We start from the raw sequence: 55,571 nt of genomic DNA on the forward strand, positions 1-55,571 counted from the left end.
CGCCGCGTTCACCAATGACGGCCACACACCCGGCGTTTCCGCCGCCTGCGCCGCATGGCTGGCCGAAGAGTCTGCACTGACCGGACTCGGCGTGGAAACCGTCGGCACCGACGCCGGCGCGGCCGCCGGGTTCGAACCGCCCTTCCCGTGCCACAGCCAGCTACTGGGCGCCAACAAATGGGGCCTGACCAGTCTGCGCAACCTCGCCCGGTTGCCCGCCACCGGCGCCCTGCTGATCGTGTCCCCGCTGCCGATCGTCGGCGGGTCCGGCAGCCCGGCACGGGTGCTCGCACTCGTCGAGCGCGACGCCGGATAAGGGAGGAAAAACCATGGCGGAACGGTCTTTTACGAACGAGGTCGGCACACTGCGCCAAGGCTCCGGCACGACCCTGCACGTGGAGGGGATCCTGGCCGTCACGAAGGCGCTGCTGCAGTCCGGCGTCGCCTATGTCGGCGGCTACCAGGGCGCACCGATCTCCCATCTCATGGACGTGCTCGGCGATGCCAAGGACGTACTCGACGAGCTCGGCGTCTATTTCGAAAACAGCGCCTCGGAAGCTACCGCGGCGGCGATGCTGGCCGCATCGGTGCACTATCCGCTACGTGGCGCGGTGACATGGAAGTCAACCGTGGGCACCAACGTTGCTGCCGACGCCCTGGCGAATCTGGCCAGCGGCGGCGTCACCGGCGGAGCACTCATCATTCTGGGCGAGGACTACGGCGAGGGCTCCAGCATCATGCAGGAGCGTTCGCACGCCTTCGCGATGAAATCGCAGATGTGGCTGTTGGATCCGCGGCCGAACATCACCGCGATCGTGGACGCGGTCGAATCCGGCTTCGAATTGTCGGAGGCGAGCAACACCCCTGTGTTCTTGCTGCTGCGGCTGCGCTCCTGTCACCTGCACGGAGCGTTCCAGGCCGAAGACAACAAGCGGCCTCCGATGACGGTCACCGAAGCGACCCGGCGGCCCACTCGCGACGTGAGTCGAATCGTATTGCCGCCCGCCAGCTTTCAACATGAGAAGGAGAAGATCGAAAACCGGTGGCCTGCCGCGGTGAAACACATCCGCGACCACGGGCTCAATGAGGTGTTCGGCGATGACCTCGCCGACGTGGGAATCATCGTTCAAGGAGGGCTGTACAACACCCTCAATCGCTCGATGGAACTGCTCGGATGCTCGGATGCGTTCGGCAACACGCGGGTACCGCTGTACGTGATGAACGTCGCCTACCCGGTGATCGACGAAGAAGTCATCGAATTCTGCACCGGCAAGCGCTCGGTGCTACTGATCGAAGAAGGCCAGCCCGACTTCATCGAACAGAACATCAATGCCATCCTCCGCCGTGCCGGCATACCCACCGAACTGCACGGCAAGGACATGCTGACCATGGCGGGCGAATACACCTCGCTGGTCGTCACGCGTGGAGTGCACAGCTTTCTCAGCAGCTATCTGCCCGAGGTGATCACTGCCGAACCCGCGCTGCTGCGCTCGGCCGACGATCCGGCCAGCCCGTTCGCCGTCCGGGTCGAGCCGCACACTGTGCGGCCCCGACCGCCCGGGCTGTGCACCGGATGCCCGGAGCGACCCATCTTCAGCGGATTGAAACTCGCCGAACGCGAAACGGGCGAACATCACATCAGTGCCGACATCGGCTGTCACTTGTTCTCGATCAACGCGCCGTTCGATCTCGGGGCGACAACCATGGGCTATGGCCTCGGTTCGGCGGCTGCGGCGGCGCTGAACTCGAAGGGCTCCGACCGCCGAACCATCGCGATGATGGGCGACGGGGGCTTCTGGCACAACGGGCTGAGCAGCGGCGTCGGCAACGCGGTCTTCAACAAGAACGACCAGCTACTGGTAGTCGTCGACAACGATTACGCGGCCGCCACCGGAGGTCAGGACGTGCTCTCCTCGCACGCCGACCTGCCGACCCGTTCCACCAAACATCCCATCGAGCGGGCCGTCCGCGGCATCGGTGTCGAGTGGGCCAAGACAATAGACGACACCTACGACGTCACCACCGTGCGCGACACCTTCGTCGATGCGCTCACCACCGATGAGGCAGGGCCGAAAGTCCTTGTCATGCACAGCGAATGCCAGCTCAACCGGCAACGACGTGAGAAGCCGCAGCGGGCACAGGCATTGCAGGCCGGCGAACGGGTGGTCCGCGAACGTTTCGGCGTCGACCCCGAGACCTGCACCGGTGATCACGCCTGCATCCGGATCTCCGGCTGCCCGTCGCTGACCATCACCGACAACCCCGACCCCATGCGCACCGATCCGATCGCGACCGTGCTCGACAGCTGCGTCGGATGCGGAGTGTGCGGCGCCAACGCGCATGCGGCCGTGTTGTGTCCGTCCTTCTACCGAACCGACGTTGTCTACAACCCCACCCGGCGCGATCGCATGCTGGCCCGGCTGCGCACCTGGTGGATCACCATGCTCGCGCGCGGAATAGAGCGCCGCGCCGCCGGATTCGAGGTAACACCATGACAGGTTGGTACACCGGACAGCGCCCCATAACAATCGCGATCCTGGCCATGGGCGGCGAAGGCGGGGGCGTACTCTCCGACTGGATCGTGGAAGTCGCCGAGTCAGCTGACTACTTCGCCCAGACCACGTCTGTGCCCGGTGTCGCCCAGCGCACCGGATCCACCGTGTACTACGTCGAACTGTTCCCAACCTCCGGAACCGGCCACACCACCGGAACCGGACGCAGCGAACCTGTGCTGAGCGTGTTCCCCACCCCCGGTGAAGTGGACATCGTGATTGCCTCCGAGCTGATGGAAGCGGCCCGCGCCGTCCAACGTGGTTTCACGACACCGGATCGAACCACCCTGTTCACCTCCACACACCGGGTGTATTCGATCGACGAGAAGATGGCTCTCGGCGACGGTCGGGTCGACAGCGCGACGCTGCTGGACGCGGCCCGGCGCGGATCGAAGCGACTGATAGCGTCCGACTTCATGGCAGTAGCCGACCACCACCGCAGCGTCATCAGTGCGGCGCTGTTGGGCGCAGTGGCCGGATCCGGCGTATTACCGTTCACCCGAGAACAATTCGAAGAGCCGATTCGCGGCTTCGGCAAAGGGGTTGAACAGTCCCTGCGTGCGTTCGCCGACGGCTTCAGCGCTGCCGCCACCCCGACAGTCACCGAACCCCCGATCCCACCGCGAACTTCACAGCCAGTGGAATTGCCCCTTATCCCCCGGCCGCTCACCGCCGCCGAGCGGAAGACACGAGAAGATCAGCGCCGCAACGAAATAGCCGCGTCCGACCCGGGAGCTCTCGTCGGCCCCAAGCTGCGGAAGCTCGCGGAGACCGTCGGAGATCTCCCGCCTGCGGCGCGGTCCATGATCCTGCACGGCCTGGTCCGCACCGCGGTGTATCAGGGCACTTCGTACTCTCGGCTATATCTGAGTCGCGTAAGGGAATTCGCGGCAGTAGATCCAGATGCCGAGGGCAGCGCGCTGCTCACCACCGAAGCGGCCCGGCAGATCGCACTGTGGATGTGTTATCAGGACACCATTCAGGTTGCGCTGCAGAAAATCCGGCGACACCGCATGGATCGCATCCGCTCCGAGGCGCGTGCCGAACCGGACCAACTGATTCAGGTCCGCGAGTACCTCCACCCACAGATCGACGAGATCACCGACACCATGCCGGCTCGAGTCGGCTCGATTCTGCGCCGCTCCAGCACATTCCAACGGCTGGTTCGAAAAGTGACCCGCCGAGGCATGACCGTCAACACCAGCTCGATCACCGGCTACACCGCCCTGTCGATAACGGCCCGGCTTCGCCCTGTGCGCCCTCGATCGTTGCGCTATCAGCGCGAACAGCAAGCCATCAACGAATGGCTGAAGGCAGCATCAACCGCTGCCCTACTCGATGCCGACCTCGCTCGCGAGATCCTCGAATGCCAATGTGTGCTCAAGGGCTACGGCGCCACCTTCGAACACGGCGCCGACAGTTTCGGACAACTCATGCACGCTGCCCACAAACTGATCGGGCACCCTGATGCAGCCGAACGACTCTCGAAGCTTCGGGCGGCCGCGCTCGCCGATGACACCCATACAGCTCTGACCATCGAGCTTGCTGCGGCGATGCCCAGCTGACAATCCTCTGAAGGCAACGCGTCGGGCATCTGCGCACGACCGGCGCGTGCCTGGGTCATCGTAATCATGGGCTCGGCATCGCGTGTCGACGAGTTCCGCGGCCCCGGCAATCTGGCGGCCGACCCGGCAGATCGCCGCAATCGATTGCGTCATCGTGTCCTGAGTGGCGACCGCTTCGAGTACTACCGAATCCAACGCGCCGCAGCGCCGCGCTCCGTGCGTGACGACCAGATGTGTCTCCACCATCGCGGATTCGGCGAGCGCGCGCAGCAGGGCGATACCGGGTGGCGGTGCGCTCCAACCGGATCCGCCGACGACAATGCGGGGCTTGTGGGGGGTGAAGACCACGTTCTTTCGGCCGCGGTGGTGATAGGTGAACAGCGAGGCTACGTCCGCCACCTGGCCACGACGGCGTCCATGTCGCCGTCGCCTGGCACGGGGATATGGCGCGCACCGGGAAACCGGTGTGCGGGTTCGGTATACGCGCGTTGTTGTACCAGACGAGCGATATTGGCCCGGTAGATGTCGTCGACCGCGGCGTTCCGCCCGGGCTCACGGTCGAGCCAGAGATTGGCCGGATGGATCGGCCGGTCGTACATGCGCTGGAACAACTCAGTGCGAATGTCCTTGAGCCAGTTGGAGTTCAGATTCATCATCCGATACTGGCGGAGCGCTTCGACATCCACCGGCGCGGCAATGATCGCGTTGGCGCCCGACGACACCCGCCCGATCACCTGACCGTGATAGTCGACGATGTGCCCATTGCCGCCGGCGATGTCGACGGGATGCTCGGCGGCGGGGCTCGAGTAGACCGGCCCGGTATTCGGGCACACCATGTACACCCCGTTGAAGTGCGCGTGCGCCCGATTCTGCAGCAGCCAGGTGCCTCCAGCGTCCGGACCGGCCGCGGTCATCGGCACGGCTTCGCTGGGTCGGTACACCACCTCCGCGCCGTTGAACGCCAGGGCCCGAACGGCTTCCGGGTACTCGCCGTCGCTGCAGCACAGGGTGCCGATATTGCCGATGTCCGGGGTCCGCAGCACCGGATAGAAGGCGTCGATGCCGTCGCCGAACAGCTCGACCCACCGATCGTAGACATCGTGCGGGGTGCACGAATGCTCCCGGCACCACACGTGATTCTTGGCGGCCCGATGGACGATCTCACCCTGCGGCGAGATCACCACCATGACATTGAAGTACCGGTCCGCGATGACCTCGGGCCAGCGGGCCTTGCACTGGACGATGAGGTAGGTCTCGTACAGCCGGGCCAACGCAGCGAGACGATCGGTCTCCGGGCCGGGTATATCGATGAAAAGCTCTCTGGCGCATCGGCTGTGCGGCAGATCGAAGATCTCGTCGGTGAAGCCGGTGAGAGCCCCTTCGGCCAGAGCGACGAGTTTCACCGGCAGGTTGATGCCGACGACCGACACCGCCGCATGAATGGTCTCCTCGATCGTGTCGAGGTTGCGCGCGATGTGGTCGCGCGCCCCGATGCCGTGAACGATGGTCGACAACCCGACCGCCAGATACGGTGCGACCGGTGCTGCCCCGGCGGCTCGACCGGTCATTCCGTGCCACTCCATTCGATAGCGGCGACCGCTTCCGGCATGTCCGGCGCGAGCGTTCGCACCCGCCCGCCGGTGATGATCGTGTTGGTCATCGGTGTCCTCCACTGCCGACCGTTGTGTCCTGTTCGCACAGCGTATCTCATGTTTTCTCCAAATGGAGAAGTTTTAGTTTCTGGACACAGGCACGATGAGCTCTATGACGACACCCTCGGCATCGGTGACGGGGGCGGCGGGCCAGCGGTAACAAACGGGGCCAACGTCTTGTTCGACACCCACCGCGACGACCTGGAATTCGGCTGCCCCGCGGCCGTGGCGCGCGGAGCCGGGCCGGTGATGACTTCTTTGAATTGGAAACAGTCCGCTGGTCGCACCCGCCACCCGGTGCGGGAGCGCGCCGCTACCCCGGACAGCCGCCGGGTGATCTCGGTGAGCTCAGACTCATTGCGCACCTGGGACACTCACACCCAGCAACCGATCTCCGCGGCAGTCAGTCCGGACGGACACTACATCGTCACAGGCGGAGCAACCGGCCTGTTGCGGCGAGACGCCGACACCGGCAAGCCGATAGGCGAGCTGATAAAGGTTCCCGAGATCGGCTCCCACCAAGTGACCTTCACGCGCGACAGCCGCTACATCATCTCGAGCAGTTATCAGACGATCCGGCTCTGGGACACCGAGTCCGGCCAAGCAGTCGGCGGATCGCTTCACGGCCCGCTGCTCCAGATCTACTCGGTCGAAGTCAGCCCCGACAATCGTGCGATCATCACCGACGGAATCGACGGCTACTGGCTCTGGCCGGCCCATCGACCTGGCCCGACGAACTGTGCGCCAAACTCTCCACGAACATGAGCCACCGGGATTGGAACCGGTGGGTATCCCCGGACATCGACTACATCACGCTCTGCCCGGCCCTCCCCGTCCCAACCGACCAAGTGCCGACGCCGTCGATGAGCGCGGCTGAACGAATTCCAGGCCGCTCCTCAAAGCTCTTGCGCTGCTTCACCATTACCCACGCGCGGTAGCTATGACGCGACCGGGTGAGCCGGCGCTTACTCCACCACACACCCCGCGGCTTGTGGGGTGCCTGCGAAGCGGTCGGCGAGGAAGTTCATGCCGCCGAGCGCTTCGCCCGCGGCGGCTCCGATGTGCGTCGGGAACAGCGAGTGGATCGCGGTGAGGGTGGCGCCCAGAGCGCAGTACGTATCGACGAGGGCGGTGTAGCCGGCAACGGGGATCTTCTCGTCGGCGACGCTGTGGTACAGGTACAGCGGGGTGTCGGGGGCGGTGCGGCCGAGCTCATTGGGCAGGGCGGCATTGCGGAAAGCGGGCTGCGCCAACAGGTTCGGGACTGTGGCGAAATCGTCGACGTGGACATCGGAGTATTCCTGGGACAGATCCGCACCACAGCCGGAGGTGCCCGCGGCAAGCAGCGCGCGGCGGCCCCGGTCGTTCAACAAGTCGGCCAATCGGGAGGCAGGTTCATTGCGGGCCAGCCCGAGCAGGATCAGTATCGCCCCGGCGGCGCTGTCGGCGCGTTGTGCGACGGCCGGGAGATCGGTGGGGATTCCGCCGGCGCTGGTGCCGACCAATTGCACGTCTGGTGCGTATTCCCGGCGCAACTGTGTGGCCCACAGGGTGGCGAAGGCTCCGGCCGAGTATCCCCAGGCGCCGACCGGGCTCGAGGCATCGATGCCGGCCGGCGAGAACGACCGCGCGGCCCGGATTCCGTCCAGAACTCCACGCCCGGATGTCACGCCGTCGAAGAGCCGGGACTGCGGCCCTTCGTAGTCGCTGGCCACGACGGCCCATCCCCGCAGCAGTGCATCCGCGATGAACGGCGCATCCTGCATGGCGCTCGCCATGTCGTTGTCGCTCCCGCCGCGCAGCGTGACCGACGGCGCGCACCGGGTGTCGAGACTGTTCTCGGGTACCTGGTACGACAACACCGGCCGCGGCCCGTTCCAGGGCACCGATGGCACCAGCACCGTGGTCACGTTCAGCTGCGGATTCTCTTCGGAATCGGTTGTGCGATAACGCAATTGCCATGCCGCCACCGGCACCGGCAGACCGAGCAGTGAGATCGTCCGCGCTCCGAGTACCGCGCCGTTCGGATATGACGCGAGATCGGTGGGTGCGGCATAGAAGGGATCCTCACCCGGGGACAGTGAAGCGGCTCGCGCGGCCGGCATCGACAATGCTGCCGGCAGCACGATCATGGCGAGCGTGAGGGCCGCAACCCATCGCAGGCCGATCCGCCACCACCTCACTGTTTGCCCGGACGTTCCGCCAACCAGCGGGCCGGGCGTATCGGTTGCCGAATACGCTGTGCGGCAAGCCTTTTTCCGATATGTCGACAACATATGCTGGGATTCCATCACGCCTCCCGCGTCCAACCATCCGACGCGCAGGCACTCGGGGGCCCGCACAACCGTCGTACCAATTCGAGATCTAGGTCACGGTAACATAACAATCCCGCACCTGCAGCTGTGATTTTCCAGCCACGGTCGAGACCCGCCCAGCACGGCGGAGAAGCTCGCCGGACCGAGCGGATGCGAGCGTGGCTGCCCGGTCTCGACGCGGCGGGCTATTGCCCGGCATCCGCCGCTTTCGCGCCGGTCCGTGAGCCTTTCATGTCGAGCGCCCGGTAAAACCACATGTAGGAGGCGCAATCATGATGCGACCGGGCAAGCATGTGTGACATTCCTGAGAATCTCTGCCTCGCCGAGCCGGTTTCAGCAAACGGCAGTAGGGTGCTGGTCCGAGACCCCGAAAATGGCTGTGCGGCGGAATCAGGGATGCGTACACGGAGGTCACGGGCAGGAGATTCGATGCCGACAACATGGTTACGATGGCTGGTTCTGGGAGTCATCTCGGCAGCTGCATTCGCCACGTTGCCCATGGGACCGGCAAGCGCCGATCCGGTCGACGACATCCCGGGTGGGCTGGAGTCGTTCTATCACCAGCCGCTGGAATGGACGCCGTGTAACGATGCGGTGCTCGACGGTGCGGGGGCTCAGTGCGCGGGCGTTGTCGTGCCGCTCGACTACAACCGACCGGACTCGCGCACGCTGACCATAGCGATCTCGCGTATCCCGGCGACCGACCCGGCCCGCAGGCGCGGGATCATGCTGTCCAACCCCGGCGGTCCCGGCGGTCCGGGCCTGAGCATGATCGCCGACCTGCGGGATCGGCTCACACCGGATGTCCGCGCCCGGTACGACCTGATCGGTATGGACCCGCGTGGTATCGGCCGATCGGACCGAATGAGTTGTGCGCTGCCGCTGCCCAGCATGTTGTTCTCGGCCGGCTTCGACGCGTTCGGCTACGCGCGCGACGCCACCCTGGCCGCCGCGTTCGCGGCTTCCTGCGTAATGCCCGATCCCGAGAAGGCTCGGTCCATCACCACCCGCAATACCGCCCGCGACATGGATGTCATCCGTAGCGCATTCGGCGAACGCGAGCTCAACTATTACGGCGACTCCTACGGCACCTACCTGGGCGCGGTGTACACGCAGATGTTCCCTCAGCACAGTGACCGGATCGTGCTGGACAGCGCCATCGACCCGGACCGCTACTGGATCGGCACCTATCAGGACATGGGCGCCGTCAACGAGGCCGGGCTCGACGACTGGGCGATCTGGGCGGCCCGCCACGACGCCGACTACCACTTCGGCGACAGCGGATCGCAGGTCCGGGCCTTTGTCGAGGACCTGATCCGACGTGCCGCCGCGCATCCGGTCATCGGCAACGGCTATCTCATCGATGAACACACCGTTCCGATGATGCTGCTGTCGCTGTTGTCGAATCCGAAGAAGAACACCAGCCTCGCCGAGCTCGTGCGGACCCTGTCCGACGCAGTGTCCGGGCTGCCCGTCGACATGGAGCAGCTGAAAGCGAAGGTCAGCGGCCCCGTTCCGCTGGATGCCTCGGGCATGGCCGCGGTCATGTGCGGCGACAAGGCCGCACCCCGGGATCTGGCCTGGTATCGCCGCAATATCGAAAGCGTCCGGGCAACCCAACCGGTGTTCGGCGCGTTCGCCAACAACATCACCGCATGCGCGTTCTGGCCGGACCCGGTCGAGCCACCCACCGCCGTGCACAACCCGACACCAGCCCTGATCCTGCAGGCAACCCGCGACACCCGCACCCCCTACCAAGAGGGCCTTGCATTGCACCAGGACCTGACAGCGTCACGAATGGTCACACTGGCAGACACCCGCGTTCACGGCCTCCTCGGCTCCAATCTGAGCCATTGCGTGAACGAGGTCGTCAATACCTACTTCAGTGACGGCACCCTCCCCGATGCCGACCTCACCTGCCAACGCGACACCAACAATCTCCCCTGACCTGAGCGGCGTCGGCCCTCCTCCCGTTCTTCTCCACCAAAGAGGGATTCGGACTGGCCGCCATGGAAGCCCTTGCCACCGGAATCCCCGTCGTAGCACGCGATCTTCCGGTGCTGCGCGAGGTATTCGGCGACACCGTCAGCTACGCGGCCACTCCCGCCGAGCTGGCCGCGGAACTCGCGCGAGCGTTGGTTCCCGACCCGCGCCGCGCCGAGCAGGGCAAAGCCCTCGCCGCGCTGTTCAGCTGGGACCGAACGGCCCGAGCCCACCTCGAGTTCTACCGCACCCATTCCACAGCAGTACCGCGACGAATGCTCACCACACACCGCTGAACCGCAGAATGGAAACCCCACCAACCTCGCGCACATCCGGTCGGTCGACTCGGCCCGAATCCCGTGGGACACACCGCTCGTCGAACAGACCGGCGCGAAAATACCTGTCAAACCCCTCTTCTCCGATCCCGGCACCGGCATGTCCGTGCAGCTCGCACCATCACTTGATGCGGCTGCACGCGGGCGGCACTCGACAACACGCTGGGTGAGGTCACCCGGCATCTGGACATCGATCTACCGGGGTTACTCGCACACGTCACGGTCGGGCCCGCGGTGCACGAGCCCCAGGAACCGGTAGCCCGGATACGCCGCCGGTTTCGTCGTCCGCGGCAGAACCTCGAATCCGCCCAACATTCGGCGAGTTCTACAGGAACCCCGAGTCCTCAGATGCTCAGTAGCCGAGTTGATTTCAACCCCGTGTGGATCTGGAACCGATCGGACGGGCCAGGGCGCGCGGGGTCGAGGTGGTCGAAGTGCTCGACGCGCCAGGAAGGACACTGCCGACGCGGCGACCCGCGAGGGCCTGCGGGACATCGTCTGCCTCGCGAAGTGGGTTGCTCCGTCGGGTTCAACGTCGATGGTGAGCGGTGGTCCGGTCGGCGGCGAGGACGATGACGGCGGGTTCGGGCCCGGGCGCTACTACTTGCACGCCACGGGAACCGACTGACGCGCCAGCGGTTCATTGGAACACGGGGATCGCCGGAATCTGCTGGCCGCCGAGAAGTTTCCACACGTGGGCGCGTTCGGCCGCGAGGTCGATCGGCGCGTCGGCGAGGGTGTCGAGCAGCTGCTGCAGCGGCCAGGTGTGCAATGCGCCGTAGCGGGCGGAATAGAGGGCCGCGGTATGGACGGAGAAGGTGTCGGTGGTGTCGAACAGCGCGTAGCCGATGATCTGGTAGATGTCGGTCAGCGACAGCGAGTCCGATCGTTGCCCTGTCTCACGGTTGGCCGAGCCGAGACGAGTCTTCACCTCGATCAGGACGCCGTCCATGATGAGATCGGCATCAGCCGAGCAGAACTGCGAGGCGGCGAACGTCGGCCCCAGGGCCACCGCCGACGATGGGTCGGGCAGGAATTCGGCCAGTTCGGTGAGAGCGAGTAGATACAGCGCCCGCATCTCGGTGAGAGCGTCGCCCGGAGCCAGCGCGAGCAAGGCCTCGGTGGTGAATCGGTCGCTGCGAATTGGTTCGGCCAGTGGGGAATTGGGGAAGACGAACCGGTTGCGGTACAGCTCCGTGCACAGCGCCAACGCCCAGCTCGCCCGGGCGACGATCTCGAAGGTGTTCTCCGGCAGCGGCCGCATGTACGCGTGACCTGCCAGTGTGGCCAGCTCCCAGACGACGGCGATGTGGTCGGGGCGATAGAAGATCGGTTCGGCGAACACCGCGGTTTCGGGTACGTACTCGGCGCCGCAGGTGAATCGGAGTAGGTAGTCGAAGGCCGCGCCCACGGTTCCCGGGCTGGCGCCGGTGCCGCCGACGAGCAGTGTGCCGGCGCGGGCTCGGTAGTCGGCCTGCACGGGTTCGAGATTCGGGTACCGGTGGTCGAGGTACTGACGCAACGGGCTGGCCTTGTCGTCGATCGCCCCCGCCAGACTGGAGTATTGATAGCTCACACGCATTACTGTGGCATGAGTTGTCGGTGGCGGCGGCCCGGCACGGTCTGTGTCGTGGAACTTGCCGACATACTTCTCCTGGTCGGCGATCTTGCGCTTGTACCAGTCGAGCGCGTCCTGCTTGCTCGTGTCGAGCGCGCCGCCGAAGGCGGTCCAGCTCTCGCCGGCCTCCCGCGCGTCGCGCATGACCATCCAGCCGCGGCCGGTCAGCAAGGCGACCAGGCGGCGGTTGGCCTCCAGCGCCTGCCGGTGACGGGTTCCACCGAGGGGCGGTATGCCTTATACAGATGGCATGCCTCGGGCGTGCTCGGTGAGCGCGCCCGAGGCGATGGATTCCGGTCCGATCCCGGCGCGTCGATAGCGCCGTCGGGGCAGATGGTCGTCCAGGACAGTGTGATTCGAGTTGGCCGGAGCATTTGCCCGGATTCGGGTGTGAGGCGCTGTCGGTGAGGGGTGTCGGAACCTGCTGGCAGAGTGTGCGGCGACGCAGCAGTGGCTGATTCGAGGGAGGTCTGCGCGGCGTGGGAAGACGAGTTCTGGTGACCGGCTCGCGGTCGTGGGAGGACCGGCGCGTCATTCGGGATGCGTTGGCCGAGGTGTGGGATCGGGATGCCGTTCTCGTGTCGGGGGCTTGCCCGACCGGTGCCGACGCGCTGTGCGAGGCGTGCTGGGCCCATTGGGGCGGGCAGGTTGAACGGCATCCGGCGGATTGGAAGCAGTTCGGTCGGCGCGCGGGCTTTCAGCGGAACGCAGAGCTGGTGCGGTTGGGCGCCGATGTGTGCCTGGCCTTCATTCGCGACGGTTCGGCCGGTGCCAGTCATACTGCCGATTTGGCGCGACGAGCTGGTATCCCGACGCGCATCTTCCGGTCCGGGATCGTGCCCGAGGGCGTTGGCGCTGAAAGCGGTCCCGGCGATTGTGGTTGCCGGGACCGCTTTCGTGCGCGGTCGAGTGGGCCTGGTTCAGGTCGTGTCGTGGGCGGGGGTCAGGATCGAATCGGTTTCGGCCAATAGTCCGCAGTCAAGCGTCAACCCGGTGTTCCGAGGGCACTCAGGATCGCCAGTACGTCCTCCCGCGTGGATGAGTACACATCCGAGGCGAGTTCGCGAAGCTGTGCCACGAGTCGACTCCGGTCCGCCGCATTGCCCCACCGAGGATCGCTCGTGATCGCATCCCGAATGCCCTCGGCAGTCAGCAGATCCGCCGAGCACTCGACCAATGCCGCTAGGACCAGGCATAGTTCGTACGGCGCGTCATAATGCTGGTCCAAGAAGCCTTCAGCCGTGGCATGTATGGCCGCGAGGTCCTGCCCGTCATCCTGCAGCCGACGCAGCAGACCCGATACCCCGCGGACGCTCGCATTCATAGTTGCCACTCTGACACTGTGTGATTCGTGAATAGTGATGCGTTCTAGCACATCATCGACGCCGCCGGCACAGACCGTGCACCGTTCGCCGAAGCGTTGGTCGATCACCTGGCGGACCTCGCCCCGAAAGTTCGTGCGGAGGGGTAGGTCTTCTCCGGGTATGCACCCAGTGCCGTGTAGGTCTCTCGGACGATCCGCCACCCGGGCCGCGTTCCTACCCTTGATCCATGGTGGACGAGCAGGCGCCGGTGCCACGGCTGGTGGAGTTGGATGTATTGCGTGGATTCGCGCTCGGCGGAATCCTGCTGGTGAACATCATTGTCATGTCGGGCCCATGGGCGTTTCCGGACGGCGTGCTGTTGCCGGCGCTAGTAGCGTTGTTCCACAACAAGTTCTACGTCCTGTTCTCGTTCCTGTTCGGCTATTCGCTGACCATGCAGTTCCGCGCGGCGGAACGGGCGGGGGTGAGTGGGCGGGCCCGTACCGTGCGACGTTGTCTAACACTCATGGCGCTCGGTGCGGTGCACGCGGTGTTCTTCTTCATCGGTGACGTCCTGTTCGGATACGGTGCGATCGGCCTGATCCTGTTGCTGCTGAGTGGATTACGCCCGCGCGCCGCGGTGTGGACGGCTGGCGGATTGCTCGGGTTCGCCGCTGTCGCCATGACCGTGATGAGCCTGCTGACCGACGTCGAAGGCGGTTCGACCGATCCCTCCGAACACACGCGGGACTTGGATGCCATGCGGGCGGGCTGGGGTGAGGCCGCGGCGTGGCGCTGGGAGCAGTTCAGCGGGAACATGCCCCAATACCTGGTGTTCGGTGTGGTCGCGGTGCTGCCGTTGTTTCTGCTCGGCCTGGCCGCGGGCAAGATCCGCCTGTTGGAAGATCCGGCGCGGTATCTTGGGTGGTTGCCGCGGGTGCAGTTGATCGGATTCGGTGTGGGAGCGCCGGTTTCGATCCTGGGTGCGCTGTTCCACTGGCCCCTGCTGGCCGGTCCGAGTCTGCTCACCGCGCCCCTGCTGTCCGCCGCGTACGCCGCCACGCTCTTGCGCGTGCTGCACGCCCGTCCTCGCGTGGCGGAGATCTTCGCGCCGGCCGGGAAGATCGCCGCCACCACCTATATCAGCCAGTCCGTGATCACGTCATTGATCTTCACCGGCTACGGGTTCGCGCTCGCCGGACGCCTGAACGATTGGGCGATCGGGGCCATCGCGCTCGCCATCTACGCCACCCAGCTCTACCTGGCCCGGATCTATGTGCGACGGCATCGCTACGGTCCCATCGAATGGCTGCTGCGTGCGGTCACCTATGGCCCCAGGCAGTTCCGCCGCGCGCCCACTGCTGTCGCTCCATGACCCTCGCCGAGCGCTTTCCCTGCGGCATACGCCCGGCCATTGGGAAGGCGATCTGGTCTTCGGCCGTGGAATGTCGCCGATCGCCACCCTGGTCGAACGCTCCCCCTGGTTCCCATGCTGGTCGCGTTGCCCGAAGGGCACCGCGCCGACCTGGTCGCGGCCGCACTCGCCGCCAGGATCGGCACCTTGCCGATCGCATTGCGGCGCACCCTGACCTGGGACCAAGGCATCGAGATGACCGAACACACCGTGTTCACCATCGCTACCGGCGTCCCGGTCTATCTCTGCGACCCGAAAAGCCCTTGGCAGCGCGGCAGCAACGAAAACACCAATGGCCTGCTCCGTCAATACCTTCCCCGACACGTCGATCTGCGCACCTACAATCAGTCCGAGCTCGATGCCATCGCCGACCAACTCAACGGACGCCCTCGACAAACCCTCGGATGCCGCACACCATCAGAAGCACTCGACGAGGTGTGGCGATGACCGCCTGAGACCGCACCGCATACCGCACTGACCGAACCGGCCAGCGCGCGGCGACGTCGGCCGGAACCTGTTGCGCCAGAGAACGTCCCCTACTGCCGAGTGGGTGTGAAGTCGCGAGATAGCTGCATGCGCAGCATCATGCCGGTCAGTTCTGCATATCCCGAAGCTTGCCGGGCCGAGCATCCTGTATTGCCGTGTCCCCGCGCATCCGCTCGGGCGGTTCGCCGGGACCACGGCATCGTGAAGGATGGCTCCCTCACCCGACCTCGATGTCACCTTCGCCGGTGACGACCTCGTGCTCCGGCTGGCCGCCCTCGCCTACCTCGCCCGCTTCTCCGCCGTATCGCGCATCCACACCAAATCCGATCTGCGCCTGTACTTCTACTGGTGCACCGACCAGCAGATCACCCCGCTCGCGGCCGCGTCGACCGAGGACGAACGGTACATGCGGTGGATGCAGGAGGTCCGCCGCTTCAAACCCGCCACCGTCGCCCGCCGCCTGGCCGTGGTCGCGGGCTTTTACCGCACCTGCGTCATCGACGGCGTCCTGGACCGCTCACCCGCCGAGTACGTCCGCCGGCCGCGGGTATCGAACGAGTCACCGACACTGGGACTTTCACACCTGCAGTTCGAGGCACTGCTGTGCGCCGCCCGCGACTCGGACAACCCGCCGGACTTCGCCCTGGTCGCCATGCTCGGGCTGCTCGGCCTGCGGATCAGCGAAGCCTGCCGCTACGACGTCGACGACCTCGGCGAGGAACACGGCCACCGCGTCCTGCGCACCAAGTGCAAAGGCACGAAGATCGCGCTCGTGCCGCTACCTCCCGCGGTCTGCCGATCCATCGACCGTGCCGTTGAGAACCGGGTTCGCGGCCCGATCCTGCTGAACTTACGCGGCCGGCGCATGGACCGTCATTGCGCGACCCGGCGTCTGCGGCGCCTGGCCGAACGCTCGGTGGTGCGGTTACCAAAATTGCATCCGCACATGTTGCGCCACACCTTCGTCACCACGATGCTCGACGCCGGAGTGGATCTGCGCGATGTCCAGATCGTCGCCCGCCACGCCGATCCGCGCACCACGATGCGCTACGACCGGGCCCGCACCAACCTCGATCGGCATCCGAACTACATCCTGGCGGCCTACATGGCCTCAGCCACATGACATCTCAACCATCCGCACATGCCGATGACCGAACGCCTGCAGCAGATCATCTGGACCAGCCAGCGACCCTGCGCAGCATGCCGACTAAACAGTCAGTATGCTTTCTCGGTCGGGGGAACAGGTCTTCGCTTCCAGCGGCACTGAATCCGGTCTCGTTCGGCACCTCCACCACGCCAGGCCGGCACCCTCCCGCGCCGGCCGAACCACACACTGAGAGAGGAACGACCATGCTCAACCCCGCTGTGCCGGGTTTCTATCCCGACCCCAGCATCTGCCGCGCGGGGCAGACCTACTACCTCGCCTGTTCATCGTTCGAGTACTTCCCGGGCGTGCCCCTGTTCTCCAGCACCGACGCCGAGCACTGGACCCCGATCGGGCACGTGGCCACCCGCCCCGGCCAACTCGCCCTCGAAGACGTGCCCACCGCCGGCGGCGTCTGGGCACCGACCATCCGCTTCCACGACGACCGCTTCTGGCTCGTGGTCGCCGACGCCTTCGGCCGCGGGCCGCTGCTGTTCACCGCCGACCGCGCGGAAGGGCCGTGGAGCGACGGGATCGAGCTCCACGGCGTGGAAGGCATCGACCACGACATCGCCTGGGACGCGGACGGTACCTGCTACATCACCTTTTCCGGACTCGTTCTCGAAGGCGAACAATCCGGCACACACCACGGAATTCAACAAGTGCGGATGGACACCACCACCGGCCACGCGCTCGAAAAACCTCGTTCACTGTGGTCGGGAACCGGCCTGAAATTCCCCGAAGCCCCACACCTCTACGACGTCGACGGGACCTGGTACCTGCTGATCGCCGAGGGCGGCACCGAACGCGGCCACAGCATCAGCATCGCCCGCGCCGACCACCCCGAAGGCCCGTTCCACGGCTGCCCGGCCAACCCGATCTACAGCCACCGCAGCACCAGCCACCCCGTCCAGAACACCGGCCACGCGGACCTGGTCCGCACCGACGACGGTTGGCGTGTCGTCTTCCTCGGCACCCGCCCCACCGGTCTGACCCAGGCTTTCGCAGTGATGGGCCGCGAGAGCTTCCAGTCGACCCTGCACTGGGTCGACGGGTGGCCGGTGATCGACCCGATCACACTGACCCCCAACCTTCCCGGCACCAAGGCCCACACCGACTTCGACAAACCCCTCGGCGTCGAGTGGGTGTCGGTGCGCGATGCGGAACGCGACTGGGCCTCACTCGACACCCGCCCCGGGTGGCTGGTGCTGCAAGGCTCGACCCCCGACACCCCCGGCCCGGCGATGGACGATCTGCACCCGCATTTCCTCGGCCGGCGCCAGCAGCACGTCCGCTCCCGCTACGCCGCATTGATCGACGCAGCCGACGGCATCGGCGGCCTGAGCATCCGCTACGACGAACTCCACCACTACGACATCGAAATCCAGCCCGACCACGACACCGGCGACTACCTCGTGCGGGCACGGGTACGCCTGGCCCAGGTCGAACAGACATGGGAACGGCGGGTGCCGGCAGGTCCGACGGTCCTGTGGATCACCACCACCCCGGTCCTGGCCAACGGATTCGACCCCCACGCGCTGTCCTGCGACACCGTCGGCTTCGGATACGGACAAGGCCCCGACACCACCGAACTCGCCGACATGGACGGGCGCTACCTCACAGCCGACACCGCAGCCTCCTTCACCGGACGCGTCGCCGGCATCTACGCCGCGACCGGAACAGTCGCGTTCGACTGGTTCACCTACGAAGGCGAACATCGCTGACCCGCAAGGTCAGTGGCCAAGCCTTGCACATAGATCGATGGACCGATGACCCACAGCGCACTGGCGATCACACCAATGACGACGGCGAGCAAACGCACGCTACTGCCGCATACCGCGCTGACCGAACCAGCCAACGCGGCACCTCGGAAGATCAACGGGCCGCAGGCATCCCAGGCGGCTGACCAACCGCCTGCAGTGCACGCTATTGCCGATTCCAGGACGGGTTCACAGCTGGTGGGGACTATCTCTATTCTGGGCACCGATCGCCCCGACTAGAGCCTTGATTCGGAATTCTGGTCTCGACGAGGACGCTGGTGCGTGCAGTCTCACCGGGGCGCGGGATAGGTTCTGCCAGAACCGAACAGGTTCGCGGGCTGGCCATTCAATCGGTCGAGTTCTCCAGCGGGCCGGGACCGGGATGCTCGATCACGCCGACGCCGCCGATACGAGCCGTGACCAAATGCACGACGGCCCATGCCAGCTCCCAATAGAGCGCACCACTCGGAGCCCATGGACATCGAGAGCTACCAGCTGAAGTACCATACGAAGGGAGACCTCGAGTGACGGTGCGTTGCAGGAACATCCGCAACTGCCTGCGAGCTCACCACCCTTCGCGCGACGGGTCAGGTCTGGCGCAATGCCACCACCCGGCGTCGTCCACTTTGTCGTAAACCGTGTTGGCCGAACAGGCCGGCGAGGTGCCCGGAAGCATGCCGACGACTGTCGGCCGATACAGCCGGCGGGAGAACAAGTCGCGCAGTCAGCGCCCGGGTCGGCACCGGCTTGATTGTGGTCTGTGTAGTGGGTTCGTCTGCGAGTCAGTCCTGGTGGGTGACGGTTTCGAGCCAGCGTCGTCGATAGCCGATCCGGGTGGCCAGCCGGGCGAGTCCGCCGAATGCCGCATGCTGCAACCAGGCCGGGATCCCCGCGAGATAGCCGTCCTGGTACTCCCACAGCAATGCCAGTGCCAGAGGGTTGCGTGGTGTCCGGGAGCGCAGGGTGGTCTTGTGCGCGGCATCGAGTGCGTGCCATAGCTGGAACATCTCCCAGTGCCGTAGTGGCGGGCGGATCTCGTGGTCGAAGACCGTGTCGGGCGCTTCGCTCCAGAATTCGTGGACCGTGCGTGGTGGTGCGGTGAGTGAATCGCCTGGATGCACAACGGTTTCCGAGCCATCGATCTTGAAGCGGAGTCGGCCGCGCCGCAGGGTCCACGATTCGCTGAGTACCGGATGCCAATGCGGACCCGCTTGTCGATCGGCTTCCGGCAGTTGATGTTCCAACCGCAGGTAAGGGCCGCGCTCGTCTGTGCCGCGTGCGAGGAGAGTGATCCGATGACCGTTGCGGAAGGTGAGCGTGTCGCGCATAACCCATTTTATAAAGGTAACCTTTGTTTTATGTCAACGAGCGAATCTCCCGCCACCTTGTTGAAGCTGCTCAGCCAGGTGACGCATGCCTTCGAACGCGAGCTGAACCGGGAACTGAGGACGGCAATGCGCGAGGACCTGCGCCCCGCGCATTACGCGGTGTTCCGCTACTTGGCCCCGGAAGGTTCGCGGATCAGCGCGTTGGCCGAGGAAGCGGGCATGACCCAGCAGTCGATGGGGGAGCTGGTGACACACATGCAGCAATGCGGGTATGTGGAGCGGCGGATCGACCCGGACGATCGGCGGGCGCGGCTGGTCGTGCTGACGGCGGCGGGCGAGGCGGCGCTCGCCACCGCAGCGGAGCGGATCAGGCAGATCGAGCAGAAGCTGGCAATCGGTCTGGGCGAGCGTGCATCAGCCGATCTGCAGCGATCTCTGAGCCGCGTACACGAGCTGTTGATCGGTTGAATTCATCGACCCCGCATGAGCTCGCCGAAAGCGTCAGCGGCACAAGACAGTTCACATCACCCAGGACCGCAGCCGATGTATCCGGCACCGTGTGGTCGAAGTGTTCGGCGGCGTAAGCGTAGGGGTGGTCGGGGAACGCGCTCGCCTGCTGGAAGATGCCAGCAACGCACTGAATTGCCGCTGATCGCTCGCCCGAACTCGCCGTTTGAGCCCGCCATCGTTTTCCGAACGGGGATTTCGGGCATGGTTGAGGAGCCCAAGAAGACGGGCCCCTTGAACAGGGCCCGGCGTTTACCCCGCGGCCCGCGCGGGATCGGGACCGGCACACGTTGCTCGGCCCGGGTGACCCTCGGACGCGGTCGCTTTGTCACCGGAGCGGTCGGTAGCTGCGGTGAAGCTACCTTCCGGAGACAGTCGATGGCAGGGCCAGGATTGTCGCAAGGACCGGTCCCGGGTTGTTCGCGTCCTCGAGCTCGACCGGTGACTCCAGGGCGTAGAGGCTGTTCGCCGGCGGGAACTCCGCGATCGTTGGAGCGAGCAGGAGGAAGGATCCAGACACCTTGTTGCGCAAGGTGATTCCGGGCAACAGGTCGGGCATGGTCACGGCGACGTTGATCCTGAGGTCATGCTTTGCCGGACGCGGCGAGCCTGGACACAGCGCGGTGAGTGTCGACTCCCGCAAGGTAAGGCCACCGGCCGAGCCCAGGCGGATCGAGACGGCCCCCACGCCCGCACCCTTGCCGTCGACATCGAACTGCCCCACCGTCAGGAGAAGCTGCGACCGGGTGCCGTTCTGGTATTCGACCATCGGCGCGGCGGCGACCGCCTCATCCCAGGCCCCTTGAAACAACACCGGGTATTGCCGGTCCCCGACGAGCACTCGGGCATCGGCCGCCCTCATGGCGTACTGGAAAATCGCCTGCGACATCATGTCCGCGCCCCTTCCATATGTGTTCCCGGATGCTCCACGGCAGGCCGCCGGCCCGCGTGATCGAATCGTTCCGATCAGCGGTACTGGTCGCCACGAACCTGACCGGCGCAAACCTGGGATTCGTGGACCGATTCCGGAGCCGTCCACCAGGACCCCGGCCAGATGATCCGACATGAGAATGCGGTGCGATAACTGCGCCCGGATCCCAGCCACGTTCCACGATCAGCTCACCCCCACCGCACACTAGTGACATCCTGTGCCGGAAAGGCCCGAATACCGGGCTGATGGCACGAATCGAGAGTGCCCAGGCACGGAAAGTCATCGATATCTACGAATTAGCTGCGTGATCGCGATTGTCATGCAGGATGCCGGACAGAACCGGCCCGTCCGGTCGGTGAACCTTTCGCCCGCGTCCTGCAGGTTGGCGATGCCTCCGCCTTCGGCAGCGCCGCGCGATGCCGTCGCGGCCGATCACGTCCTACACACCGCGCTCAGCCGCGACATCAACGAACACGCCAGCGGCTGGCCGCATATCCGCACCAACCCGAGTTGGCGCGGACCGACTCGAGTAACTGGACGACCCTCGGCTTCGCGTTCGAGCCCCGACGCCCGCCCACTAAACTTCCGATGATGGAGCGACACAGAGAGGCCGCACGAAGTCGTGGTGGAGATGATCACCGGTCGCCGTTTGACCGGTTCGTCGGGCAGGCCGCGTTGCGAGTGAGTCAGGCTCCGTTCTTCTTCATCTGTGCCGGGATCGTCGTGGCGTGGCTGATCAGCTTGCCATGGTGGACGGACCTCAAGACCTGGCAAGTTGGCATTCATACCATTGCGAGCGTTTTCACGCTGCTGTTGGTGGTGCTGCTCGAGAACGCCAGCCGCCGCGCAAGCGAGGCCGCGCAAGAGAAGCTCAATGTCATCGCCGAGGCGCTGGCCTCGCTGCTCGCGTCATCGGCATTCAACGATCCCGAGCTTCGAACGGCCGCGGATCGGCTACGGGAAGCTGTTGGACTCGAAGAGCGCCACTGAGATGTGGTTGTACGGGGAGTCATCAGCAGCCGAGCCCCGCCGACCATCCGGATCGGTCCACCGTGCGCCTAGCTAGCTAGCTGCGACCGCCACGGGTGTGCGAGCAGTGCTTGCCAGGCCAAATCCCATGGGAACAGGTGGATGTGGTCAGGCCCCCGTGCCGGGTTCGTGTTGCTTGTACACGTCATCACCGACCAAAACCGTTACGCCCCAGTCGGATAGATCGCGGATGGCATTCTGAAGCGCGGGAAAGCTGATCTGCGCCCAATTCGAGAACGGCATGGCCACCACGGGCAGCCGCTTCCCGACCGCTTCGACCAGCAGGCCGAGCGGCAGGGTATCGGAGATACCGGCGGCCCACTTGGCCAGAGAGTTACAGGTAAGCGGGGCAAGCTGTCCAAGACCAGTTGGTCCTTCGGCCGGTCCCGCGCCTTCGATACGCGTGCCGTCAGGTCAGCGGGGCCCCTGCCCGGAGCCGCGGCGAGCTTCGAGCGCATCCAGGATCAGATCCAGGCCGTAGGTGAACTCGCCCGTATGGTCATAGCCCGGTCGCAAGGCGTGATCGGTGATCAGCTCGCGCAGGTGCGGGTACCGATCCGCGGGCAGGCGCTCGAGGATGTCGCTCGCCACATCCTCGACATCGGCAGGGGTCGCGGCGGGCAGATTCGCTTCCTGCAGAACGTAACCGCCGATGTAGCTGTCGATGACGGAGACTGCATGCGAGGCGTCGGCGAGAGTGAACCCGGCCGCTTTCAGCACTCCGAGCACCGCATCGTGGTGATGCAGCGTGGCGGGGCCGGGATTGCGGCGGGAGTCCATCAGCCCCAGCGCCCAGCGGTGCTGCGACAACACCTGCCGGGCGGAATGGGCGCGCACCCGAATCGCGTCCCGCCAGTCCACGCGGCCGGGATCCGGTAGGTCGATCGCCGCGAACACCGCATCCACCACACCATCGAGGATGGCCTCCTTGTTCGGCACGTGGTGATACAGCGACATCGCCTCCACCCCGAGTTCCTGGGCCACCCGCCGCATCGAGATCGATTCCGCGCCACCGCGATCCGCGACCCGGATGGCGGCATCCAGCACCCGTTCCCGGCTGAGCGGTTGCGATCCTCGTGGCACGGCGGCTCCCGGTTCGAAGGGTATTGACAGGCTTACGCCCGTAAGCCTACCTTACAGCTGTAAGTCAACCTTACGCCCGTAAGAGAAGGAGACCTCGATGCCGATGCCGAAATGGTGGGGGCACGTCAACAAGCGGCTGTTCAACCCGCGCGCGATCGCGAACGGGAAGTGGCCGGTGCTGACGCACATCGGCCGCACCTCGGGCACGACCTACCGCACCCCGCTCGACGCCCATCCCGTCCCGGGAGGGTATCTATTCGTGCTGGTCTACGGCTCGCGCGCGGACTGGGTGCGCAATGTCCTGGCGGCCGGCGGCGCATCCCTGCAGATCGGCGGCCGGGACGTGGAACTCGCCGCCCCGCGTATCGTCGGAGAGACCGAGGCCTTCCAGGCGCTGCCCGCAGATGCCGCCCGCCCGCCAAAGCTGTTCCGCATCACCGAATTCCTACGCATGGACCTCGGCAACGCGGTGACCTTCAAATCCGAAGCCGCTCACTGATCCGCCAACCCGGCAGCGCGGGATCGACCTTCACCTGCTCGGCCATGTACGCCACCGCGGCGGCCGGTAGGTCATCCGGCCCTGCAGGTAACCAGCCATCGAGCTCGAAGAATTTCAGCAACAGGCTGAACCCGAGTCGCGTCGCGCCCGACTTGTTGCCCACTAACCGCCAATCCTCACCGACCAACGTCCACGACCCGATCCTCGGTCGGCCACCCCTGACGCACGCCCGGCACAGTAGACGAATCACGCTGAGCGCGAAGCTACCTTGGGCGGGGGCCAGCTTCAGGATTCCTGCCGCGGCTAGATGCTGTAGAGAGCGACGATGACGTCGACACGAACAGACAGTTCTGGACGTACTGGCAAACACCCTGAATCTCACTCGACTCGCACACCGCCTATGACCGGACGACGATCGCTGACCCGGGTCATGACGGGTCGGTCGCGGACATGGAAAGACCCCGGTGCAAGGTGGGACTTCAGTAGGTTTGCGGCGCAACTGAAGACACCAGCCCGGGGGCCTTCCTGTGGAGCAACGCGGTATTGGGCTAGCGATGCTGCGTCATGATGTCTGACGGCAGCCCGAGTGTCTCTCCGTGGCTGCCGAATTCAACTAACCCTGAACTACTTCCTCCCGAGGCTCCCGAGCACATCGGAATGGCCTCTGTGTCGCACTGGACGTATCCGCGGATCTCCGCGGAGAGTTCGGCCAGCGTGAAGTGGCCGCGAAGCTGAACCAGCAGTGGACGCTATGTCACTGCAACGGGATGTCCGCAGTCAGCCGGTTCACGAGAAAGGCGAGGATCTCGTCGCGGGCCGCGGCGGTCGGCTCCCCCGCCGTATCGACCAGATGCGCGGTGACCACACTGTGGGGGCAGCCGACGATCTGCGAGAAAAACGGCGGCGGAGAGGGATTCGCCGCGTCCGCGGGCAGCACTCGCGGCTCGAAACGCGGACCCAGCGCTGCGGCGTAGGCGGCGAAGCGCTGCGCGGTGCAGAAGCTGTCGCCCTCGAAGCGATAGGCGCGCACCACCAGATTATCGCGATCGAGTCGCTCCCGCACGGCCGCGAGCTCACCGGGCGAAATCTCAAGTCCGCCAGGCTCATCCAGTGGCAGCGACGGCTGGCACAGCACCGGCGCCAGCATCGCGGGCTCGAGCATCATGGTGAGCGCGAAATTCCCGGTGAAGCACATCCCCAGCGCGCCGACGCCGAGACCGCCGCATTCGCGATGGGCCAGGGCTGCCAGCGCACGCAGCCACACCGCGACCGGGCTGGACTTGCCCGCGCCGAAGGCCCGGAATTCCGCGCTGACACAGGCTCGTTTGAAGACTTCCACGCCGGCCTCGGCCTCCGGGTAGGCACCGTCGCGGCCGAACAGTGACGGCAGGTAGACGGTGAGCCCGGCGTCGCGTACCCAGCGGGCGAACCGGGCCACATCGGGGCTGATGCCGGGCATTTCCGCCATGACGATGACCGCCGGTCCGTTGCCGCTGACGTACACCGTGCGGGCTACTCCGTCGAGCGTGATCGACCGGGGTGCGAAATCGGCGAGGTCGTCGTCGAGAGAATCCTGCGGGAGAGATTGCTGCACACCCCAAACCCTGCCGCAACAGGTCAGCACACCGCCATTGGCAAGATCGCCACTCTTCGGTCTAGTCTCGCCACATGATTACCCACCTCGCGCTCGACGGTGTGCTCGAAGGTGCACTCGGCCTCGGTATCGACATCGTCGACACGGCAGCCGGGATCACCGGTGACACGACGGGCGGGCGGCTGCGGCAGCGCGTCGCATCACTCGATGGGCTGCCGGTCCGATCCAGCGGTGGGCGGCTGATCAGCGTCGATACCGAAACCCCGCTCGGCGCGGCGGAGTTCGAACCCGGCGATATTCTGGTGCTGCCGGGGCCGTCCGCGTCCAGCGAAGCGCGTGTCGAGGAACTGCTGACCCGACCCCAGACCATGCAGGCCGTCGAAATCATCCAACGTGCCGCTGATTCCGGCGCTACGGTAGCTGCCTCCTGCTCGGCTGTCTTCGTGCTCGCGGCCTCGGGGCTGCTGTCGGGCCGGGCCGCCACCACTACGTGGTGGCTGGCGCCGCTGTTGGCCCGCCGCTTCCCCGATGTCACCGTGCACTCCGATCGCATGGTGGTCGACAGCGGCGCAATACTCACCGCCGGTGCGGCTTTCGCTCACACAGATCTGCTGCTGGCGCTGGTCGCCCGCCTCGGCGGCGGTGCACTGGCCGAGCAGGTCGCTCACTACCTGGTGCTCGATGCCCGCATGTCGCAGTCGCGCTACATGGTGCTCGAGCATCTACGAGCCACCGACCCGGTGTTGCGCGCCGTGCAACAGCACGTGCACGCCAATCTGCACCGGCAACTATCGCTGGACGAATTGGCCAGTGTCGCAGCGGTTTCTCCGCGCACTCTGACCCGCCGCATCCGCGACCGCGCCGGCGTCTCACCCACCCAGTACGTTCATCGCCTCCGGGTCGGGCAGGCGGCCACCCTACTCACGACCACGCGCGAACCCGTCGACATGATCGCGGGCGCGGTGGGTTACGCCGATCCGGCAGCCTTCCGGCGCATCTACCGCAGGCACACCGGCGAGACACCGACCGCCACCCGCACCCGCGCGGCACAATCGACCTAGCTGGCGACCGAACAAGAACAGTGATCGCGGTGGCTACCCCATCCGAGGGTCGACCGGCTCGCCGCGAGGACGTGGCGTTGTGGGCCCGAGCAGAAGATCGGCGTCGCCGCACCCACCCGCGCAGGGTCCGGATCAGGTGGTCGTTGTCGATGGCGTAGCCGTCCAGGTGCAGATACCAGACACGCCGGTCATTCGAACCCATGTTCTCTAGGGTCTCGCTGATGGTGTCCTCGATGTAGTCGACGTAACCGGTTGCGCCTGTTCAGCTTCGGGTTCGAGGGTGTTACCCCAGGTCTGTCCACGACGCGGTGATCGGAAGGGCGGCATTCGCGGACCAACGCGCGGTAGTGCCGAATTCAGGATGGCGACCAGGTGAGTGGTCGCGGCTCGCGAGTAGTTACTCGGACCTGACTCTTTGTCATTTCTACCGCTGTTGGACTGCTTGTACCGTGATCAGTTTCCGAGCGCTGTACTGGAACGATGCGATGGCCGCGCCTGCTGTCATGCGTCCCGATGACACCTCGGAGCCAGCAGCGTGGCCGAGCACCATGATGGCGGTCAACAACCATTCGGGTGCGCAGTGGGGATCGAATTCGCCGGTGGCCTGACCACGGCGGATCAGCTGGTCCAGTGGCCCCAGTATCGGTGCGTGGGCATCATGATCGTCGGCCGGATCGGCGGCGGGCAGGTGCAGCAGCATCGGATAGCGCTGGATGATGTGCCAGCAGAGGTCGAGGAATCGCTGGAGGGCTTCCCCCGCCGGGCCTTCTCCAAGGCGAGCTGCGTCGATGGCCGCGACGACCTCTGTCGTGATGCGGGCAACCGCGGCCTGGATCAGCACGTCGCGCGTCGGAAAGTGAGCGTAGACCGTTTGCCGACTGACCCCTGCGACTGCGGCCACGTGCTCGAGGCTTGCGTCGGGTCGCTCGCCGAGTGTCCGTATGGCGGCCTCGAGCACCAATTCCGCGCTACGGAGGGCGTCACTTCGTCGGCGGCGCGGTGAACCAGTTTTCTCGGACATCCTTGTCAACTTTAGCAGACAAGCCTAGCCTTGACAGTGTTGTACGAGTTATCTGAAAGGATGAACGGATATGGCAACTTCCATCGCTCTCCCCGGACACGACCTCGCGGCATACCTCACCGCATATGTGGCGGAAATGGCCTTCGGAGCCGAAGAGCCCGAAGTCATCGTGGATCGATACCACACCCCCGATATTCTCTGGCTCAGCGACGGGCACCCGATGGACCGCAGTCGGTTGGTGGCTCACGCGAAACCCAGCCGCAAGAACGTGACCCAGTGCCGGGTCGACATCATGGACACCATCGCCTCGGGCGACCGTGTCGCAGCCCGCTACACCGTCACCGCCACGATGCGCACGGGCCGGACGATCGCCACCGAGATATACATGTTCGGCGATCTCGCCCCGGACGGCCGCCTGTTCCGGGTCGACGCCATCACGCGCGACCTGCCCGAATCGAAAGATGCAGTACCAGAAGTTATTTCCGCCCACTGAAGGCAACACACCGCCGCCGTTGCCTTGGAAAGGTTCCACCGAGAACCTCCCATAGGGCGGTTCCTGGACACGTCCGCTATTGCCGCATACCGCGCTGACAGAAGCGGCCAGCGCGGGGCATCGGAAGATCAACGGGCAGAGCGCCGTACGACCGCCGGCAGTACGCGCATGTCGTTCATGGACAGTTCGGCGCGAGGGCGCGCCGTCAGTGAGGTCACTCGGAGACGGTGTGACCCAACGGCTCTCAGGCCACGGGAAGTGCGTCATGGACACCGTCTACAACGCAAACGCCCTGATCCGGTGCCATGACTACGGTCGCAACCCAGGGGAACCCATGTGCGAATGATAGAGCCGAGCATCGCTTATGATCTGCGCGAGTCGGACGATCAGAAAATGTGCCAGATCTGCGGCGAACGCCCGGCCGGCGAGGGCTACATGTCGATGATGCGCCCGCGGTGCCGGGCGCGGATCGAGGAGCAGAACCGCACCCGGCCGTACCCGTTGCTGCCTCTGCGCCGGACGACATCATCTTCCGCGCCGGCGTGGCGCTCTGGCCGGGTCGCTCAGCGGGGTATGTGGCAGGAGGGGACGTTCGGTTGACGCAGTTCAAAGCCGTCGCGGCCACGTACGATGAGTGAAGATCATCAGCCGAGATCGGGATTCACCAGCATCGTCGAATCACCATGAAGTGTGACGAGATCATCGAAGCCGTGCAGCAGTCGGCCGAACTCGACACCCGCGAGCAGGCCCGCGAGGCCGTCACGGCGGTGCTGTCCACCTGCGCACGATCTCTACCGGCAGCGGTCCGCCATCAGCACGCTCAGCAGCTGCCTGGCCTGCTGGAGGAGTCGATGGAGCCATTCGGCAGGCCCCACCCGCTCGATGGCAGCCACGTGATCGCCGAAGTCGGGTGGCGTCTCGAGGTTGAACCCACACGCGCCTGCCGCGTCACCCGGGCAGTGCTCAAGGTCCTGCGGATCCACGACCCGGACTTCCTCGCCGACCTCACCGCACATCTGGGCGCCGACGTCGTGAGCATGCTCGCCGCCGAGCAGGAACCCACCCACGTGGTCCGCGCGACTGAAAAGCGGCAGTAATCGCCCGAGAACCAATGACAACGGCTTGACCAGCAGCGATGGCGACGCGCAGGCTAGGGCCGCGCGGTCGAATTGTCCGTCTGTTCGGTGTCGGTGGCGGGGTACGCTACACACAGGGTTCAAACAACAGCCTGGTCACTCGCGGTGGTGCAGGGCGCTCACCGCGGACGGCGTTCAGCCCTCGCGCCCCCGAAACCAGGTGATGGTGATGAGTCACCTCCCTTGTCCCGGCCTGCTGTCGATCACGGTCTCGACCCTGGCTGACCACACCCGCGTGTGCACCATCGGCGGCGAGATCGACGCTGTGACCGCCCCCGCGTTCGAGCAGGTGCTGATCGGCAGCCTCGGCGTCGACGGGTCAACGGTGGTCGATCTGAGAGAGGTCACGTTCCTGGGCGTGGCCGGGATTCGCGCCCTGCTCGCGGCCCAGGACTTCGCCGACCGGTGCCATTGCAAGATGTGCATCGACGGGTCCTACTGCGTCACACGGATATTGGACGCAACCGGCATGGCAGCCCAGTTCGCGTTCTGCGCTCCCCGCTCGATCGAACCGGTGAAGCAATAACGATCGATCCGCCGAACCCGCCGCCCGAGCGTGACCCTGGCCGGGCCGGGTAGTGACGCGACAGTGCCGTCAGGACAGCCCTGGCGGCACTGGACCATGATGCGGATCGCGGCCATCGGGAGCCGCACATGGCAGGTCAGCGAACCCGGGAGGTAGTTGTGTCGCTGACCTGCGATCAGAGTAACGCCGGTCACAGCCAGTCGACCGGAATGGGTCATCAATCGGAACCTTTGCTCGCATCAGGGCAAGATCACCCACCGGGCAACCGGGTCTGTGAACGCACCTGAATCCGCGGTGCCGCGCCGCCGGATGTGGCCCCGCCCGGCCTGCGGACGGAGGCAGCACCGGGCGGGGTGTCATATCTCAACCAGCAGGTATCCGACCATGGCCGTGGCCATTGCCGGATGACCACCGATCATCGTAGGTGCGCGACTGTGCACCGGACCCCCGCCACGCCGCGACACACATCCCCACCGCTTCACCCACAGCTCCGTGTCGGGGGATGCCGGTACCCGCGAGACGAGAAACGCTGGGCGAAGGATTGCGTCCACGCGGCCGTCTCCGATTCCTCGCTGAGCCCGGACGCGCGTGGTCGTGTCTTCGGGACAGCGGCTCGGCTGTCCTGTTACGCGCCGCCGGGGCAGGCCTGCATCGCCAGCAGCCGGACTCCGCAGCAGACGTAGGCCGCCACGCTCATCCGCGCGCACTCGGCGGCATCCTTCAACGTGAGCCAGTCGTCTTCGCTCACCGTCACCACGATGTCCCTGCTCGCCATATCTATGAATCGGCGGTCAACTCCTACTAGCGCAGGAACTCCTCGAAGGAGACTTGCCCCAACGGGCGACCCGCGCCACGCGGCTATCGCCGGTGCACCAGCGGCGAGGAATGAATTCGGCATCGGGATCAGGTCCTTGTCCCGTTACTGTCACGCGCCCCGCCTGGGGTCGCCGCATCACGTGTCGCCGGTGCCGCGTGGCGCGGGCTGGGCTGCTGGTCTTCAACCGCGACGATTGGGTAGCCGGCTCGCCCATGAAATACACCTGTGACCTGTCCGGGTGAGTTCAGGCCGCCGTGGTGGGTATTGCAGCAGTTCCGAGGAGGTGGATCATGTCAGGCGCGTCAGTCGGCAGGGCATAGGCAGGAAGGGGTAACGGCCATGACGTCGCGGAATCCTGAGCAGCAACAGAAATTGCATAACCGGTTGGAGTCTCTGCGGGAATTGTTGGCAGGACTCGAAAGGGAAATTGAACAGAAAGTAGGCCGCAGTGACATCGATGACCTTGCGATACACAAGCTGAAGAAGGAGAGACTGGCGGCGAAAGATAACATCATCATGCTGGAGTCACAGCTCGAGACAAACGTACAGGGTGGACCACAGTCGAACGAATGACAAATACCCTACGTCGTTCGCCGCTTGACAATGAAGAGAGCGCTGCCACCCGAGGACGAGGGGGCAGTCCCGCCAGTATGCTTCGGCCTGCTCGGAGTCCCCGAAGTGGCCGTGCGAAGACAACGACAATGGCTTGACCAGCACCGATGCGGAAGCGCAGGCTGAATTCATGCGGGCCCGCGACGTCGTGGTCGGGCAAACCTATGCGGTGCTGATTCCGCACCGGATTTCCCAAGGGCGCGAACTCGACCGTGACCAACCCGGCACGCCGGCCTCGGCGTGGTGGTGGATGAGCGGTACTCGTTTCCGGCTCACCGTCACCGCAGTGGACTCGACCAGCACTCCGGCCATGGCGGAAGGGCGACCGCTCACCGAAGGCCCGAGCATCGAGGTCGTCCTGACCGACGAACAGGTCACTGCGCTCACCACGCTGGGCCTGCCTCACGGCGAATACCGTGTGCGCGGACGGCTCGTGGACGACCAGGACCGACCCGTGGGTCTACCCGAGATCGAGCCCCTGCGTGTCCCGGTCCGCTGGCTGCGGCCCGCCGAGGCGATCGACGACCACACCCACCGCAACCTCGACCCCTACTCCGGGTGACCGTGGGAGTCTTCCGGGCGGCCACAGTGCTGATCAGCGCATATGCCGAACCTTGTTGATTTTTCGGCCAGTCCGCGCCCCGCGTCCTCCCCCAAGAGAAGTAGGCCTAACGCCCATCCCCGTGCACTCGGCGGCATCGTTGAGCGTGAGCCAGTCGTCCTGACCCACCCTCACCACAATGTCCCAGCCCGCCATAGCGACACACGCTAGACCCTTCAGGGATGTGACCGACAACCGTCACTGCAGCTGCAGGGCGTTTCACACGAGGGCTATCAGTGGTCGGTGAGCTGCTTGTAGCGCAGGAACTCCTCGAAGGAAACCTGCCCTTCGGCCCAGATGCGGTCTTGCTTGATACGGCGCCCGACGATGTCCCGCACTTCCGGCTCCTGGGCCATACCCCACACGAGAGCGTCATCGAAGGTGATGAAACCGTCGCGGTCGGTATCGATCTCGTCGAACTCCCGCCGAGTGGCGATGAACTGCTGCTGGTCCATACCCGTTCTCCTCTGTCGGTTGGTTACCGCCGAACAGCAACGCCTTCGTTCGTCCTCGATCCAGCACACAAGCGTACGCGGAAAGTTTGCTGCTAACCGGATTGACAGGGAATCGAAACGAACCGAAACACCGCAGCCAACGGCTTCGGACCCGGGCCGCCCAGGACATCGACATGCAAGCGGCGGCGATCGTGGTGGCGGTTTCCAGGGCAGTGGTGATTGTGTCGCAGAAATGTCGCACCACTCCGGGCACACCATGACTGTCTATAGTCGTTCGCTTTGAAATTGAGGGGCACAAGCGGGTGACCGTGGATCGCGCTGCGGTAGCCGGGGTCCAGGAGGCCACGCGACGAGAACCGGGCAGTTTGACTCCGTGCAGCTGGTTTGCTGAACGGATACTGTCGACGCCGGCGGTGCTGGCGTGGATCCACTGGGTCTATGACCGCGATCCCGAGATCGCGCGTTTCTACTTCCACAGCGACAGGCCGGTAGTGAGCGCGTACTTTCCCGAGCCGTCCGACGACGAGGACTTCCACGCCGCCTGCGATGCGAGGCGGGAATGGGACGGGCACTGGTACTCCCGCGACCCGCTGCAAGCCTGGCCCGACGTCCACGGCCTTCTAGCCCACCAGGACTCGCCCTCGTGCCGAGAACTCCGGTTGCCCGCCCAGCCTGCCCAGGATCTGCGCGCTCTCGATGCGCACGCCGGGGGCAGGCGCCACCCACCAACACATGTCAGGTGGATTGTGTCGCCGTCTCAGGCGCGCAGGGCTTCTTCGACGCTGTGGTAGAGCGCGAGAAACTCTTCCAGACCGGTGATTTCGATCGGATGAACCACCGGCCGGTGGCTGTCGACGACGCCCATCGGGCGCGGCTTGGCGCACCCGATCGGACGAGGAGGGTGAAGGTAGTTTTCGGACGGCGTCACCCTGTGGGGGCTGGCTTGGTGACGAAGTCGTAGGCCGCCATCGGTCCGAGCAAGTTCAGCTCCACCCGGCCGTCCCAGTCCGCGATGAGCCGGCGCACCATTTCCTCCAGCTCTTTTCGCCGGGCCGATTCGACCAGTACCGCTAGGTGGACGGCGTCCTCGTCATGGGTGGGTTCGCGCTGGTTGATCAGTGCGTCGAGTTTCTCGAGTTCGGAGACCACCTTTCCGGTGTCCTGCGCTCGTTTGGTCTCGATGGCGTCGTTGATCAGCTCGCCCAACATGATTCGCGCATTGCGGGTGGCGTCCTCGGGTTTGCCGCGGATCTCGTCTTTCAGTTGCGCGGCCTGGGCGTTCTCGTCGAGGAGTTCCCGCAAGATCGCGTCTTCGATGTAGCGTCCCCTGATCACGAACTGGACCCGGCCCTCGAGTTCGTCGAGGGCGGCGCGGAATTGGTCCTCGTTCGCGGCGAGCAGTTCGCTCTCCACCGCGTCGGTGTCGGTCATGACCGCCCCGAACCGCAGCGGCAACACCGGACAGACTGCGGCCGATCCGTCCAGCAGTTCCTCGTGGGCTCTGAGGTCTGCGGGTGTGCCCAGCGGCAGGTCGGACTCGAGTGTGCTGACCAGCGCGGCGATTTCGCCGTGCCGCACGACCGTGACTTCACTGGGTGGATCGCCGACTCCGATGGCGTGTGGTTCGGTCTCAACGTCGGCGGGCACGATGCCGTAGACATACACCGCTGTTGATTCGGCAGCCATTATCGGTCCTCACGTGTGGAGGGCCTGTGCACTGTTTGACGCTTCTGTTGCACATCGCCGAGGAAGTCGGCGACCTTCTGCCCGGCCGCATCGAGTGCACCCTGGGTTTTGTGTTTGGCGGCGCCTTCGGTGACGTCGCCGACGATGTCGGTCAGGCCCTTGGGCTCACTGCTCGAGATCTCGAGCCGGTTGACCGCTTCGGCGAAACGCAGATACGTGTCGACGCTGGCCACCACGACGCGCGCGTCGATGGTCACCAGTTCGATGCCGACCAGCGACACGCGGGCGAACGCGTCGATGACCAGGCCTTTGTCGAGGATGGTGTCGACGACATCAGCCAGGCTGGAAGAGTTCGGCCGAGCCAACGTGCCGCTTGCGCCGCCGCCGCCTGCGGGTTCGATAGTCATCTGTTTGCTCCTTCACTCTCACGCGACCGGCGGGTCACTGGGCTCTTGCGGGCGGCCGTTCGGTGGCGAGACGGCTCTCGTTGTTTGTCCTCGTCGGTGGCGCGCTGATCCTCGTTCCGCTCGTCGACCTCTTCTTCCTCGTCCTGCTCGGCCTCCTCTGCCTCGGTCTCTTGCGTCTGTTCCTCACCACGATCGTCTTCGGTCTCCCTGCGCCGTGCGGTTTCGTCGTCTTCGACGACCTCGCTGTCGTGGATCTCGCCGTGCCAGCCCACGATGTCGTCGCTGTGCAGCACAGCCTCGGTCATGACGTGCCGCTGGAAGTGCTTGAGTTCCAGCCGACAGCGGCGGCCTGCCGCGCGCCACAGATTGGCGGTCTTCTCGAACACTCCTCGTGGGTGGTACTCGAGCACGACGAGAATGCGGGTGAGGTCCGGGGTGATCTCGTGGAAGGTGACCGCACCGTCGACATAGCCCTTGGCGCCTTTGGAACGCCACACGATCCGCTCGAACGGCACCTGCTCGAGGATCGTGGACTCCCAGGTGCGTCTGGACCAGAACACTTTGCCGGTCCAGCTGAGCTTCTCGTCGGAGACCTGTTCGACCTGTTCGAGCTTCTTGGTGAATTTCGGGAAGTCCGCGAACTGGGTCCACTGGTCGTAGGCCAGATCGATCGGCACGCCGACGTCGATGTGCTCGACGATATTGGTCAGCTTCAGCTTCGTGGTGCCGCCCTTGCCCTTGCCTCCGGTCAGCGACTCCTTGACGCCCTCGAACGTCTCCCGGACCGTGTGCCCGAGCTTGCTCACCCCTGCGCTCATCATCGCTTGCCACGGCGAGGCGCCTCCGGCCAGTTTCTCCACCCCGGTCACCGCCGCCAGCAGATTGCCTCCCCTGCCTTCTGCGTAGTCGGTGAGCCGGTCCGCGGTTCGCGATGCCCGGCCCGCCAGTCCGGCTACCGCGCGTTCGGCCAGGGTCCCGGCAAGGTTCTGCACCGATTGCTGCAGCACACCCGTCGGGGCAGATGCAGTGACGGTTTTCCCTGCAGTCGCCCCAGCACGGCTCGCGGTATCAGCGATTTGCGCCCCGGCACGGCTCACGGTATCGGCGAGCTGGCCGATGGTGTGGGCGGTCTCCTTGCGGTGTCCGTTGGACTTCGGCATCGCGCTCACCTCCCCGCGCGGCGCACAGGCGCTTCGCCGGCATCGGCGCGGGCACGGCCTCGGACCGAGGAGACCGACTTACCGCCGGTGGAACCGGAGCGACGCTGCGAGCTTCCAGAACTCGTTTCCCGGCTACCTGCTCGCGCACGCGCGGCGGGCCCCCTGCGCTCGTCGCCTTCGTCTTCCTCTTCGTAGGAATCCGTTTCACGCTCGTCTGGGCCCCTGTCCGCCCCGGGCGTCGAACCCTGCTGCAGCCGGGTATTGAGCGCATCGAGACGGTTGCTCGTGGCAGTCACCGCGGCCGAGCGGACCGCACCCAGCAACTCCCCGCGCACCGTGTCGGTGAGCTGCGCCAGCTCCGGAGACGATTTGAGTAACGAAGTCCCGCGCTCGAGCAGCTCCCCGGTCATCCCCGTATTCCGCCTCGCAATCGCCGCAGCCGCCAGCGACAACGCAAAACGCATCTTGCGCCTGCGTCCCAGCACGTAACCGATGCCCGCCCCTAACGCAATTCTTGTGCCACCTTTCATGGCCTACTCCTTGCTTGCTCGACTGCAGCAGCACCGATACGGCCCCAGGTTGTTCGAGGTCGAGCGACGACACCTTGATGAGTGGGATCAGGCCATAGTGCGAATGACCATGCTCGGCGTATACCCGGCAACCACCCATCGAATCTGGCGTCACGTGACGATCCGATGTTGGCGGCGATTTGAGCACTATCGCGCCCACCGTGCCGAGTGCGGGCCACCAGCACAATTGCGGATAGGTCAGCGCGCCCAGACGGTCAGAGTTCTGCCCAGGCAGGCTGATAGCCCGCCAGCGGCGATGGAGGCGGCTTGGAGATCATTGCGCCGGAACTCCCGTGACATGCAGGTCCGTTGGACCACACACGGCCGGCCTTGCAAGAACGGCCCACCCGGTCCGGCTGGGCATCCCGCCCAAAGGCCGGTGATCGACGGGCCCCTCAGCGGGTAGACCGATGGTCGATGCTCATTCGGATCCAAGCTGAGAGCACCGAGAGGGTGTTGCCCGCCCACCCTGCCCAGACCTGCGCGCTCGATGCGCACACCGGGGGCGGGCAACACCCACCGACAACTCCCGAGCAACTCGCAGATTTCCGCGGTTCCGCGCTCTTCTCTCGTTCGGAAACGATCAACTGCTCTGGGCTGCCGACCGCGGTGATCAGATGTCAGTTGCTCTGCGCGACGAGGCGTCGGCGGATCGTGTCCTGCAGGCCACGGACTGCGGCGGCGGGCCACAGGTTTCGAAGACTGTCCGCGCGAGTCTCCGACTTGGAACAGATCCGCGAGAAGTCACTGGACCCCGCGTGCGATGTCGTACCGCGTCGAGCACCTCTGGGCTGGTCAGAGTCGTCCGCTAATGAATCGGGAGCGGCGCGAGCAGGTAGTGATGGACGGTGCCGCGGTCGCCCGGGTCCGGGAGGCCGCACACCAGATCCTGGTGGCCGGCACGCGATGGCGGTCACGAGCAGCCGCGGTGGTGGCCGCGGAGCTCGTCGCGTTCGGCGGTGAGCGCGGCGTTGGTATCGCGCAGCACGGTGTTGGCGTCCTCGAGGTCGAGGATCCGCGCGATCGCGACCAGGTTGATCCCCTGCCCGGCCAGGGCGGCGATACGCGCCAGCCGCGCCAGGTCGTCGTCGCTGTAGCGGCGGGTGCCGCCCGAGCTGCGGGCCGGGGTCAGCAGCCCGTGCTGCTCGTAGAGGCGCAGCGAATGCGCTCCCATCCCGGCCAACTCGGCGGCCACCGAGATCCCGTACACCGCCTGCCCCGGGCCGGGCCGGTGACCGGGCGGGTGATGGTCGTGTCGATCCGGCAGCATAGGACTCCTCTCTCGTGTTCCCCAGATTACCTCACCGTCACCCTTGCACTCTCCTCAGCAGAGTGCTAAAACAAATCTCAGCCAGATGACACAAGTTATCTGAGTTCCCTTCGATCGAGAATGGAGTGAATGGGAGGTGGCGACCATGCTGATGCGTACCGATCCCTTCCGTGACCTGGATCGCCTGACGCAGGCGGTGTTCGGCACGCCGGCACGGCCGGCGGTGATGCCGATGGATGCCTGGCGCGACGGCGAGGAGTTCTTCGTCGAATTCGACCTGCCCGGCATCGACCCGGACTCTCTCGACCTGGATGTCGAACGCAACGTGGTGACCGTGAAGGCCTCGCGCCCGGACCTGGATCCGGGGCGGTCGATGATCGCCGCGGAACGCACCCGCGGCGTGTTCTCCCGACAGTTGTTCCTGGGCGACAATCTCGACACCGACGCCATCCGCGCCGACTACCGCGACGGGGTACTGCGCCTGTCGATCCCGGTCGCGGAGAAGGCCAAACCCCGCAAGATCGAGATCACCCGCGCCGAGCCCGACCGCCAGGCCATCGACGCCTGACCCCCGGGCGGCTCACCCGCCGGCACGGCCACAGCCCGGGCCCGGTCTCACCGGCTCCGCGCGGTCCCCCAGGGCCCGGGCGCGGTGTCGTCCCGAATTCGAGATCGTGAGCGTTGCAGGAGGTGATGCCTGTCCCCAACAGCACAACCGATCCGCGCGGAAGGCGGGGGCGCGTCGACCCCCGACCCTGCAACCGGCACCAATCCCCCGGTCCGAGACTCTCAGGACGGGCGTGCACAGCCACTCGAGGTGGCATCGCAGGCACGGCGCGTCTTCCCGCCCCGCGCGGGATTCACAACACTGCGTCAGATTCCTTCCGTCGACGGGTGAGCCCGGTCAGCCCTGGGCTTCCGGGCTCACCCGGCCCTTTCGCCGAATCGACTCCCACGATGGACATCCGAGGAGGGACCGCCATGACCAACACCGCGACCTTCGTCCCAGCAGGCAGCGACTTCGACCGCGCCGAACAGAACGCTCTCGTCCATGACAGCGACCGCGACGTCGGCCTCGACACCACTGCGCTGCACCCGCCGGCCGCACGGATCCGCGCCGCCGTCGACGCCGCCGCGATCGCCGACCGTTTCGACCAAGCCTGGATCACCCCGCTGGACCTCGATGACGACTATGACCATGACTGCGGCAACACCGACTGATCTCACACCCACCACCCGAGCTGACACCACCCCCTGCGACCCACACACCAGCAGCGGGGCAGAACGACCGCGCTGGCAGCACGGCCAGGTCGCCTGGTTCAACGCCGAGAAGGGTTTCGGGTTCCTGACCCCCGACACCGGTCCCGCGGTGTTCGTCGACTACCAGGTGATCGACGTCCCCGGCTTCAAAACCCTGCTCGCCGGGCAGCCGGTGGTGTTCACCGCCGCCGACACCGGCCGCGGCCCCGAAGCCACCCGCGTCGTGCCCTACACCCGCGCTCACACCACCCCACCCATCCCGTCGCACCGCCCGCACCGCGCGCGACAACGCCGGCCGCGCTGCCGCCACCACATGTCATGACCCGGTTCCCGCCGGCTACAACCCGACAGACCCGATCCCGACACTGCGAGCAGCACGCGCGCCGACCAGCACACCAGCACAAGGATCATCATGACCCCCCGATCCCATCCGCATACCCCCGCCGATCATCGCCTCGACGTGTGCCACACGCTCACCACCGCAACCGATTCCGGCGACTCACCGGTGGTGCACTGGCCCGATCCCAGCCCCCTGCGATCCTGGTGGAACACCATCATGGCTCCCACCCAGCCGCCGGGTGCGGCACTGAGGCCATGACCGAGCACTACGGCGGTGAGGCGGCGGCCTCGGTGGAGAAGGTGGTCGGCGCCGGCAACGCACTGCACGCGGGCTGGTTCCGGTTCCACTTCGCCGACCAACACTGGGAGTGGTCCGACGAAGTGGCCCGCATGCACGGCTACACGCCCGGCGAGGTGACCCCGACCACGGAACTGCTGCTGTCGCACAAACATCCCGATGACCGCGACCGAGTGGAAGCGGCACTGGTCACCTCGGTGCACGACCACGCCCCGTTCTCCAGCCGCCACCGCATCATCGACACCCACGGCATCGAGCACCACGTCGCGGTGGTGTCGGACTCGATCACCGACGACACCGGCGCCGTGGTCGGCACCGAGGGCTACTACATCGACCTGACCGACCGCGACGCCGCACAAACCCACGCGATCCTCGACGACCTGCTACCGCAGATACTCCAACACCGGGTGGTGATCGAGCAGGCCAAAGGAGCGCTGATGCTCGCCTACGGCATCAGCGCCGAGCAAGCATTCCGGGTACTGGTATGGCGGTCGCAGGAAACCAACATCCGCGTGCGTGATCTGGCGGCCCGGCTGATCGGCGAGATCGCCACCATCCGAATATCACCGGCGACACGCTCGCAATTCGATCATCTGCTGCTGACCCTGCACCGGCAGCGCGCCCCCCGTGAGCCGGTCGAACAGGGCCTCGAACCCTGAAACCAATACCGATGCTCACACGACCAGTCTGGCAGGAACCACGATCCTCACCGCAGAATCGATCTTGTGTAAACGCAACATAATCGGCAGCCTTGGTGCCGTGGATGACTCCGAAGAGGTTGACCGCGATGGTCCGCTCGTAGGCGTCCCAGTCGGTGTCGAGCACGGTGAGCGTGCGCCCGGCGATGCCGGCGTTGTTGTAGACCTGATGCACCACCCCGTAGTGCGCGCGAACCTGCTCGGCATACGCGACGACGGCCTCTCGGCCGGTCACATTCACTGTCTCGCAATGAATCTCGCCGCCCGCGGCGGTCACCAGATCGCTCGTCCGGAGCACGCCCGCCGCGTCGATGTCGGATGCCGCGATGCGGGCGCCGCGATGGGCGAGTTCGACCGCGAGGGCGCGGCCGATGCCCGATCCGGCTCCGGTGATGACGGCGACCTTGCCGTTGAACGAGCTCATGTGGATTCTCCTACGGGTGGCTGAAGGTGCGTCGACGTGCTCGTCGAGTCTGGGATCTGCGGGTCCCCTTGCGCGAGCGCAAAACGAACCACAATCATGGCTTCATGGTGCGTAGTGCTGCGCGGTTCGTGAACTGGCCGGAACCGGGACCCGAGACGGTCGCCTTGATCCGCGAAGCCGCGCGTATCGCATTGAATCCGCCGCCGGAATGGCTGGAACTGTTGAACGAGGCCTCGCTCAGCGGGGAGCGGATGCGCGAGATCGCCGAGGATCCCGTCCTCGCGGAGGCGGTGAAACGCTCGAACCTGGTCGTCGTCCTGCACTGGGCGCAGGCCAACCTGTTGCATCCCGGCCGCCGGGTCGCCCCTGATCTCGGGCCCGAGACACTATCCGCGGCAAGGGATCTGGTGCGTCGAGGGCTGGACGAGACCGCGCTCGACGCCTACCGCACCACCTTCGGCGTGGTGTGGAACCGCTGCATGGAGGTTTCCTTCGACCTGGCCGAAGATCGTGATCAGCTGCGCGAACTGCTCGAACTCGCCTCACTGTCGATATCGACGTACATCGAGGACACGATCGAGGCCATTACCGCGCGGATGCAGGCTGAACGCGCGGAGCTGACCCGGGGTGCGCACGCCGAACGACGTGCCACCGTGTCGTTGCTGCTGGAGGGCGCGCCCATCCGGCGCACGCAGGCCGAGGAGCAACTCGGCTACCGGTTGACCGGGCCGCATACCGCCGCGATCGTCTGGGCCTCCTCGCCGGCGGTGAGCGATCAGCTCGAGACGGCTGCGGAACTGCTGATGCGTGTGGGCGGCGCGGGACACCGGCTCACCATCGTGGCCGGTGCGGCGGCGCTGTGGTTGTGGCTGCCGGTCGGCGCCGCGCCAGAGGTGGCTTCGCTGGACAGCGGGCTCGACTCGGCGCCGGACGTGCGAATCGCCCTGGGGCGGCCGGGAACTGATGTCGAAGGGTTCCGGCGTAGTCACCTCGACGCGCTCGAGGTCCAGCGCATGCTCATCCGGCTCACCTCCCCGCGCCGGGTGGCGCGCCACGACGATGTGCATCTGGTGGCGGTCCTGACCGCTGACCCGCTGCGTGCCAACGAATTCGTCGCCGACACCCTCGGCGGGCTGGTGGACGCCGACCCAGATGTGATCGCCGCAGTCACGGCCTACCTCGAGGCCCAGTGCAGCACCACCCGGACCGCCGAACGCCTGTTCACGCACCGCAACACGGTCGTGCGCCGGCTGGCGCACGCCGATGAGCTGCTGCCGCGGCCGCTCGCGAGCAATCCGATCGCCGTCGGGGCAGCGCTCGAGGTGCTGCGCTGGACTCGCTGACCACCGGGGGTCACGAGCACCTGGGCTGGAAGGCGTCCAGGTCGATCGCGTCGGCCATCGCCCGGTAGCCGGTGGCATTGGGATGCAGGTTGTCCGGACCCGCGAAACGGGGGTCGAGGACGGACGGGTCGGCCGGATTACGCAGGGCCGCATCGAAATCGATGACGTGGTCGGCCAGGTGCTGGCCGCGGATCCAGGCATTGACCCGCACTCGGACCGGATCGGAATAGGGGAGGGTGAGGATGCCGTCGAGGAGCGCATTGCTCGCCGGCATGAGGGTGGCCAGGTGCACGCGCAGCCCGGCGGCGTGCAGGCGGTCGATCAGCGTGGTGTAGGCGGCGATGATCTGCTCGTAGCTCGCGCCGATGGGGACGCCGAGGTCGTTGATGCCCTCCGCGAGGATCACGTCGGTGACGCCGGCCTGATCGATCGCGTCGGCCTGGATCCGGGACACCGCATCGGGCCCGAACTGCGGGATGAGACCCTCACGGCTGACCCGATTTCCGGAAATGCCCGCATTGAGCACGGTGAACGGCCTGCCCGCCGCGTCGAGTCGGCGCTGCAGGAAATCGGGGTAGCGAACATTACGGTCCACCACCGAATGGTCTTGCGGGTCGCCCAGGTAGTTCGCGGCGACGTATCCGTCGGTGATCGAGTCGCCGAAAGCGACAATCGTCCCGATATCGCCGGGCGCGACGACATCCAGCCCGGACACCAGCGGAATCGCGGTGGTGTGTAACGACAGTGCCGCCCCGGACGGCTCGGCGGCGCGGTCGCCGGCGAACGGCGGGCTGTAGAAGCTGGTGGCGTTGCCGTCGAAATGCTCGGTCGGCAGGACTGCGACACCGGGTACGTAGACGCTGACCGACAGCGGTTCGAAGGCGTCGAATGTCAGCTCGATCGGGTCGCTGATCGCATCGCCGTGGGCGGGAATCGTGACTGTGCGGCTGCCGCCGAAGGTCACCTCGCGCAGCGAATCCGGCTGTACGGCAGCATTGTCGGCCTGCGCGCCGATGGTCACGTGGCCGATCTCGATCGGCGTCGGCCGGGTGCGGTCGGTCAGATGCACGCGCACGGTCGAGCCGCCGCGGTGCGGGGTGATCACCAGCCGATACGTCTGATCGCCGGCCGAAAACTGCGGCGACAGCGCCGGATCGATGACGCTGAACGAATCCGACGGCGCCGCCAGCCAGCTGCCGACCCAATGGCTGCCGCCGCAGCCCGCCGGGCTCGCCGGTTCGGCGGCGGCCACCGGCGCACCGGTCAGCATCAGCAGTACCCCTGCACCGGCCATCCACGTCTTCACAACCACGAACTCCTGACATCTGTGTCGGTCAACGAATCGGTCGGCCGGTGGTCCACCGGTCGGCGTCACACAGTGAGCCGCACCACTGTAGGGCCGATTCAGGCCGTGTTGCTATTGCAAACTGCCACAGGCTGATCGGTTGTGTGGTGCAGATAGTTCAGGCTCGGCGGTCGATGTGAACGCGGGGGCGGCGGGTATGCGCAGCGATATTCACCTGATCGTGGTGATTCTGCGGAGATCCGCTGGAGCGAGCCGGTCGCCGGCTGTTCGAGTCCGAGGTGACCCTCCGCATCGCCGCGGGGGTGAACGCGGAATGTGGCAAGAAGTCGCGATGGCAACCCTCAGTACCGGCCCTCGGCCGGCCGTCGAGCATCTCGACGTCGTGATCGTGGGCGCGGGAATATCCGGCATCGGTGCGGGCCGATACCTGCGAACCCTGCTGCCGCACAAGACCTTCGCGATTCTCGAGGCGCGCGACAGCCTCGGCGGCACCTGGGATCTGTTCCGATACCCGGGAATCCGCTCGGATTCGGACCTGCACACGTTCGGCTACGAGTTCAGCCGTGGCGCGACGAGCAGTCGATCGCAGACGGTGAACGGATCCTGTCCTATCTGCGCGAGACCGCCACCGAGAACCGGCCCTACAACCCCTGGGACCAAAGGCCTGATGCTCTCCGGCGTCCCCAACCTCGCCTTCGCCGTCGGCTACACGAACTCCTCGTGGACCCTCGAGATCGGCCTCCTGTGCGAATACTTCTGCCGCCTCTTGACTCACATGGACAACCACGGCTACCAGGCTGTGCGCCCCAAACTGGTTGACCCGGCCATGCCGACCCGCCCCTCCCCCGACCTCGCCGCAGGCTTGGCGTCCCCGCGCGTAGCGCTCGTCGTGATCTTAGGTGGTGCACCTGTTCTGGGCCCTGTCCCTGCTCGGCGAGCAGGGAGGCCGGATGGCGGTCACCGCGGTTCATGCTCCACGGAATGCGCGCGTTGACCGCTGCCGCGCTCGATACGACGTGGGTCCGCTCAGACGCCGGGAGTCAATTGCTTGCGGGCACGGTCGACGCGGTGTTCGACACCGTCCAGGTGTTTCTGCGCACGCTGCAGGGCCTCGCGAGCTGAACGCTCGGTGGCGGCCGTGAATCGGTGGCGGTGTTCGGCTTCGGTCAGCTCGGCACGCAGGGCTTCGATGCGGTCGTCGAGATCAGCGAGATCGGCGGCCGCGGTGTCGTGGTCGGATCGGGCGGAAGTCACAGCGGCGCGGGCGGATTCGACTTCGGCGAGCATCTCCTCGAGCTCGCGCCGCACCTCGGCCTGCGGATCGGGGGCCGGCCCGTCGGCAGCCGTGGGATCAGCGCGCCGACGAGTCCGCGCGGCCGATTTCTCAGCGCGATCCTCGGTGGGATCGGCTGTCGTCGAGCGCGTTCCGAAGCTACGGTGCCCCTCGCCGGGAACCGCGGTCAGCGCGGCGGGGCCGAATCCCTCGTAAGTGGCCGCGGCGGTGAGGGTTCCGGCGCAGAGCCCGTCGGCGACCGACTGATCCGCCAGTGCCGCCTGCAGGCTCGCGCCGATATCGCGCAGGACGGGTTCGGTCAGGCGCTGGCCCCGGCCCGCGGCCAGCTCGGCGGCCTTGCGGGTGACGGCGTTGACCACTTTTTGCCGCTGTGTGGTGAGGGCGCGCAGCTGTTCGGCCGACAGTCGGCGCTGGGCATCGCGCAGGGCGTCGCCCACCTCCAGCAGTGCGCGGACATCATCGCTCGCCTCACGAGACAGCAGATTCAGCGCCCACGCGGCGACCGTCGGCCGCCGGAGCTTGCCGATGGCGGCGGCCAGGGCCTTGTCCCCGGCGTCGCGGGCCTGCCGCACGTGCTCGGTGCGGGCGGCCACGAACTCGGCGGGCGGGAGCCCGTAGAGTTCGGCCACGACCTGGTCGAGCGTCATGCCGCCCTAGCCTACGGGCACACCCGCCACCTGCCCCCGCAGGATGCCATGGTCAGCGATTGGCCGGCCCGAAGCGGGCCGCGACGGTCCAGCCGCCGGCATCTCTCAGATCGACCGAGAACCAACTGCCCTGCAGCAGTGCACAACGCGCGGGTAGCGGCACGTGCGTGCGCTGATATTGCGGAGAGAGGCGGTGTCGCCTATCTCGCCGATGGTGTGAGCACGATTCTGCCGAACACCTCGCCGGTTTCCATTTTCTGGTGCGCCAGCACAGCTTGTTCCAGGGAAAGCGTCTCGTGCACAACCGCTTCCAGCTCGCCGCGAGCCGCGGCGGCGAACAGTTCGGCGGTCGCGGCGCGTCGGTCGGATGCGGGCACGGTGTCGGCGCTGAAGGTCGCGAACGACATCGACTTCTTGAAGGCCGCGACCATCTCCGCGCCGAAGTCCGCCGGTGGCATGCCTGCCATCACGCCGACGGCCACCATGCGACCGTTCGGCTCGAGCCTGGCGAGAAACGCCGGCAGATCCGCGCCTGCGGCGATATCGATGATGACGTCGTAGCCCGCGGGAACGTTCTCTGTACCCCGGCCGGCGCGGTCGAGCACGTGGGTCGCGCCGAGCTTGCGCAGGCGATCGCCGCGCTCGGCCGATGAGGTCGTGACCGCGACTGCACCGGCGCCGCCACGAGCAGCGAGCTGGACAGCCATGACTCCGATGCCACCGGCCGCGCCACGCACCAGCACCGACTCCCCGCGCGCGAAATGCGCATGGCGCAAAGCGAAGTGGGCCACCATTGCGGAGCTGCCGAGTGTCACCGCGTCGACAGCCGACATGGTCTCCGGCAGGGGGACGAGCGTCTCGGCCGAGGCGACGGCGCGCTCGGTGTAGCCACCGCTCTCACCCGTGAACGCCCACACGCGCCGACCGATCCACGCTGTGTCGACACCCTCGCCGACCTCGGTCACGGTGCCCGCAACCTCCTGGCCGGGGATGTGACCGGGCGTGGCGCCGTAGGCGGCCAGCGCGCCACTTCGGATCAGGGCGTCGACACCGCCGACGCCAATCGCCTCGGTCGTGATCAACACCTGTCCGGCGGCCGGATTCGGGTCGGGGAGATCGACCACCGCGAGGACCTCGGGACCTCCGAACGCTGTGACCATCACTGCATGCATTGGTTTCTCCGTGTTCTGTTCGATCGGGACAGACCAACCGACCGTAACGGACACCCCCGTCCGTTTAGCTAAAGTGAGAGCGGTGACCACTCGTTTGCCTCACGCCCTGCGATCCGACGCCCGTGACAACCGCGAACGCATCCTCGACGAGGCGCGCGCGATGTTCGTCGCCAACGGCCTGGACGTGCCGATGCGGGAGATCGCCCGGCGCGCCGAGGTCGGCCCCGCCACCCTCTATCGCCATTTTCCGACCAAGGAGATGCTGGTCACCGAGGCATTCACCGATCAGATGCTCGCCTGCCGGACCCTCGTGGACGAAGGGCTCGCCGACCCGGATCCCTGGCACGGCTTCTGTCTCGTCGTCGAGAAGCTCTGCGAGCTGCAAGCCCGCGACCACGGCTTCACCGCGGCCTTCATGTCCGCCTACCCGCACGCGATGGACTTCACCGCGATCCGCACCTACTCACTCGCCGGCGCCGCCGAACTGATCCGCCGCGCCAAGGACACCGGCCGCCTGCGCCCCGATATCGGCCTCGACGACCTCATCCTCATGATCATGGCCAACAACGGCATCCACGCCAGCACACCGGCTGCACGAATCGCGGCCTCCCGCCGCTTCGCCGCCCTCATGATCCAAGCGTTCCAAGCCTCACCGGCGTCCGCACCGCTACCACCGCTACCACGATTGATGCCCGCGACGCCCCGCCGCAATCCGACACGTGAATCATAGGATGACCGAAGAGCGACGCCCGGTCGTCGGCAGTTGCGGACGTTCTGCCGGTCTCGGATCGGCACGGCCAGTTGATCTTCCGACACCACGCGCTGTCCGCTGCGGTCAGCGCGGGACGCGGCATGACAGTGCGTTAGGAGGTCACATCCAGATGAACCCGGCTACGCCGTAGCCGGGTGCCTTCGCTGCCATCGAAGCCGACCGGATGCCGAGCCCTACCCAATCCAGCACCTGGGGGTCGAGCGCCAGCCGTTGCTCGGAGGTCGTAGCCTCTCATTGCTTGACTGCCGCGACACAGCTGGCAAGGAAGCACTCCAACCTGGAAGGACTACGTGGCGGCTATCCGGGTTGAGTGAGTCCCAGCAATGCTGCGGTGATTCCGAAGTCGGGGCCGAAGTCTTCGATTCGGCCGGTGCGGCAGCCGTCGGATCGCATCTGGACGCGTTCGCAGAAGAGGCTGACGACCTCGCCGGTGAGTGCCGTGCCAACGATGGCGTGGACGCGGACGAAGCGCTGGTCTCGGTTCACCGCTCGGTCGATGTTCTGGAAGAGCAGAGGAACGATATCGACTGTCTCGGCCACGCCCGCGGCGTTGGCTCGTAGCTGGGTCGTAACGGCGGTCAGTCCGGTCAAGGTGTCTGCGAGCTGATCCCGGTACTGGTTGAACGCGCCGCCGGTGTTGGCCAGCATCCCGTTGAGTTGGTCGAGTGTGGCCTGCAGCCCCGGCGCTTGCTCGGCCAGCAATGCCGATAGTTGTGTCATGTGGTCGCTGAACTGGCGCACCGACTGGTCGTTGTCGGCGAGCATGGTGGTCAGCTCGTTGAGCTTGACGATGATGCCGGCGATTGCGTCCTTGTTGTCGGTTCCCATTTTCAGAGCCCCGGACAAGGCAGTGAGGGTGTCCCGGAGCTTCTCTCCCTGTCCCGCGAGCATCGGGTAAAGTGCCCTTCCCGAGAGCGGGCCGACGGTGTCACCGGTGTCGGGTTTGAGAGCGGTGGCGAACTGATCGATCGTTTTGATCATGGTGTCGAGTTCGACCGGCGTGCGGGTCTGCTGTGTTGTCAGGTGCGCCTCGCCGGGCAGGGTGGGACCGCCGCTGTAGCGGGGGGTCAGTTCGATGTGCCGATCCGTGATGATCGATGGTGAGACCAGCGCTGCCACCACGTTTTCGGGGATCTGCACCGACCTGTCGACAGTGAGGTGGACCTCGTTGAACGGTCCACGCGGGATGATCTTGTCCACGGTCCCGACCTCGAGCCCGAGGACGGTGACGGAGTTTCCTTCGAAGATGCCTGCGGTGTTGCGGAAGTCGGCGGTGATGTGGTTCGGAGTACGGACCGGATCGTCTAGCGCCGAGCATCCGCTGCACAGCAGTGTGGCGGCAGCGATCGCGGCGATGATGCCGGTGCGGAGTAAGTCTGTCATCAGTCGCTGGCCATGCTGGGATCGATGAGGATTTTTCCTTCCACCTGACCGCCTGCGAGGCGGTCGAGCGAGGCGCCGAGATGGCCGAGTCCTACTGGTGTCTCGGCGAATTCGTTCCCGAGCGGGGTGTCGGCGAGGATGTCCAGCGCAGCGGGCAGGTCGGTGTCGCAGAGGTGAGCAAGTGTCGTGTCGAGTGTGATTTCGCGAAAGACCATCGAGTGAATGTCGAGTGCGGGGTTGTCCTTGGGAATTCCGACGGCCTGAATCCGGCCGCCGTCGGTGACCATCGCCAGTGCTTGGGCCAGTTGCGTAGGTGCCCCGCTGGCTTCGATGACGACGTCGGGTTTGCGTCCGCCGAGAGCATCACAGACATCGTCGGCGAGGGCCGGTGACGGGGACAGACAGCGGGCCGCGCCGAGTCGTGCCGCACGGTCGAGTCGGCTGCCTGGGAAGTCGACGACGGTGATGTCGAAGTCGCCGAGGTAGTCCAGGCCGGCGAGAACGAACGACCCGATCGCGCCGGCGCCGATGACGACGACGTTGTCCCCGTCTCGAGCCCCGGCTCGGCGGGCCGCGTGGATGCCGACCGCGAGCGGTTGGGCCAGGCCCGCGTGATCGAGCGGCAGTCCGGCGGGTATTGGTCGCAGAGTGATCGAGGGAACCGAGACGAATTCGGCCATGCCGCCGTCGAGGTTGAGGCCCAGCGTCTTGTATCGAACGCATTGGTTGGTTCGGCCTTCGCGGCAACGCCGGCAGTTCCCGCACCACACGCCGGCTCCGCTGGCGACCAGATCGCCCTCGGCGAGATCGGAATCCGGGTCGGCAGTGACGATCTCACCGACGAACTCGTGCCCAGGAATCATGGGCCCGAGATGCCGGCTGTGCGGGTGTCGGTGCTCGACCGGAAAGACCTTGGGACCGTTGAGCCATTCGGCGGCGTCGGTGCCGCAGATTCCCGACCGCAATACCCGGACGAGTGTTTCACCTGTGCCGGGGGTCGGGACGGCGACTTCTTCGAGCCTGATGTCGCGCGCACCGTAGTAGACCGCGGCCTTCATCCTGGGTAGCACGGGCAGTCCTTTCGAGATGTGGTGGTGGGGTTCACGCGGTGACCGATGCGCCGCTGTGCGGGTCGGCCGACGTTGCGCGGCCCGGGTTTTCGTTGACTCGGGGCAGCGCGGTGGTCACCAGCGCGGCGAGGGCGAAGAAGCACGCGCACACGATCAACCCGCCGCTGAATCCGATGGACTTGGCCAGACCTGCCAGGGCGAACGGAGCCGCCGCCGAGACGCCGCGGCCGACGTTGAAACAGAATCCGGCGCCGGTGGCACGGGATCTCGTCGGGAAGAGTTCGCCGAGGTAGGAGCCGAACAGTCCGAAGAAGGCGGTGAACACTCCGAACAAGGGCCCGACCCACAGCAGGGCGCTCTGCTGGGTGGTGACCGCGTAGATCGGCAGGGTGACCGATACCCCCACGAGGGTGATGATGATCGTCCGGCGGCGGCCGATGTGGTCGGCGAGGAACCCGAAGCCGTTGTATCCCAGGAACATTCCGACATTGAGGATCGTCACCAGGATCGCGACGGTGCTCGACGGCAAATGCCGTTCACTGGTGAGGTAGGTGGGTAGCCAGGTCGTGGCGCCCCAGTAGCCGGTCAAGGCCAAGGCGGCCATGAGGGTGCCGAGCAGCGTGGTACGTCGCAACGATCCCGAGAGCACGTCCCGGACCGAGACGGCATCCGGTGCGTCGGAGGATCTTTGGGCTGCCCAGGTATCCGATTCGTGGAAGAAGGCGATCACCACGGTGACCGGGACCACGACGGCGGCGCCGGCGACCAGGAACATCGTTCGCCAGTCCGGCAGGAACCATCCGGACACGGTGGCCGCGATCGCACCGCCCGCGGGGAAGGCGCTGATCACGAACGCGGCCGCACGGCCACGGCTTTCCACGGGCCAGGTTTCGACGACATAGGCGGATACCACGCTCCACACGGCTCCCAGCCCGATGCCCGCCAGAAACCGGAGCAGTAGGAGTGTCTCGAACCCCGGTGCCACGGCGAGCGCTGCGGTGAAGGCGCCGAAGGTGATCAGTGCGGCGAGCAGGGCCTTCTTGCGCCCGAAGTTGTCGGCGACGTATCCGCCCAGGACACTGCTGACCCCGATCCCGATCAGTGTGGCCGTGGCGAGTAGTCCGCCCTGGGTGATCGACAGGCCCAGATCCTCGCGGATCGTGGGTAGCGCCATGGACAGCAGAACTATTTCCAGGGCGTCGAACAGATAGGCGAGGAAGCACCCGCCGAGCACGATCCAACGAGTCCGTCGCATCGTCGCACCTCCATTGTGCGCGCCACTGCTCGGCCGATGCCGTTCAGCAGCAGTGTTTTTCGAAATTCGGAGCAGCGCCTCGCGCCGCATCGTCGGGCGAGGCAGTCCCAGCGCGGAATTACCGGGCGTGGCCGGTGGCGAGGACCAGGTCGAAGGCGATGGATGTCCACGCGCCCTGAGGATGGGTGCCGTCGGGGGCGGGCTCGTCGAGGTGGTGGGCGGCCTCCACGATGAGACCCGGCTTGACGCCGAAGACCGCGTCGCACTCCAGGTACGGGTCGCCCGCGACGAACAGATGAGTGATGAGCGTGCGGAAACCGGGGGCGGTGACCATGAAATGCAGGTGTGCCGGCCGCATGGGGCCCCGCGCGGTCGCCGTCAGCAGGTCGCCGACGGGACCGTCGTGCGGGATCGGGTACGGCGCGGGCAGCACCGACCAGAAGCGGTATTCGCCGCCGTCTCCGGAACGGAGCCGGCCGCGGCCCGCCGAGCGTCCATCGGGGTATTGCACATCGTAGAAGCCGTCCTCATCGGCTTCCCATACCTCGACTTTCGCGCCCTCGATCGGCGCGCCGGTGACCGAGCGCACCTGTCCGGACACATAGCAGGGGATGCCCGCCGCGCCGCGGGCGATGTCGCCGCCGAGAGGGACCTCCGGAGCTTCGTCGACGAAAAAGGGGCCGAACACCGTGGATTCGGTGGCCCCCAGCACCGCGGACTCGTTGATGGCGACCGTCAGCATCGACAAGCCGAGCACATCGGAGAGCAGGATGAACTCCTGGCGGTGCTCATCGGTGATATGCCCCGCCCGGGTGAGGAATTCGATCGCGGCGTCCCATTCACGTTCGCTGAGGCGGACTTCGCGCGCGAAGCTGTGCAGATGCCGCACCAGACTCTGCATCACCTCACGCAGCCGAGGATCGGGCGTCGCGTCGAAGCTCGCCAGCACTTCCTCGGTGACGGCTTGTTCCCGGCCGGGTGCGAGAGCGTGGTTGTCGAGGGTCATCACCGGCCCGTTTCGAGGTCGGTTCCGGCCCAGGCCGCCGACAGGATCGCACGGATACCGGCCGCGGTGACCGGGGTGGGGTTGTCCGCCGGCGCGATCGCCTGGATGTCATCGACGACGGTGTCGATATCGGTCTCGAGCATGCCGAGTGCACGCAATCCGGAAGGGACTCCGAGCTTTTCGCCGAATTCCCGAAGGCCGTCGGGCAGGTCGGGCCGTCCAAGCGCCCGGCCGATCCGGTCGACGGCCTCCGGAGCGTTAGGAGCGTTGTAGGCCAGCACATGGGGCAGCACGATGGCGTGGGTCTGCGCGTGGGGCAGGTCGAACGCGCCACCCAGAACGTGGCAGATCTTGTGGTGCAGCCCGGAACCGGCCACGGCGAACGCCGACCCCGCGAGATAGGCGCCCAGCAGCAGCTCGGTGCGGGTGGCGGTGCCCTGTGGCGTCGCGGCGACGGTCTCCAGACCGGTGGTGAGGTGGCGGATACCGTCCTCGGCGATCGAGCTCGAGATCGGGTTGCGGCGCGGCGCCCAGAACGCCTCCACGCAGTGGGCCATCGCGTTGAGGCCGCTGGCAACCGAAAGATCCACCGGCAGAGACGCGCTCAGCTGAGGGTCGTAGATCACCGTCCGGGGCAGGACCCGGGGATCGGTGCCGGTGGTCTTGCGGCCCTCGTCGGTCATGCCCCATACCGGCGTCACTTCCGATCCCGCGTAGGTCGTCGGGACGGCGATGATCGGCAGGCCGGTGGTCAGCGCGATGGCTTTGGCGGTGCCCGTGGTGGATCCGCCTCCCACCGACAGCACCAGGTCGGCTCCGACCGCCGCGGCGCGAGCCTGCTCGGCGACCTCCACCGGGACGTGCGGGCGGACGCCGGAGAAGGTCGCGACGACGCGATCGATGAAGGGCGCACAGAGATTCGCGGCGATGTCCAGCTCGGACTGCGCGGATACGAGCAGAATGCGGGACGCGGCGAAGCGGTCGACCTCCCCGGCCAGCGCGGTGTGCGCGGTACCGGATCCGAAGACGACGCGCCCCGGCAGGGCGTCGTAGCTGAAAGCCGTCATCAGCTCGCCTCGGGCAGGACGGTCGGCTGGTAGGCCAGCAGCAGCCAGCGGTCCCGTGCGCGCACCCACAACGCAAGTGCCCTGTTGGCCAAGGTCTTTCGTGTCCCGGCGGCGGTGATATCGGCGTGCATCTCACCGACGACGACCGCGACCTCGTCGGTGACGATGATCCGGGTCACGGGGTGGTCGATGCGGTGATAGCGGTAGAACCCCGCGCGCAGTTTCTCGACGTAGCTCTCGAGGCTGTCGACCTCGGCGTTGGAATGGGTGTAGACGAGGTCCGGATGGGCCAGAGCGATGAAGGCCTCGACATCGCCGTCGAGTACGGCGGCATAGCGTTTGTCCTCGAGTCGCCGAATCAGCGATTCGACCTCTGCCGTGGTGATGGTGTCGCCGGTCATCGGCGTGCTCCCGTCTGTTGTGTGGTGGAAGGGGTTTCGTGACGTCGCGCGGCGTTGCGCTGCCGGAGCACGGTGAGGACTTGCGCCATGTCCGCGTGTGCCAGGCCCGTGGCCATGGCGTCCTCGAGCACCTCGAACGCGGCTTCCGATCCGGGAAGGGTCAGCCGGTGGCGGTGCGCCAGACCCAGAGCCAGGCCGAGATCCTTCCGGATCAACGACACCGGAGCCGCGACAGCGGTGGAATCCGGCGCGAGATAGGCCTGCTCCTTGTAGCCGACATACGGTGCGCCGGCGGCACTGTGTCGCAGGATGTCGTAGAACGCGGCGGAGTCGAGGCCGCCCGCTTCGGCGAGCAGAATCCCTTCCGCCACAGCCTGACTCAGCCCGGCGAGGACGGCGTTGACCGCGAGTTTGGCGGCGGAGCCCGAACCGGCCGGGCCGGTGTGGAACTGAGCGGCGGTCATCGCGGCCAGCAACGGGCGGACCGTCTCGAACTGGTCGCGGGTCGCCCCGACCATCGTTGTGATGGACGCGGTTTCGGCCATCGAAACACTTCCCGAGACTGGCGCGTCGATGACCGCCAGGTGCTGCTCGTGACTCAGCTCGGCGATTACGTCGGGGCCGACGGTGCCCATCACGATGTGGACGTGTCCGGGGGCGACGGCCCACAGATCACCGGCGACCAATGCTCGAGTGGATGGTCCGTCGGGCAGCATGCTGATGGTCAGCGGCGCGGCGGCCAGTTCACCGGGAGCGCCGGCGAGGGTGAGCTCCGCCGGTACCCGCTCGACTGCGGGGTCGTAGGCCAGGACAGTGTGCCCGGCGCGCGCCAGATGGGTGGCCATGGGAAGCCCCATCCGTCCCAGGCCGGCGAATCCGATCAGCACGACGAGCCCCCCATCCCCACCTGTAGGGAGTGCGGTACGCCGAGCACGGAGATTGTGGAAGACACAGGATTCCTTCGTCGTCGATGACGGAAACGGTGTGAACAGAAGCCACAGGAGCTGTTCAGTATCATGGAACATTAAAAGAGGAGTGTCAACAGACACTGAACATCCACTTGAATAGCAGGAGGCTATTTTCGATGCATCTAGCAGCTGGATGGCCTGCGAGGTGAGCAGCACGACCGCGGCAGTAGTGTTCAATGAGAGTGAAGGCAGATGGATACGAGAACAGGGGTGCGCAGATGCACGACAAGGTCGGGCCAGCACTGCGGCAGGCGCGTCTGGATCGCGGGCTGAGCCTGCGCGCGCTCGCGGTCGCCGCGGGCATATCGGCGAGCCAGCTGTCACAGATCGAGACCGGCAAATCGCAGCCGTCGGTCAGCGCGCTGTACGCACTGGTCACCCAACTCGACGCCTCGCTCGACGAACTGCTGGGCATCGACCGTGGACGCTCCACGCCCGCCGCGTCACCGAGCTCAACCCCATCGCCGCAGCGCGATGTCGCGAGCCAGCCTCCCGGCGTCGTGCAGCGGGGAGCGGACAACCCCGTTCTGGAAATGGCGAACGGGGTTCGATGGGAACGACTGGCGGTCGATCCGCACGCCGACGTCGATGTCCTGCTGGTGACCTACGATCCGGGCGCCGCCAGCTCGGTCGACCGGACGCTGATGCGCCACCAGGGCACCGAATACGCGTACCTCTTCTCCGGCGAGCTGACGCTGCTGCTCGACTTCGACCGGTACACCATCGGCGCCGGGGACTCGCTGTGCTTCGACTCCACCCGGCCGCACATGTACGTCAACCAGGGTGCGGAGCCCGCACGCGGACTGTGGTTCGTCTCCGGTCGCCGAGAACAGGACCGCATACGTGACTGGGTCGCCGCACAACTCGGCGTCGCGGCCACCGGGGCATCACCGCACCTGGAGAACGCCATTGACGTGCTGAATCTGCTGGCCGCCGCCCGGCCCGGGCATGCGGGCCCCGACGAGGACGAAAGCCAGGAGGCGCAGGACTCCCCGCGCGGCTGAGCGCGACGGTCGGGCTCACAGCCGCTCGAACACCGCCGCCAAACCTTGCCCGCCTCCGATGCACATGGTTTCCAACCCGTAGCGACCCTGCCTGCGGCTCAGCTCGTGCAGCAAGGTGGCGAGGATGCGTGCGCCAGTGGCTCCGACCGGGTGGCCCAGGGAGATCCCGGAGCCGTTCGGGTTCACCCGCGGATCGTCGGGTTCGAGCTTCCATGTGCGCAGCACGGCCAACGTCTGTGCCGCGAAGGCCTCGTTGAGCTCTATCACGTCCATGTCGTCAAGGGTGAGATCCGCACGCGCCAGGGCTTTTTCGGTGGCCGGCACCGGTCCGATTCCCATCGTGCGAGGTGGCACGCCGGCGACCGCCCACGAGACGAGCCGCGCCAGGGGGTGTAACCCCAGCTCCCGGGCCCGCTGCGGAGTGGTCACGAGGCACAGGGCCGCCGCCCCGTCGTTCTGGCCGCTGGCGTTCCCGGCGGTCACCGTGGCCTCCGGGTCGGCCTCGATGCGGATCGGACGCAACCGGGACAAGGACCCGAGATCGGTGTCGGCACGCGGGTGCTCATCGGCATGGACGGACTCGGCGGTCCGCCCGCGCCGGGGGACGGCGACGGGCACGATCTCGGCGTCGAAACGGCCGGCCGCTTGTGCGGCCACTGCTCGCTGATGTGACCGCACGGCGAGAGCATCCTGATCGGCCCGGCTGATGCCGAACTCCGCGCGCAGGTTCTCCGCGGTCTCGATCATGCCGCCGTCGATGCGGAAGTTCTTGCCACCGGCGGTGACCCGCGCCCGCGCCAGCCGATCGTGCAGCCCCACGGCCTCGCCACGCACACCCCAGCGCAGGTCGGTGGCGTAGAACTCGGTGCGGCTCATCGATTCCACGCCGCCGGCCAGCACCAAGTCGCTGCCGCCGGTCTGGACCTGCATGCACGCTTGCAGGACGGCTTG

Annotated in this window: 53 protein-coding genes and 6 pseudogenes (2 of these 59 cut by a window edge); 29 read left to right on the forward strand and 30 right to left on the reverse strand. The window is 66.2% G+C overall.

The genetic code is table 11. The annotated features are described in order from the left end of the window. The 3 genes in view from ABZV44_RS34385 to ABZV44_RS34395 are tightly spaced (at most 13 nt apart) and all read left to right on the forward strand, a layout consistent with a single transcriptional unit that may run on beyond the window. On the forward strand, nucleotides 1-316 hold the 3' portion of the coding sequence (locus ABZV44_RS34385) for a cyclase family protein (RefSeq protein ID WP_354845758.1). The gene continues 455 nt to the left of window position 1, outside the view; the window shows 316 of its 771 coding nt (coding positions 456-771); its start codon lies beyond the left edge, outside the window; the stop codon is at nucleotides 314-316. A 13-nt stretch (nucleotides 317-329) separates the two neighbouring features. Next, nucleotides 330-2,495 carry an indolepyruvate ferredoxin oxidoreductase subunit alpha gene (locus ABZV44_RS34390; RefSeq protein WP_354845760.1) on the forward strand — a complete coding sequence of 722 codons (2,166 nt, stop codon included), beginning with the start codon at nucleotides 330-332 and terminating at the stop codon, nucleotides 2,493-2,495. Further along, nucleotides 2,492-4,117 (forward strand): indolepyruvate oxidoreductase subunit beta family protein, encoded by a 1,626-nt coding sequence (locus ABZV44_RS34395; RefSeq protein WP_354845763.1) that lies wholly within the window; start codon nucleotides 2,492-2,494, stop codon nucleotides 4,115-4,117. The genes ABZV44_RS34390 and ABZV44_RS34395 overlap by 4 nt, the downstream gene beginning before the upstream one ends. A 386-nt stretch (nucleotides 4,118-4,503) precedes the next feature. On the opposite strand, the gene ABZV44_RS34400 is transcribed toward ABZV44_RS34395, so the two are convergent. Both ABZV44_RS34400 and ABZV44_RS34405 read right to left on the reverse strand, forming a co-directional pair. Further along, nucleotides 4,504-4,716 carry a hypothetical protein gene (locus ABZV44_RS34400; RefSeq protein WP_354845929.1) on the reverse strand — a complete coding sequence of 71 codons (213 nt, stop codon included), beginning with the start codon at nucleotides 4,714-4,716 and terminating at the stop codon, nucleotides 4,504-4,506. Between the two features lie 69 nt (nucleotides 4,717-4,785). Then, nucleotides 4,786-5,700: pseudogene (locus ABZV44_RS34405) on the reverse strand (nitrilase-related carbon-nitrogen hydrolase); the annotation flags it as partial. A 126-nt stretch (nucleotides 5,701-5,826) separates the two neighbouring features. Between ABZV44_RS34405 and ABZV44_RS34410 the strand changes: the two are divergent. Further along, nucleotides 5,827-6,534 (forward strand): hypothetical protein, encoded by a 708-nt coding sequence (locus ABZV44_RS34410; RefSeq protein ID WP_354845766.1) that lies wholly within the window; start codon nucleotides 5,827-5,829, stop codon nucleotides 6,532-6,534. Between the two features lie 200 nt (nucleotides 6,535-6,734). Here ABZV44_RS34410 and ABZV44_RS34415 read toward each other — a convergent pair whose 3' ends face one another. Continuing rightward, nucleotides 6,735-7,952, reverse strand: coding sequence for a lipase family protein (locus ABZV44_RS34415; protein ID WP_354845769.1), 1,218 nt, complete (start codon nucleotides 7,950-7,952; stop codon nucleotides 6,735-6,737). Between the two features lie 630 nt (nucleotides 7,953-8,582). Between ABZV44_RS34415 and ABZV44_RS34420 the strand changes: the two genes are divergently transcribed. Next, a complete protein-coding gene (locus tag ABZV44_RS34420; protein WP_354845772.1) occupies nucleotides 8,583-10,031 on the forward strand; it encodes an alpha/beta fold hydrolase in 1,449 nt (482 codons plus the stop codon). Between the two features lie 26 nt (nucleotides 10,032-10,057). Next, nucleotides 10,058-10,363 (forward strand): annotated as a pseudogene (locus tag ABZV44_RS34425) (glycosyltransferase); the annotation flags it as partial. A 679-nt stretch (nucleotides 10,364-11,042) separates the two neighbouring features. Here ABZV44_RS34425 and ABZV44_RS34430 read toward each other — a convergent pair. Beyond that, the gene (locus ABZV44_RS34430; protein WP_354845775.1) at nucleotides 11,043-12,191 is read right to left on the reverse strand and encodes a hypothetical protein; all 1,149 of its coding nucleotides are present in this window, start codon (nucleotides 12,189-12,191) and stop codon (nucleotides 11,043-11,045) included. A 326-nt stretch (nucleotides 12,192-12,517) separates the two neighbouring features. Here ABZV44_RS34430 and ABZV44_RS34435 point away from each other — a divergent pair, with 326 nt between their 5' ends. Further along, complete coding sequence (locus ABZV44_RS34435) at nucleotides 12,518-12,991, forward strand: SLOG family protein (RefSeq protein WP_354845777.1); 474 nt, start codon at nucleotides 12,518-12,520, stop codon at nucleotides 12,989-12,991. A gap of 14 nt (nucleotides 12,992-13,005) precedes the next feature. On the opposite strand, the gene ABZV44_RS34440 is transcribed toward ABZV44_RS34435, so the two are convergent. Continuing rightward, on the reverse strand, nucleotides 13,006-13,452 hold the full coding sequence (locus ABZV44_RS34440; RefSeq protein ID WP_354845780.1) for a hypothetical protein: 447 nt from the start codon (nucleotides 13,450-13,452) through the stop codon (nucleotides 13,006-13,008). A gap of 119 nt (nucleotides 13,453-13,571) precedes the next feature. Here ABZV44_RS34440 and ABZV44_RS34445 point away from each other — a divergent pair, with 119 nt between their 5' ends. From ABZV44_RS34445 to ABZV44_RS34460, 4 genes and pseudogenes are all read left to right on the forward strand, one after another. Further along, nucleotides 13,572-14,699 (forward strand): DUF418 domain-containing protein, encoded by a 1,128-nt coding sequence (locus tag ABZV44_RS34445; protein WP_354845783.1) that lies wholly within the window; start codon nucleotides 13,572-13,574, stop codon nucleotides 14,697-14,699. Between the two features lie 31 nt (nucleotides 14,700-14,730). Further along, nucleotides 14,731-15,185 (forward strand): annotated as a pseudogene (locus tag ABZV44_RS34450) (IS30 family transposase); the annotation flags it as partial. 247 nt (nucleotides 15,186-15,432) lie between these two features. Further along, on the forward strand, nucleotides 15,433-16,347 hold the full coding sequence (locus ABZV44_RS34455; RefSeq protein ID WP_354845786.1) for a tyrosine-type recombinase/integrase: 915 nt from the start codon (nucleotides 15,433-15,435) through the stop codon (nucleotides 16,345-16,347). A gap of 227 nt (nucleotides 16,348-16,574) precedes the next feature. Further along, complete coding sequence (locus ABZV44_RS34460) at nucleotides 16,575-18,092, forward strand: glycoside hydrolase family 43 protein (RefSeq protein ID WP_354845789.1); 1,518 nt, start codon at nucleotides 16,575-16,577, stop codon at nucleotides 18,090-18,092. Between the two features lie 818 nt (nucleotides 18,093-18,910). Here ABZV44_RS34460 and ABZV44_RS34465 read toward each other — a convergent pair. Further along, nucleotides 18,911-19,456 (reverse strand): cupin domain-containing protein, encoded by a 546-nt coding sequence (locus ABZV44_RS34465; RefSeq protein WP_354845792.1) that lies wholly within the window; start codon nucleotides 19,454-19,456, stop codon nucleotides 18,911-18,913. Between the two features lie 30 nt (nucleotides 19,457-19,486). On the opposite strand from ABZV44_RS34465, the gene ABZV44_RS34470 reads away from it, so the two are divergent. Then, nucleotides 19,487-19,924, forward strand: coding sequence for a helix-turn-helix domain-containing protein (locus tag ABZV44_RS34470; protein ID WP_354845795.1), 438 nt, complete (start codon nucleotides 19,487-19,489; stop codon nucleotides 19,922-19,924). A 397-nt stretch (nucleotides 19,925-20,321) separates the two neighbouring features. On the opposite strand, the gene ABZV44_RS34475 is transcribed toward ABZV44_RS34470, so the two are convergent. Beyond that, on the reverse strand, nucleotides 20,322-20,855 hold the full coding sequence (locus tag ABZV44_RS34475) for a hypothetical protein (protein WP_354845798.1): 534 nt from the start codon (nucleotides 20,853-20,855) through the stop codon (nucleotides 20,322-20,324). A 630-nt stretch (nucleotides 20,856-21,485) separates the two neighbouring features. Here ABZV44_RS34475 and ABZV44_RS34480 point away from each other — a divergent pair. Next, on the forward strand, nucleotides 21,486-21,884 hold the full coding sequence (locus ABZV44_RS34480) for a low affinity iron permease family protein (protein ID WP_354845801.1): 399 nt from the start codon (nucleotides 21,486-21,488) through the stop codon (nucleotides 21,882-21,884). A gap of 453 nt (nucleotides 21,885-22,337) precedes the next feature. Here ABZV44_RS34480 and ABZV44_RS34485 read toward each other — a convergent pair whose 3' ends face one another. Beyond that, entirely contained in the window at nucleotides 22,338-23,006 is a 669-nt protein-coding gene (locus ABZV44_RS34485) for a TetR/AcrR family transcriptional regulator (RefSeq protein WP_354845804.1), read from the reverse strand. A 97-nt stretch (nucleotides 23,007-23,103) separates the two neighbouring features. Between ABZV44_RS34485 and ABZV44_RS34490 the strand changes: the two genes are divergently transcribed. Then, nucleotides 23,104-23,505 carry a nitroreductase family deazaflavin-dependent oxidoreductase gene (locus ABZV44_RS34490; protein WP_354845807.1) on the forward strand — a complete coding sequence of 134 codons (402 nt, stop codon included), beginning with the start codon at nucleotides 23,104-23,106 and terminating at the stop codon, nucleotides 23,503-23,505. Here ABZV44_RS34490 and ABZV44_RS34495 read toward each other — a convergent pair. Further along, on the reverse strand, nucleotides 23,483-23,692 hold the full coding sequence (locus ABZV44_RS34495; RefSeq protein WP_354845810.1) for a DUF4158 domain-containing protein: 210 nt from the start codon (nucleotides 23,690-23,692) through the stop codon (nucleotides 23,483-23,485). The genes ABZV44_RS34490 and ABZV44_RS34495 overlap by 23 nt on opposite strands. Nucleotides 23,693-24,259: 567 nt before the next feature. After that, entirely contained in the window at nucleotides 24,260-25,099 is an 840-nt protein-coding gene (locus ABZV44_RS34500) for a dienelactone hydrolase family protein (RefSeq protein WP_354845813.1), read from the reverse strand. Between the two features lie 74 nt (nucleotides 25,100-25,173). Here ABZV44_RS34500 and ABZV44_RS34505 point away from each other — a divergent pair, with 74 nt between their 5' ends. Continuing rightward, nucleotides 25,174-26,160, forward strand: a complete 987-nt coding sequence (locus tag ABZV44_RS34505) for a helix-turn-helix domain-containing protein (protein WP_354845816.1) — start codon at nucleotides 25,174-25,176, stop codon at nucleotides 26,158-26,160. Between the two features lie 424 nt (nucleotides 26,161-26,584). Here the strand turns inward: ABZV44_RS34505 and ABZV44_RS34510 are convergent, their stop codons facing one another. Continuing rightward, complete coding sequence (locus ABZV44_RS34510; RefSeq protein WP_354845819.1) at nucleotides 26,585-27,181, reverse strand: TetR/AcrR family transcriptional regulator; 597 nt, start codon at nucleotides 27,179-27,181, stop codon at nucleotides 26,585-26,587. A 70-nt stretch (nucleotides 27,182-27,251) separates the two neighbouring features. On the opposite strand from ABZV44_RS34510, the gene ABZV44_RS34515 reads away from it, so the two are divergent. The 3 genes from ABZV44_RS34515 (at nucleotide 27,252) to ABZV44_RS34525 (ending at nucleotide 29,336) form a co-directional block, all read left to right on the forward strand. Next, a complete protein-coding gene (locus ABZV44_RS34515; RefSeq protein ID WP_354845822.1) occupies nucleotides 27,252-27,674 on the forward strand; it encodes a nuclear transport factor 2 family protein in 423 nt (140 codons plus the stop codon). A gap of 683 nt (nucleotides 27,675-28,357) precedes the next feature. Further along, a complete protein-coding gene (locus ABZV44_RS34520; RefSeq protein ID WP_354845824.1) occupies nucleotides 28,358-28,771 on the forward strand; it encodes a DUF2267 domain-containing protein in 414 nt (137 codons plus the stop codon). 208 nt (nucleotides 28,772-28,979) lie between these two features. Continuing rightward, nucleotides 28,980-29,336, forward strand: coding sequence for an STAS domain-containing protein (locus ABZV44_RS34525; protein ID WP_354845827.1), 357 nt, complete (start codon nucleotides 28,980-28,982; stop codon nucleotides 29,334-29,336). Nucleotides 29,337-29,961: 625 nt separating this feature from the next. Here ABZV44_RS34525 and ABZV44_RS34530 read toward each other — a convergent pair. Beyond that, on the reverse strand, nucleotides 29,962-30,111 hold the full coding sequence (locus ABZV44_RS34530; protein WP_354845830.1) for a hypothetical protein: 150 nt from the start codon (nucleotides 30,109-30,111) through the stop codon (nucleotides 29,962-29,964). Nucleotides 30,112-30,492: 381 nt separating this feature from the next. Here ABZV44_RS34530 and ABZV44_RS34535 point away from each other — a divergent pair, with 381 nt between their 5' ends. Together ABZV44_RS34535 and ABZV44_RS34540 are read left to right on the forward strand one after the other, a co-directional pair. Then, on the forward strand, nucleotides 30,493-30,726 hold the full coding sequence (locus tag ABZV44_RS34535) for a YdcH family protein (protein ID WP_354845833.1): 234 nt from the start codon (nucleotides 30,493-30,495) through the stop codon (nucleotides 30,724-30,726). A 133-nt stretch (nucleotides 30,727-30,859) separates the two neighbouring features. Beyond that, the gene (locus ABZV44_RS34540) at nucleotides 30,860-31,327 is read left to right on the forward strand and encodes a hypothetical protein (protein WP_354845836.1); all 468 of its coding nucleotides are present in this window, start codon (nucleotides 30,860-30,862) and stop codon (nucleotides 31,325-31,327) included. Between the two features lie 272 nt (nucleotides 31,328-31,599). Here the strand turns inward: ABZV44_RS34540 and ABZV44_RS34545 are convergent, their stop codons facing one another. From ABZV44_RS34545 to ABZV44_RS34570, 6 genes are all read right to left on the reverse strand, one after another. Next, nucleotides 31,600-31,821: a hypothetical protein gene (locus ABZV44_RS34545; RefSeq protein ID WP_354845838.1), complete on the reverse strand. Its 222-nt coding sequence runs from the start codon at nucleotides 31,819-31,821 to the stop codon at nucleotides 31,600-31,602. Nucleotides 31,822-32,745: 924 nt separating this feature from the next. Further along, nucleotides 32,746-33,507, reverse strand: coding sequence for a GvpL/GvpF family gas vesicle protein (locus tag ABZV44_RS34550; protein WP_354845841.1), 762 nt, complete (start codon nucleotides 33,505-33,507; stop codon nucleotides 32,746-32,748). Then, nucleotides 33,507-33,914, reverse strand: coding sequence for a gas vesicle protein GvpJ (gvpJ, locus tag ABZV44_RS34555; protein WP_354845844.1), 408 nt, complete (start codon nucleotides 33,912-33,914; stop codon nucleotides 33,507-33,509). Before gvpJ ends, ABZV44_RS34550 begins: the two co-directional genes overlap by 1 nt. After that, complete coding sequence (locus tag ABZV44_RS34560) at nucleotides 33,911-35,074, reverse strand: SRPBCC family protein (protein WP_354845847.1); 1,164 nt, start codon at nucleotides 35,072-35,074, stop codon at nucleotides 33,911-33,913. Before ABZV44_RS34560 ends, gvpJ begins: the two co-directional genes overlap by 4 nt. A gap of 5 nt (nucleotides 35,075-35,079) precedes the next feature. Then, nucleotides 35,080-35,604 carry a hypothetical protein gene (locus ABZV44_RS34565; protein WP_354845850.1) on the reverse strand — a complete coding sequence of 175 codons (525 nt, stop codon included), beginning with the start codon at nucleotides 35,602-35,604 and terminating at the stop codon, nucleotides 35,080-35,082. A 952-nt stretch (nucleotides 35,605-36,556) separates the two neighbouring features. Then, nucleotides 36,557-36,913, reverse strand: coding sequence for a MerR family transcriptional regulator (locus tag ABZV44_RS34570; RefSeq protein ID WP_354845853.1), 357 nt, complete (start codon nucleotides 36,911-36,913; stop codon nucleotides 36,557-36,559). A 145-nt stretch (nucleotides 36,914-37,058) separates the two neighbouring features. Between ABZV44_RS34570 and ABZV44_RS34575 the strand changes: the two genes are divergently transcribed. The 5 genes and pseudogenes from ABZV44_RS34575 (at nucleotide 37,059) to ABZV44_RS34595 (ending at nucleotide 39,469) form a co-directional block, all read left to right on the forward strand. Next, nucleotides 37,059-37,481 carry an HSP20 family small heat-shock protein gene (locus tag ABZV44_RS34575; RefSeq protein WP_354845856.1) on the forward strand — a complete coding sequence of 141 codons (423 nt, stop codon included), beginning with the start codon at nucleotides 37,059-37,061 and terminating at the stop codon, nucleotides 37,479-37,481. A gap of 413 nt (nucleotides 37,482-37,894) precedes the next feature. Beyond that, nucleotides 37,895-38,134, forward strand: a complete 240-nt coding sequence (locus ABZV44_RS34580) for a hypothetical protein (protein ID WP_354845859.1) — start codon at nucleotides 37,895-37,897, stop codon at nucleotides 38,132-38,134. 76 nt (nucleotides 38,135-38,210) lie between these two features. Beyond that, nucleotides 38,211-38,387 (forward strand): annotated as a pseudogene (locus tag ABZV44_RS34585) (cold shock domain-containing protein); the annotation flags it as partial. A gap of 198 nt (nucleotides 38,388-38,585) precedes the next feature. Then, entirely contained in the window at nucleotides 38,586-38,771 is a 186-nt protein-coding gene (locus ABZV44_RS34590) for a hypothetical protein (RefSeq protein ID WP_354845861.1), read from the forward strand. After that, the gene (locus ABZV44_RS34595) at nucleotides 38,768-39,469 is read left to right on the forward strand and encodes a PAS and ANTAR domain-containing protein (RefSeq protein ID WP_354845863.1); all 702 of its coding nucleotides are present in this window, start codon (nucleotides 38,768-38,770) and stop codon (nucleotides 39,467-39,469) included. The genes ABZV44_RS34590 and ABZV44_RS34595 overlap by 4 nt, the downstream gene beginning before the upstream one ends. A 142-nt stretch (nucleotides 39,470-39,611) precedes the next feature. Here the strand turns inward: ABZV44_RS34595 and ABZV44_RS34600 are convergent. Beyond that, a pseudogene (locus tag ABZV44_RS34600) lies at nucleotides 39,612-39,932 on the reverse strand (SDR family NAD(P)-dependent oxidoreductase); the annotation flags it as partial. A gap of 104 nt (nucleotides 39,933-40,036) precedes the next feature. Between ABZV44_RS34600 and ABZV44_RS34605 the strand changes: the two are divergent. After that, nucleotides 40,037-41,275 carry a PucR family transcriptional regulator gene (locus ABZV44_RS34605; protein ID WP_354845866.1) on the forward strand — a complete coding sequence of 413 codons (1,239 nt, stop codon included), beginning with the start codon at nucleotides 40,037-40,039 and terminating at the stop codon, nucleotides 41,273-41,275. A gap of 10 nt (nucleotides 41,276-41,285) precedes the next feature. Here ABZV44_RS34605 and ABZV44_RS34610 read toward each other — a convergent pair whose 3' ends face one another. After that, nucleotides 41,286-42,587, reverse strand: a complete 1,302-nt coding sequence (locus ABZV44_RS34610; protein WP_354845869.1) for a GDSL-type esterase/lipase family protein — start codon at nucleotides 42,585-42,587, stop codon at nucleotides 41,286-41,288. A gap of 325 nt (nucleotides 42,588-42,912) precedes the next feature. Here ABZV44_RS34610 and ABZV44_RS34615 point away from each other — a divergent pair. After that, a pseudogene (locus tag ABZV44_RS34615) lies at nucleotides 42,913-43,422 on the forward strand (NAD(P)-binding protein); the annotation flags it as partial. A gap of 185 nt (nucleotides 43,423-43,607) precedes the next feature. Here the strand turns inward: ABZV44_RS34615 and ABZV44_RS34620 are convergent. After that, entirely contained in the window at nucleotides 43,608-44,522 is a 915-nt protein-coding gene (locus ABZV44_RS34620; RefSeq protein ID WP_354845872.1) for a hypothetical protein, read from the reverse strand. Nucleotides 44,523-44,722: 200 nt separating this feature from the next. Beyond that, a complete protein-coding gene (locus ABZV44_RS34625) occupies nucleotides 44,723-45,694 on the reverse strand; it encodes a zinc-binding dehydrogenase (RefSeq protein WP_354845875.1) in 972 nt (323 codons plus the stop codon). 82 nt (nucleotides 45,695-45,776) lie between these two features. Between ABZV44_RS34625 and ABZV44_RS34630 the strand changes: the two genes are divergently transcribed. Beyond that, nucleotides 45,777-46,424 carry a helix-turn-helix domain-containing protein gene (locus tag ABZV44_RS34630; protein WP_354845878.1) on the forward strand — a complete coding sequence of 216 codons (648 nt, stop codon included), beginning with the start codon at nucleotides 45,777-45,779 and terminating at the stop codon, nucleotides 46,422-46,424. 339 nt (nucleotides 46,425-46,763) lie between these two features. On the opposite strand, the gene ABZV44_RS34635 is transcribed toward ABZV44_RS34630, so the two are convergent. The 7 genes from ABZV44_RS34635 to ABZV44_RS34665 all read right to left on the reverse strand — a co-directional run bounded on the left by ABZV44_RS34635 (nucleotide 46,764) and on the right by ABZV44_RS34665 (nucleotide 53,535). After that, the gene (locus ABZV44_RS34635) at nucleotides 46,764-47,849 is read right to left on the reverse strand and encodes an MCE family protein (protein ID WP_354845881.1); all 1,086 of its coding nucleotides are present in this window, start codon (nucleotides 47,847-47,849) and stop codon (nucleotides 46,764-46,766) included. Then, a complete protein-coding gene (locus ABZV44_RS34640) occupies nucleotides 47,849-48,919 on the reverse strand; it encodes an alcohol dehydrogenase catalytic domain-containing protein (protein ID WP_354845883.1) in 1,071 nt (356 codons plus the stop codon). Before ABZV44_RS34640 ends, ABZV44_RS34635 begins: the two co-directional genes overlap by 1 nt. A gap of 31 nt (nucleotides 48,920-48,950) precedes the next feature. Next, nucleotides 48,951-50,174 (reverse strand): MFS transporter, encoded by a 1,224-nt coding sequence (locus ABZV44_RS34645; protein ID WP_354845886.1) that lies wholly within the window; start codon nucleotides 50,172-50,174, stop codon nucleotides 48,951-48,953. Nucleotides 50,175-50,292: 118 nt separating this feature from the next. After that, a complete protein-coding gene (locus tag ABZV44_RS34650; protein ID WP_354845889.1) occupies nucleotides 50,293-51,180 on the reverse strand; it encodes an intradiol ring-cleavage dioxygenase in 888 nt (295 codons plus the stop codon). Further along, on the reverse strand, nucleotides 51,180-52,247 hold the full coding sequence (locus ABZV44_RS34655) for a maleylacetate reductase (RefSeq protein ID WP_354845891.1): 1,068 nt from the start codon (nucleotides 52,245-52,247) through the stop codon (nucleotides 51,180-51,182). Before ABZV44_RS34655 ends, ABZV44_RS34650 begins: the two co-directional genes overlap by 1 nt. Then, nucleotides 52,247-52,648 carry a nuclear transport factor 2 family protein gene (locus ABZV44_RS34660; RefSeq protein WP_354845894.1) on the reverse strand — a complete coding sequence of 134 codons (402 nt, stop codon included), beginning with the start codon at nucleotides 52,646-52,648 and terminating at the stop codon, nucleotides 52,247-52,249. The genes ABZV44_RS34655 and ABZV44_RS34660 overlap by 1 nt, the downstream gene beginning before the upstream one ends. Further along, nucleotides 52,645-53,535 carry an NAD(P)-dependent oxidoreductase gene (locus ABZV44_RS34665; RefSeq protein ID WP_354845897.1) on the reverse strand — a complete coding sequence of 297 codons (891 nt, stop codon included), beginning with the start codon at nucleotides 53,533-53,535 and terminating at the stop codon, nucleotides 52,645-52,647. The genes ABZV44_RS34660 and ABZV44_RS34665 overlap by 4 nt, the downstream gene beginning before the upstream one ends. A gap of 299 nt (nucleotides 53,536-53,834) precedes the next feature. Here ABZV44_RS34665 and ABZV44_RS34670 point away from each other — a divergent pair, with 299 nt between their 5' ends. Next, nucleotides 53,835-54,620 (forward strand): cupin domain-containing protein, encoded by a 786-nt coding sequence (locus ABZV44_RS34670; RefSeq protein ID WP_354845900.1) that lies wholly within the window; start codon nucleotides 53,835-53,837, stop codon nucleotides 54,618-54,620. 15 nt (nucleotides 54,621-54,635) lie between these two features. On the opposite strand, the gene ABZV44_RS34675 is transcribed toward ABZV44_RS34670, so the two are convergent. After that, on the reverse strand, nucleotides 54,636-55,571 hold the 3' portion of the coding sequence (locus ABZV44_RS34675) for an acetyl-CoA C-acetyltransferase (RefSeq protein ID WP_354845902.1). Its footprint extends 276 nt past the window's final position; only the last 936 of its 1,212 coding nucleotides appear in the window; its start codon lies beyond the right edge, outside the window; it ends in the stop codon at nucleotides 54,636-54,638.

This window comes from Nocardia sp. NPDC004860, assembly GCF_040609015.1.
GTDB lineage: Bacteria > Actinomycetota > Actinomycetes > Mycobacteriales > Mycobacteriaceae > Nocardia.

Coding starts and splice junctions, on each gene's coding strand:
- ABZV44_RS34625 (WP_354845875.1), bottom strand. CDS start 45,694: ATGCATGCAGTGATGGTCACAGCGTTCGGAGGTCCCGAGGTCCTCGCG.
- ABZV44_RS34510 (WP_354845819.1), bottom strand. CDS start 27,181: ATGTCCGAGAAAACTGGTTCACCGCGCCGCCGACGAAGTGACGCCCTC.
- ABZV44_RS34400 (WP_354845929.1), bottom strand. CDS start 4,716: ATGTACGACCGGCCGATCCATCCGGCCAATCTCTGGCTCGACCGTGAG.
- ABZV44_RS34420 (WP_354845772.1), top strand. CDS start 8,583: ATGGGACCGGCAAGCGCCGATCCGGTCGACGACATCCCGGGTGGGCTG.
- ABZV44_RS34670 (WP_354845900.1), top strand. CDS start 53,835: ATGCACGACAAGGTCGGGCCAGCACTGCGGCAGGCGCGTCTGGATCGC.
- ABZV44_RS34655 (WP_354845891.1), bottom strand. CDS start 52,247: ATGACGGCTTTCAGCTACGACGCCCTGCCGGGGCGCGTCGTCTTCGGA.
- ABZV44_RS34660 (WP_354845894.1), bottom strand. CDS start 52,648: ATGACCGGCGACACCATCACCACGGCAGAGGTCGAATCGCTGATTCGG.
- ABZV44_RS34545 (WP_354845838.1), bottom strand. CDS start 31,821: ATGGACCAGCAGCAGTTCATCGCCACTCGGCGGGAGTTCGACGAGATC.
- ABZV44_RS34565 (WP_354845850.1), bottom strand. CDS start 35,604: ATGAAAGGTGGCACAAGAATTGCGTTAGGGGCGGGCATCGGTTACGTG.
- ABZV44_RS34590 (WP_354845861.1), top strand. CDS start 38,586: ATGACCCCCCGATCCCATCCGCATACCCCCGCCGATCATCGCCTCGAC.
- ABZV44_RS34605 (WP_354845866.1), top strand. CDS start 40,037: ATGGTGCGTAGTGCTGCGCGGTTCGTGAACTGGCCGGAACCGGGACCC.
- ABZV44_RS34645 (WP_354845886.1), bottom strand. CDS start 50,174: ATGCGACGGACTCGTTGGATCGTGCTCGGCGGGTGCTTCCTCGCCTAT.
- ABZV44_RS34580 (WP_354845859.1), top strand. CDS start 37,895: ATGACCAACACCGCGACCTTCGTCCCAGCAGGCAGCGACTTCGACCGC.
- ABZV44_RS34490 (WP_354845807.1), top strand. CDS start 23,104: ATGCCGATGCCGAAATGGTGGGGGCACGTCAACAAGCGGCTGTTCAAC.
- ABZV44_RS34635 (WP_354845881.1), bottom strand. CDS start 47,849: ATGACAGACTTACTCCGCACCGGCATCATCGCCGCGATCGCTGCCGCC.
- ABZV44_RS34525 (WP_354845827.1), top strand. CDS start 28,980: ATGAGTCACCTCCCTTGTCCCGGCCTGCTGTCGATCACGGTCTCGACC.
- ABZV44_RS34465 (WP_354845792.1), bottom strand. CDS start 19,456: ATGCGCGACACGCTCACCTTCCGCAACGGTCATCGGATCACTCTCCTC.
- gvpJ (WP_354845844.1), bottom strand. CDS start 33,914: ATGACTATCGAACCCGCAGGCGGCGGCGGCGCAAGCGGCACGTTGGCT.
- ABZV44_RS34595 (WP_354845863.1), top strand. CDS start 38,768: ATGACCGAGCACTACGGCGGTGAGGCGGCGGCCTCGGTGGAGAAGGTG.
- ABZV44_RS34520 (WP_354845824.1), top strand. CDS start 28,358: ATGAAGTGTGACGAGATCATCGAAGCCGTGCAGCAGTCGGCCGAACTC.
- ABZV44_RS34530 (WP_354845830.1), bottom strand. CDS start 30,111: ATGGCGAGCAGGGACATCGTGGTGACGGTGAGCGAAGACGACTGGCTC.
- ABZV44_RS34650 (WP_354845889.1), bottom strand. CDS start 51,180: ATGACCCTCGACAACCACGCTCTCGCACCCGGCCGGGAACAAGCCGTC.
- ABZV44_RS34550 (WP_354845841.1), bottom strand. CDS start 33,507: ATGGCTGCCGAATCAACAGCGGTGTATGTCTACGGCATCGTGCCCGCC.
- ABZV44_RS34560 (WP_354845847.1), bottom strand. CDS start 35,074: ATGCCGAAGTCCAACGGACACCGCAAGGAGACCGCCCACACCATCGGC.
- ABZV44_RS34535 (WP_354845833.1), top strand. CDS start 30,493: ATGACGTCGCGGAATCCTGAGCAGCAACAGAAATTGCATAACCGGTTG.
- ABZV44_RS34455 (WP_354845786.1), top strand. CDS start 15,433: ATGGCTCCCTCACCCGACCTCGATGTCACCTTCGCCGGTGACGACCTC.
- ABZV44_RS34620 (WP_354845872.1), bottom strand. CDS start 44,522: ATGACGCTCGACCAGGTCGTGGCCGAACTCTACGGGCTCCCGCCCGCC.
- ABZV44_RS34410 (WP_354845766.1), top strand. CDS start 5,827: ATGTTTTCTCCAAATGGAGAAGTTTTAGTTTCTGGACACAGGCACGAT.
- ABZV44_RS34480 (WP_354845801.1), top strand. CDS start 21,486: ATGGAGCGACACAGAGAGGCCGCACGAAGTCGTGGTGGAGATGATCAC.
- ABZV44_RS34575 (WP_354845856.1), top strand. CDS start 37,059: ATGCTGATGCGTACCGATCCCTTCCGTGACCTGGATCGCCTGACGCAG.
- ABZV44_RS34515 (WP_354845822.1), top strand. CDS start 27,252: ATGGCAACTTCCATCGCTCTCCCCGGACACGACCTCGCGGCATACCTC.
- ABZV44_RS34470 (WP_354845795.1), top strand. CDS start 19,487: ATGTCAACGAGCGAATCTCCCGCCACCTTGTTGAAGCTGCTCAGCCAG.
- ABZV44_RS34445 (WP_354845783.1), top strand. CDS start 13,572: ATGGTGGACGAGCAGGCGCCGGTGCCACGGCTGGTGGAGTTGGATGTA.
- ABZV44_RS34395 (WP_354845763.1), top strand. CDS start 2,492: ATGACAGGTTGGTACACCGGACAGCGCCCCATAACAATCGCGATCCTG.
- ABZV44_RS34570 (WP_354845853.1), bottom strand. CDS start 36,913: ATGCTGCCGGATCGACACGACCATCACCCGCCCGGTCACCGGCCCGGC.
- ABZV44_RS34460 (WP_354845789.1), top strand. CDS start 16,575: ATGCTCAACCCCGCTGTGCCGGGTTTCTATCCCGACCCCAGCATCTGC.
- ABZV44_RS34390 (WP_354845760.1), top strand. CDS start 330: ATGGCGGAACGGTCTTTTACGAACGAGGTCGGCACACTGCGCCAAGGC.
- ABZV44_RS34475 (WP_354845798.1), bottom strand. CDS start 20,855: ATGATGTCGCAGGCGATTTTCCAGTACGCCATGAGGGCGGCCGATGCC.
- ABZV44_RS34505 (WP_354845816.1), top strand. CDS start 25,174: ATGATTACCCACCTCGCGCTCGACGGTGTGCTCGAAGGTGCACTCGGC.